The following is a 54,952-nucleotide window of genomic DNA, read 5'->3' on the forward strand; positions in this document are numbered from 1 at the left end:
AACACCAGCACCGGCGGCAGCAGCACGGTGATCATCGCGGCGTAGGGCTCCGGGGAGCTGTAGGCCAGCGTCACCGCCGCGGCGGCGGTGGTGACCAGCAGCGCGTACTCGAAGCGGATCATCCGCCACCACAACACCAGCGCGACAGCAACCGCGACAGTGATCGAGGTGATCGCCCACGGCTTGAACGCTTCCCAGCCCGGCGTCCCGGTGAGTGCCGCCGCCCGTCCGCCGATCCAGAACCAGCCCGGCGGGTAGAACGGCGGCAACCCGAGGTAGGTCATGTCGCGCAGCTGCGGACTGTCCGTCAGCCGGGTCAGGTATTCGGTGCGGAACTGCTGGTCGACGGAGATCCCGAACAGGTACAGCTTGGTGGCTCCCAACGGCATGCCGAGCGTGACAACGGTGAACGCCGAGACGAACACCAATCCGCCCAACCGGGCCAGCCGGCGGAACCGGCCGTGCCGCCACACCAGCCCGACGGCAAGCAGCCCGGCCAGGCAGCCGACCTGGCCGACGGTGGTCAACGCGTGCAGCTGGTTGGACGACGGGAACGCCGGCCACTGCACCCGCGAAATGGCCGACAGCGCTACGACCGCTATCACAATCGCCACGAAGGCCGCAGCGGCCATCTGGCCCACGGTGGCCAGCGCATTGCGCATAGTCAGATGGGCAGCTTGCGGAAGATGCTCCGCGGGACGTGCCGCAACACCATCATCACGTAGCGGAATGTTGCCGGCGCCCAAACCAATTCCTTACCTTTAGCGGCAGCGGTGACCGCGAGGTCGGCGACGTACTCCTTGTCGACGGTCAGCGGCGCTTCTTTGGCGCCGGTCGCCTGCCAGTATGCGATCGTCGTGGTGGTGCGAACCTGGCCGGGACGGATCACCAGCACCCGAACGCCGAACTCGCGCAGTGCTTCTCCGAGCCCGAGATAGAAACCGTCCAGGCCGGCCTTGGTGGAGCCGTAGACGAAGTTCGACCGCCGCACCCGCTCCCCGGCGGCGCTGCTCATCGCGATGATCTGGCCGAAGCCCTGGGCCTTCATCTTCTCGCCCAGCAGTACACCCACCGAAACCGCTGCGGTGTAGTTGACTTCGGCGATCTGAACCGCCTTGCGCTGGTTCTGCCACAGCTCCTCCGCGTCGCCGAGCAGGCCGAACGCCACGATGGCGACGTCGACGTCGCCGCCGGCGAAGGCTCGGTCGATGACTCCGGGATGGCTGTCGGTGCTGGTGGCGTCGAAGTCGATCCATTCGACGGATTTGGCGCCGGCCGCCGTCATCGCGGCAGTGGCTTCCGCCTTGCGGGGATGGTCGGGCAAGTCCGCCAATATGATTCGCGCGGCAGCGTTGCGCAGATAGCGTTCGCAGATGGCCAACCCGATCTCGGAGGTGCCTCCGAGCAGCAGGATGGTCTGCGGATTACCGACAGCGTCCAGCACCATCTAGAGCAGCTCCAAACGTCGGGCCATGTCAGAGGCGAACACCCCTGACGGGTCAACCTTGCGGCGCACCGCAATCCATTCGTCGATGCGCGGATACATGGCGTGGAACGTCTCGGCGCTCACGCGGGAATCCTTGGCGGTGTAGACGCGGCCACCGAATTGCAGTACCCGGCGGTCGAGTTCGTTGAGGAACTCATTGATGCCGGGCTTGTTGGGGAAGTCCATCGCGACGTTCCAGCCGGCCATCGGGAAGCTCAGCGGTGCGCGATTGCCGGGGCCGAACAGCTTGAACACGTTGAGCGCCGAGTAGTGGCCCTGGGTCTGGATCCAGCGGATGATCGCTTTGAACTCGTCCATCGCATCAGGTGGGACCAGAAACTGATGCTGCGCGAAACCCATTGGCCCGTAAGCATTGTTCCAGCCACTGACCAGGTCCAGCATGTGGTAGAACTGCGACAGGTTCATGATCTTGCCGCTGTAGGTGCCACCCAGCCGGTAATACACCTCGCCGATCGCCATGAAGGACAGCTTGTTCATCGCACTGACCGGAAACACGTTCGGCACCGTAAGCAGTTGCGGTGCATCGAATTTCAGCGGATTCTTGGCCAGCTTCGGGGGCAGTTGATCCAGCGTCGCCAGACTGCCGCGGCTGACCGCAGCCCGGCCGAGCTTCGGCGGCGGACTGATCAGGTCGAACCAGGCGCTGGAATAGGTGTACTTGTTCTCGCTGCCGTCGAGGTGCACGGCGACGGTCTCGTCGAGGTCCTTGGTCGCCACGCCGTCGGCGATGAAGTACGCCGTCTCGGTCGGTGTCATCTCGATGGTGGCCCGCAGGATGATGCCGGTCAGGCCGTTGCCGCCGACGGTCGCCCAGAACAGCTCGGCCTGCTCGCCGTCGGGAGTGAGGTGGCGGATCTGCCCGTCGGCGGTGAGCAGGTCCATCGACCGCACATGGTCGCCGAAGCTGCCCGCGCTGTGGTGGTTCTTGCCGTGGATGTCGCAACCGATCGCCCCGCCGACGGTGACCTGTCGGGTTCCGGGCAGTACCGGGACCCAGAGCCCGAACGGCAGCGCCGCCTTCATCAGCTGATCGAGGCTTACGCCGGCCTCCACGTCGACGATCCGAGTGTCGGCGCTGATCGAGTGGATGCGGTTGAGCCCCGTCATGTCGATCACCAGGCCGCCGCCGTTTTGTGCGTTGTCGCCGTAGGACCGACCCAGGCCGCGGGCGATCACGCCGCGGCCGCCGGCTTCGGCGACGCGGGCGACTGCCTTGGCTACCACTTCGGGATCACGGGTCGAGAGCACATCGGCCACCGATGGCGCGGTGCGGCCGAACCCGGTCAGCCGGGTCGGGGTGGTCGGTATATCAGCGCTGAACATCGTCCAAGAGGGTACCGCGAGCCCGGGTGACGACGATGCGGGACGCGAGCGTCCGGGTGCGGCGGCGAATCGAACGCTGAAGCCGGCTCAGCGAACGCGGAAGATCACGGTGCGCTGCACCACGAAGTTGATGACCGTCGCGACACCCTGGGCGATCACGAACGCGACCGGGATCGCCCAGCTGCGGTAGTGCAGCAGCGCCAGGCACAGGTGGTTCAGACCGACCTGCACGGCGAAGGTGACTCCGTACAAGGCCATGACGGCGGCGAACCGGGAACGGCTCGGCGCGGCCTGGAACGTCCACCGCCGGTTGATCAGATAGGCGGTGATGGTGCCGATCACCACGCTGATGAACTTGGACAGGTCAACTTGCAGACCCACACCCTTGTAGAGCGCCACGTAGACGCTGAAGTCGACGATGGCCGCGAACACGCCGGTGATGACGAAGCGCAGCGCCTGGGTGGTCAGGTGCAGATATTTGTGCTGGTCCTCACCGGCCGGCACGGCGTCAGGTTCGGGCGGGAGCGTCGTCAACTGGGCAACTTCACCGAGATGAGCTCCACCTGGGTGGGGCCCTGCGGGGTGGAATAAGTCACCGTGTCGCCGGCTTGGTGGCCGGCCAGTGCCTGGCCCAGCGGGCTGCGGGCGGTCAACGTCTCGGCTTCGTGACCCACCGGCGTCTCCTCGACGATCGAGATGACGTGCATCGTCACCACCTCACCGTCGGCGAACCGCAGGGTCACCTCGGTTCCGGCCGGCAACGCATCCGACGGATCGGTGTCGGCCGGCCCGGCCTTCAACCGTCGGTCCAGTTCGTTGATCCGATCCGCGAGCACGGCCAGTTCGTCGGCACGCTGGATGGCCTCGGCGGCGTCGCCGTGGTCACCGACCATGCCGCGGTCATTCTTGACCTCGACCTCCAGCCGGTCGCGCCGCTGCCTGAGCCGGTCCAGTTCGGCAGCGAGGTTGTCGCGCGCCGCTGCTGCCAGGTCAGTTGACTGGGCTTCCTCGCTCACCTGCGCCGCCTTTTCGCCCTGTGAAGTGCCGTCGGAGATTTGTGGCTTTCAGTGATACACCACAACTATCCCGGCCGTCACTGGTATTCCGCGCGGCAGGGACCCCGTTGGCTAGCGCTGAGCGTTCTGAGCAGGCAGCGCCGTCAGCGTGATCACCTCGTTGCCGCTCTCCTGGGCGGCGATGCGCGACACCCAGGTCCGGCCGCCGGTGGCGTGCGCGAGGGTCCGCTCCACCGTGTCGAACGTCCAGGCTGCCGAGGCTTCGGTGGCGGTGCTTTCCACGATCCGGATGTCGACCACACCGCGGTCGGCCAGCAATTCGAACAAGTCGCGTTGCGGGTCGTTGGCGGCGATCAGGGTGGTGTGGCCGAACTGCCGTCGCAGCGCGGCGCCTGCCAGTCAAGTGCCGGTTCGGTTCCAGCGCAAGCGAATTCGATGTCGAACGCGAGCTCGAAACCGTGCAGGAACAGGTGCTTGCCGTCGTCGGACCAGGAACGACGGCAGCACGACAAGGCACCGAACCGCTTCCGCAGATGAGACCGCGCCACCCGGCCGATCGGGGCGTCGTCACGATGCATCGTGGCGGTATGGACGGTTTCAGCAACAGCTAGATCGGTCATGGTCATTCGGCCGCTAATTTGACGAGCTCTTGTCTGGTGCGGGTGAGGAAGTCGCGCTGGCGCTCGGCGCTGTGCCGCAATGCGCCGTAAAACGCCAGGGTGGTGGTGTCGGCGTGCGGCGCGGCGCACGCGTAGGCGCCCTCGACCAACACGCCCACCCCGTACGGGGCGAGTTCGTGGTGCACCCACAGGCCGATCCGCGTCGCCATGCGCTGCTGGACCTGGATCCCACTCGAGCACGCATCGACGATCCGGGTGAATTCCGGATGCTTCAACGGCTTTCCGCTGCGCAGGTAGCCGATGTGCACGGCACCGTGGAACGGCAGCAGGTGCTCTTCGCACAGGGAATGAAACGGGATCGGGCGCACCAGTTCGAGATCGACTTCGGCGGGTGGTGCGACGTCACCACCGATCGGATAGTGCAACAAGGTGTCGACGGCGAGCGAGGTGCCGTGGTCATGACGCAGCATGCGGCATAGCCTCGGACCGCATCCTTGGCGGATCCTCAAAGGATTCTTGGCGACGGCGGCCCTTGGCTAGCCGTTGTTGCCAGGCGAGCCATTCTGTCCGTCGCCGCCGACCTGACCCGGCCCACCCGTGCCGCCCGTCGCGCCGGTGCTGCCGCTCAAGGCGCTACCGGCTCCGCCGCTGCCGCCGCTGCCGGCCGCACCCGCCGCGCCACCGCGACCGCCCGCGCCGAAATCGCCGCCACTTCCGGCGGTTGCGCCGGTGCCGTTGCTGCCGATGGCACCACCGTTGCCGCCGTCGCCACCCACCCCGCCGGTTCCTCCATTACCGCCAACGCCCCCGATTCCGCCCGCGCCGCCGCTGCCGGCGAGCAGTCCGGCGCCGCCGCCCTGACCTCCCGCTCCGCCGGCACCGCCGTCGCCGCCCGCTCCACCGGCGCCGCCGTCACCACCATCGCCGCCGTCACCTGCCACCGGGTTGCCGGTGGTGCTGATTTGGGCGGCACCGCCGTTGCCACCGTTGCCGCCGTTGCCGCCGAAGTCGCCACCACCTCCGCTACCGCCGAGGCCGCCCGCACCCCCGTTGCCGCCGTTGCCGATCAACAGTCCGCCGCGACCGCCACTGCCTCCGGTGCCGCCGACGCCGCCGGCGCTGCCGGACATGCCCGTCCCGCCGAAACCGCCGTCACCGCCGTCGCCGCCGGTCGGCCGCGTGAAGTAATTCGCCGTAGCCGTCGCGTCGCCGCCGGCCCCGCCGTCACCACCTTGGCCGCCGTATACCCCGCCCGGTGCGCCGAATCCGCCCCGACCGCCGGTCGCCAAGGCGAGACCCGACGTGCCGGCGTTGTCATTCATGAAGCCAAGGCCACCGTCGCCCCCCGCACCGCCAGCTGCACCGGCGCCAGCCTCGCCACCGTTACCACCGGCGCCGCCTAGCCCGATCATGACCTTTCCACTGCCTGAACTGCTCGTGGCGATGCCTCGACCACCCTCTCCGCCGGTGCCGCCGCCGACTCCGGGGCCTCCCGCTGCGCCGGTGCCGCCGGTGCCGCCGCCGCTGATGATGGTCGTTCCGCCGTCGGTTGAATTGAAGGTGCCGAAGGCGCCGGTCGCTGCCGTCTGTCCGGTGGGCGTGGGGTTCACGCCACTGGTTCCGGCCAGTCCCTGGCCGCCCTGACCACCGTGACCCCCGCTGCCGAACACCGCGGCGTTGCCGCCGCTGCCGCCCATCCCGGCCAGACCGCCGTTGAAACCGGCAACCGCGGCCCCACCGGTGCCGCCGGCGCCACCGTTGCCGTAGAGCAAGCCGCCGGCGCCGCCGGCGCCGCCCACAGCACCCAGCCCGCCCCGGCCGCCGGCTCCGCCGTTGCCCAGCAGACCTGCGCTGCCACCCGAGCCCCCGGCCACTCCGGTGGCAGTGCTGTCTCCGCCGGCGCCGCCGTTGCCGAACAGCAAGCCACCGGCACCGCCGGCCTGCCCGACCCCGTTGACCGTTCCGCCGGCGGCGCCGTCACCGATCAGCGGACGGCCGAGCAGTAACTGGGTGGGTGCGTTGATCACCCCGAAGACCGCCTGTCCGGCGGCGTCCAGCGGCGCGGCGCTAGCGGCTTCGGCTAATGCATAAGACCCGCCGGCCGCATTGAGTGCCTGCATGAACTGGCTATGGAAAACCGCGGCCTGTTCGCTCAACGACAGGTAGCCCTGGGCGTGTGCGCCGAATAACACCGCGACCGCTTCAGACACCTCGTCGGCGGCCGCGGCCAGTACGCGGGTGGTGGGGCCGGCCGCTGCCGCGTTGGCGGACTGGAGTGCCGATCCGATGTCGGCCAGTCCGGTGACGGCCGAGGAAAACGCTTCCGGGACAGCGACCAAGTAGGACACCGCATCTCCAATCCGATGTGTTCTGCCCACCCCGCAACAACGTGGCGGATCGTAACCGGTGCAGCGACACCATGTCCGGCGTTTTGGCGAAGCCGATCTGACGCTCAGACCCAGTAGGGCACCCGGGCGCGGTACTGCCGCATCGCGATCGCCGCGAGCGCCCAGCCGACGATCGTCAGGACCACGACCACCGCCCAGTGTCGCAACTCCTGGTGTGCGCCCAGCAACGGTGCCCGCACGATGTCCAGATAGTGCAGCAGCGGATTGAGTTCGACGATCTTGGACCAGTTGCCGGCACCCTGGTGGCGCAGCGTGTCGTCGTTCCAGATGATCGGCGTCATGAAGAACAGCAACTGCACAAGCGAGTTCAGCAGCGGGCCGATATCGCGGTAGCGGGTCGCCAGAATGCCGAAGCACAGCGACACCCACACCGCGTTGAGCATGATCAACGCCAGCGCCGGAAAGACCGAGAGGTCCGCCCACGACCACGGCTTCGGAAAGATGATCGCGACCACGACATAGATCACGATGTTGTGTGCGAACAGGATCATCTGCCGCCACACCAGCCGGTACACGTGCACGCTCAGCGGCGTCGGCAACTGCTTGATCAGCCCTTCATTGGCGACGAACACGTCGGCGCCCTCCAAGATGGCGGCATTGATCAGGTTCCAGATGATCAGGCCGAGCGTGACGTACGGCAGGTGCACCGACAGGTCCAGATGGAACAGCTTGGAATACAGCCCGCCCATGGCGACTGCGGTGGTGCCGGTGGCGATGGTGATCCAGAACGGTCCCAGCACCGAGCGGCGGTAGCGCTGTTTGATGTCCTGCCAGCCCAGGTGCAACCAGAGTTCGCGGCGGTGGAAGCCGGCGGCCAGATCGCCGCGGGCCCGGGCGAACGTCTTGGACTGCGCCGCCGCGTCGATGAACGTCATGCCGAACCTCCGGGCCGTCCGAACTGTTCGCGCCGCCCCAGGCGGCGCAGCCGACACCATTCCAGCAAACCCTCAGGGTCGCGTCGGGTCACCAGGAAGAACCAAGCGAACCGCACCCATTCCTGGGGCAGCAACTTGCGCAGACCCGGCTGGGACAACACATAGCCGCGGTTGCGGTAGGTGAAGTACCGCTTGCTCGGGTTGTCCGGGTACTGGGTGTGCATGCGCCCGCCCAGGATCGGTTTGAACTCGTCGGATCCACACGGGTGCAGATAGGTCGCATCCAGACAGGTGCCGAACGGCAGGCCGGAGCGGACCAGCCGACGGTGCATCTCCACCTCGTCGCCGCGGATGAACAACCGCAGGTCCGGCACCCCGACCGCTTCCAACGTCGAGGCCCGGAACAGGGCGCCGTTGAACAGCGACGCGATACCGGGCAGCAGGTCCTGACCCGGCGCGGTGCGCAATTCGCTTGTCCGCCTGCGCCATACCAGACCGCGGCGCAGCGGAAAGGCCAGCTGGTCGGGGTCGTCGATATTGCATACCATCGGTGACACTTCGGCCAGCCGGTACTTTTCCGCGCAGGCCAACAGGGTCTGCAGCACGTCGGGTCCGTGCGGGTACCCATCGTCGTCGGCCAACCACACCCAGTCCGCGCCGTGCGCCAACGCAAGGAGCATGCCGAGTGCGAAACCGCCTGCGCCACCGAGGTTTCGGGCAGAGTTGAGGTAAAGCTGCGGAATCCGCTGACTGTCCACCAGGCGGCGCACCCGGCTGTCTGCGGAGTCGTCGTTGTCGATGACGATCAGCTTGTCGGGTTGCCGGGTCTGACCGCTCAGGGCGTTCAGCGAGCGAGCGAGTTCCTCAGGGCGCCGATGGGTGACGACCACGGCGAAGACGGAATCACTCACCGCCAGAGGCTCTTTGGGTCAGGTCATCGCGGCGGGTCTCGGCCAGGACCTCGCGCACGTGCCGCGCCGCGTCCTCGCCTTCGTAGGCGCGCACCACATCTTCGATTTCACCCTGCTGCTTGATGACGCCGTGGTCTATCCACATCGCGGTCTTGCACAACCGAGCCAGGAACTCGTTGGAATGGCTTGCGAATACCAGGATTCCGGAGCGTTCCACCAGGCTCTGCAGCCGTGACTGCGCTTTCTTGAGGAACTCGGCGTCCACCGCGCCGATGCCTTCGTCGAGCAGCAGGATCTCCGGGTCGATGCTGGTGACCACGCCCATCGCCAGCCGGACCCGCATCCCGGTGGAATAGGTGCGCAGCGGCATCGACAGGTAATCGCCCAATTCGGTGAATTCGGCGATCTCGTTCACCTTGGCCAGCATCTGCCTGCGGGTCTGCCCGAGGAACAGGCCGCGGATGATGATGTTCTCGTAGCCGGAGATCTCCGGGTCCATCCCGATGCCCAGGTCGAACACCGGCGCCACCCGACCGGTCACCTTCGCCCAGCCACGGGTCGGTTCGTAGATGCCCGAAAGTAGGCGCAGCAGAGTCGATTTCCCGGCACCGTTGTGGCCGACCAGGCCGACGCGGTCGCCGAGTTCCAGCGACATGGTGATATCCCGCAACGCCTCGATGACCACCACGTTGGAGCTGTTGCGGCCGATCGTGCCGCCCGCCTTACCCAGGAAGGCCTTCTTCAACGATCGCGACTTCGCGTCGAAGATGGGAAATTCGACCCACGCGTCGCGTGTCTCGATGTGCGGCCCGCTCGACACGGCTTACAGATACTGTCCGGTGCCGTGCGCCCCGCCGGGGTGGCCCTGTTTGCCCATCCCGGGCGGCAGCGCACCCTGGCGCATCTGCTCCAGTTGTGCGCGCGCTGCCATCTGTTGGGCGAACAGCGCGGTCTGAATGCCGTGGAAGAGCCCTTCCAGCCAACCGACCAACTGCGCCTGGGCGATCCGCAACTCGGCGTCGGACGGGGGCGTGTCCTCGTTGAACGGCAGCGTCAGCCGTTCCAGCTCTTCGCGCAGTTCCGGGGCCAGACCCTCCTCGAGTTCACGGATGCTGGTGGCGTGGATGTCGCGCAACCGGGTGCGGCTGGCGTCGTCGAGCGGTGCGGCCCGCACCTCTTCGAGTAGCTGCTTGATCATCGTGCCGATCCGCATGACTTTCGCCGGCTGCTCGACCAGGTCGGTCAGCGAGCGTTCGTCGGAGTCGTCGGCGTCCTCAGCCTGACGCAGTGCCATCAACCGCGGATCGACACCGCCGATGACCTCGATACCGTCGTCCTCCGGGCCCGTGCTCACCCCATCACCGTCCTTCACGCGTGCTGTCAGCGGTGCGTCGCCGCGTAGTCATGCCATTCGTAGATCTGGGCGCCGCCGTTGTCGTAGATCAGTGTCCAGTACGGCGACTTGTCCAGTGAGATTAGCCCTTCGGGAATCTTGAACCCGCGCACCGTGGGGCCGCTGGCCAGCACATAACGGATGTTGAGGGCTTTGATGGCTTTGGGGACCCGCTCGTCGCTGTCGCCTTTTCGGGCGTAGGCCCAGATGATGTAGCGGTTGGGCCCCGGGCCCATCTGCACCGGGTAGTCGTAGTGGGTCCACAGCGGATGCAATCCGGCCACCGCGTACATCCAGGCGGTGCCGTCGACGTTGGAATCGGCGATCAGGGTGTCCCGCGCGCCCGGCAGCGTCGCCAGGTACGCCATGGCGTCGAGGTCCTGTTGATTGACCATGATCTGGTCGTACTTGTCGCCGAACAGGAACCGGTGCCGTGGGAAGTAGTGCCAGGCACCGGCCACGCAGATGCCCACGATCACCACCGCGGCGGCCGCCCGCCACAGTTCCGGCGGCATGGCTTGGGGAACGCGACGCCGGACCAGCGTGACGACTCCGCCGACGATCGCGACCAGCGCGACGGCCGCCATCAGGGTGAACAGCGGGGTCGTCGCGGCCGCTATCCGGCGCGGGTCTTTGTAGAAGAACTCACCGAACGCGCCGGCGACCCGGCCGAATGGGCCCCAGAGCGGGGTGCCCGCGTCGACGTTGATCACGATCAGCAGCAGCCAGACCGCCAGCGGCCACGGCACCTTCAGCAGTGCCAGCCGCCAGGGGAGTTTGAGGACCCGGCGGTTCCGCCTGATCCCGTCGACCAGGATGATCAGCCCGCCCACAGCGCACAGGAAGCTCAGCGCCCACTGGTAGGGGAAGTCGTTGAGGTGCCGGGAATGCATGAACACCGCGTCGAACAGACCGTGCCGCATGCTCAGGTAGGTGAGGAACGAGTGCCCGGCGATGATGTCTTCCTGCTGCGACACGCTCAGGAACTGCGGCAACAGGATCAGCCCGGCCAGCACGCCGACGCCCAGCAGCGTCAGTAGGTCGGCGAGCCGGCCCCGAACCGGACGCCAGAGCAGCTCGAACAGATACCAGCCACCCAGCAGCAACAGCACGATGATGCCGCCGGTGATGTGCACCGAGAAGACGCCGACCAGGGCCAGCACCGCCACCGGGATGCGGTCCCGGTGGCCGGGGGTCGAGGTGATCAGCGCCATGACCGGGATGGCGACGCCGTAGGCCGCCAGGTTCGGCATCGCCGCGGTGTCGAACTCCACGTAGGGCACCGCGGTGAAGGACGCCGACAGCGCGGCGGCCGTCGCGGAGATCGCCGCGGTGCGCCACTCGGTGGTGTGGCTGCGCAACACTTTCCAGGCGAGCACCGCGGCGCTGACCGGGAACAGCCAGATGGCCGCGGCCAATGAGCTCAACGTGTAGCCGGTGGTGGCGGCCGCTCCGGTCAGCTGGCAGAACACCGCGGCCAGCGCGTGGAACACCGACGGGTAGTACAGCAGCGCGTGTGTTTCGACGTTGCGCAGTTCGCCCATGTGGGTGGACGACGCCTGGCCGGTGTCCAGGATCCAGCGGACTTCGTTGGCGTGCCAGACCGCGTCCCAGGTGCTGGGGATCGTCTGCCAGTGCGGAATGCCGCTGAACGCCGCCCAGCCGATCAACACGACCCCCAGCAGCACTCCGGCCGCGACCAGCAGGCCGGGGCCGGGTTGGACCGCGCACGCCTCGGCCGGTTTGTCCCGGAAACGGGCCAGCAGCAGCGTCAGAATCGTCGCCGCTACGCAGACGACCGCTAGCGCCGCCAGGCCCGTCCAACCGTTCCAGGGGATGCCGAGGGCGCCGTAGGGGATGATCGCCAGCGCCACCACGCCGTACGTCAGCGCCGGTCCGACCGCGATCGCGATCGGCCAGTTCAACTGCGCGATACGTGCGACGATGGCACCCGGCGCGATCAGCAGGATCAATGCGATCAGCGTTCCGAACCACAAGCTCACTCGACTAGTATGGCTGGCCGGGTGTCCTCACTCGGGAAGCCGTAACGGCTGGAACGTCAATGGCGCACCCGCTACCGACAATCCGTTCGCAAAACGGCGAATGTTCTTGAGGACTTTAAGGTGGCTGGCATGGCCTACGACGTCGCCCGGGTGCGTGGGTTGCACCCGTCGCTCGGTGACGGGTGGGTGCACTTCGACGCGCCGGGCGGCATGCTGATCCCTGATTCCGTCGCGACCACCGTGTCGACAGCCTTCCGCCGGTCCGGTGCGACTGCGGTCGGGGCGCACCCGTCGGCCCGGCGCAGCGCCGCGGTGCTGGAGGCGGCCCGCGAGGCGGTCGCCGACCTGGTCAACGCCGATCCGAGCGGAGTGGTGCTGGGCGCCGACCGCGCGGTGCTGTTGTCGTCTCTGGCGGAAGCGTCGTCGGCGCGGTCCGGCCTGGGTTACGAGGTGATCGTCAGCCGCCTGGACGACGAGGCCAACATCGCGCCGTGGTTGCGTGCGGCGCACCGGTACGGCGCCAAGGTCAAATGGGCCGAGGTCGACATCGAGACCGGTGAGCTGCCGACGTGGCAGTGGGAGAGCCTGATCGGCAAATCGACCCGGCTGGTCGCTGTGACGTCGGCGTCCGGCACGTTGGGCACGGCCACCGACCTGCGCGCGATGACCAAGTTGGCGCACGATGTGGGTGCCCTGGTGGTGGTCGATCACTCGGCGGCCGCGCCGTACCGGCTGTTCGACATCAAGGAAACCGACGCCGATGTGGTGACGGTGAACGCGGTGGGCTGGGGTGGGCCGCCGATCGGTGCCATGGTTTTCCGCGACGCGTCGCTGATGAACACCTTCGGTTCGGTCTCAACCAATCCGCACGCCACCGGCCCGGCGCGCCTGGAGGTGGGTGCCCACCAGTTCGGTTTGCTGGCCGGCGTCGTCGCCAGCATCGAATATCTGGCGTCACTGGACGAGGCGGCCCGGGGCAGCCGACGCGAGCGGCTCTCGGTGTCGATGCACTCCGCGGCCGCCTACCTGAACCGGGTCTACGACTATCTGATGGCTTCGCTGCGGTCGCTGCCGCTGGTGATCCTGCTCGGTGTTCCCGAGGCGCGGATCCCGGTGGTGAGCTTCGCCGTCAACGAGGTGCCCGCAGACCGGGTGGTTCAGCGGTTGGCGGACAACGGCATCCTGGCGATGGCCAACGCCAACTCGCGGGTGCTCGATGCGCTCGGCGTCAACGACATCGGCGGCGCGGTCACCGTGGGACTGGCGCATTACTCCACGATGGCTGAAGTCGATCAGCTGGTGCGGGCTCTGGCGTCGCTGGGCTGATTCCGAACGTGTTGTCTGACAATAGGTTCGGTGCGCCGACGGGGCCGGGGTCCGATGAACCGTTGGGGCACTTGACCGTTATCGATGCAACCGGCGCCGAGCGTCGCGTGCCCATCTTCGATCAGCTGTTCGTCGGGCGGGAATGCGCCGGGATCAGGGCTTCCCGCCGGCTGGTCATACCCGACCCGGAGATCTCCCGCACCCATCTCGAGATCCGCCTCGACCCCGAGTCCGACCAGGCGTTCCTGATCGACACCAGCAGCAACGGCACGTCGCTCAACGGTGTCCGGGTGGAACGAGCGGTGGCGCTGCTGATCAGGCCGGCCGATGAGATCCAGATCGGCGATGTGCTGCTGACATTTCACGCTGAGCGGTTCAACGGGGTGCCCCAGCGGGTGGTGAAGAGCACGCTGGCGCGGATCGGCAAGTCCGCCATGGTGATGGTGGTCGGTGACATCGTCAACTATTCGACGATCTCGCAGGTCACCGACGAGGAATTGATGGCGCGCAGCCTGTACACACTGTGGCGCCAGGTGGGCGGTGTGCTGCGCGCGCACAAGGGCACGCTGAGCCATTACGCCGGTGACGCCCTGTTCGCGGTCTGGGAGGTGCGCCGATTTCCCGACGCCGCCGAGTTGGCCATCGATTTCGCGCTCGCCGCGAACCGGCTCGTCGACGATCTCGCGCCCGAGTGGCCGTTACGCACGCCGGATGGATCTCCGATTCGCATGGGCTGGGGTGTGGTGCAGGGGGTGGCCGCCACGGCCGCGATGACCAGGTCGACCGACGCGGTCATCGGCGATGCGACCAACGTCGCCTTCCGGTTGGCCTCGATGGCGGGGCGCGAGGGTCGGGCACCGGTGTTGGCGGCCAGCGGTGTGCAAGCTGCTGTCGTAGACCAGTTCAGTTGGGGCCCAAGTGAAATCGTGCAGATCAAGGGGCGGCACGGGACGGCGACGGTGTACCCGGTGACCGCGCGCAAGGAGCCGGCGGGCTCGTAGTGTCAGACGGTCAGGACGATCTTCCCGGTCACCTTGCCCGACACCATCAGCTGATGGGCCTCGCCGGCCTGCTGGACGGGCAACCGGGCGCCGATGATCGGGCGGACCGCGCCGTTGGCGAACATCGGCCAGACCGATTCGGTGACCGCGTCGACGACCGCGCTCTTGCTGTTCGGGCCGGTCACCGGACGGGCGCGCAGCGTGGTGCCGACGACGCGGGCGCGCTTGGCCAGGAGTTTGCCGATGTTGAGTTCGGCCTTCACCCCGCCCTGCATGCCGATCACGATCAACCATCCGTCGGTGGCCAGCGCGTCGATGTTGCGGTCCAGGTAGGCCGCACCCATGATGTCCAGGATCACGTTGACCCCGGCACCCTCGGTCTCTTGGGCCAGACGCGCGACGAAGTCCTCGTCCTGGTAATTGATCATGATCTGGGCACCCAGTTCCCGGCAGAAGTCCAGCTTCTCGGTTGAGCCGGCGGTGACCGCCACCCGGGCGCCCAGGGCGCGTGCCACCTGGATGCCGTGGGTGCCGATGCCGCTGCCGCCGCCGTGCAGCAGCGCGAGCTGACCGGGACCCAGCCGGGCGGTCATCACCAGGTTCGACCACACCGTGCAGGCGACCTCCGGTATCCCGGCGGCGTCGATGAGGTCAACGCGCGCTGGAATCGGCAGCACCTGCCCGGCCGGTACGGCGACGTACTCGGCGTAACCGCCGCCGGCGAGCAACGCGCAAACCTCTTGCCCGACAGACCACTTGGAGACACCCGCACCGACATCGGCGATGGTGCCGCTGACCTCCATCCCGATGGTCTCGCTGGCGCCCGGTGGGGGCGGGTACTTGCCGGCGGCCTGCAGCACGTCGGCGCGGTTGACGCCGGCCGCGGCGACCTTGATCAGCACTTCACCCGGTCCGGCGGTGACGTCGGGGACGTCCCGCCAGGTCAGTTGTTCGGCGGATTCGGCGACGATGGCACGCATGTGGCCACGCTACCGCCCGCTACCCTTATCGACGGTGGCGTGGCAGAGCGGCCTAATGCACTCGCCTTGAAAGCGAGAGACGGCTAACACCGTCCGGGGGTTCAAATCCCTCCGCCACCGCTCGTCCGCCGGCACCGGTGGAACCTTGCGCGGCTACCGGACCGGCTAAAAAATTCTGGCTCCATCACTTGCCAGACACTCCATCCCGAGTTATATAAAAAGTGTGTCTACGGACACAGATTTCCTGTCCACAACAATGATGATTGGAGTGTTGGAGGTGGCGACCATGTTGGTACGTAGCGATCCGTTCCGCGATCTCGATCGCTTCACTCAGCAGGCGCTGGGCACCGCAGCGCGTCCGACGGTGATGCCGATGGACGCTTGGCGCGCGGGCGAAAAGTTCATCGTCGAACTCGACCTGCCAGGCATCGACGCCGACTCGTTGGACCTGGACATCGAGCGCAACGTGGTGACCGTCCGCGCCGAACGCCCGGATGTGGAGTCGAGCAAGGAGATGCTGGCTGCCGAACGGCCCCGCGGGGTGTTCTCCCGGCAGCTGGTGCTCGGCGACAATCTCGACACCGACCGCATCGAGGCCTCCTACGACGCCGGCGTGCTGCGTCTGCAGATCCCGGTGGCGGAGAAGGCCAAGCCGCGCAAGATCACGGTCAACCGGACAAACGGTCAGCACGCTCTCAGCGCCTGAGTGGCCGGTCGTATTGCTGACGGAAAGTGGGTCAGTGATGTCGCAGTGCAGCACATGGGCCGCGCGGGAGACACCGCGCGCAACCGCGCCGGCGCCACCGACCGTGGCGCCGGTCCCGGACGACTCGTCGCTGATCGCGCTGATCGCCGAGGTCGACGCCATTCTGTGCGCAGCCGAGCGACGCCTGCTCTGTCAGCCACCGGCACCACCAGCCGTCGGATGCGCCATCGACGAGCCCCGACGTGCTGGTCGGTCTTGGCCGCTGACGGCCTCCGCGCGGCGCGGGGCCGAGCGTCGAATCGATGCCGTGCAGCGCAGTCCTCCGGGCGCCGAATCAGGCATTACCCGGTGAACCGCATCCACAGGGAAGGGAGGTGATGCCATCACCGCGCATACCAGCGGGCCTGCCCGCGACCCGGGCCACATCATGGGCGTAGCCGGCACCCACCGGTAACCAGCACGCCGATGCCCAGGTCGGGCGACGCATACCGGGGCGGGCGGCCCGTCCACCACAACTGTCACACCCGCGACGTTCGAGGAGTTCGAGGAGGAGGCCAGAACATGATCGATGTGATGACGCTGGAAGCCGACCCGGTCGACTGGGCGGAACAACATGACCTGGTGACGCTGCCCGATGACGACTACCCGCGCGTCGGCGACCACAGTCCCATGACGAGCTGGTACGCCAATCCTCAGCTACTCGGAGCGTGACTCAGCGCAGCTCCGCGGCGATGGTGTCCATCAGCGCGGTGTAGCGCTTGAGTTCGGGGTCGCGGCCGGGCTTGCCGCTGCTGATCAGGCCGGCAGCAAGTCCGCGCTGCGGGTCCGCCCAGATCGCGATGTTGGCCAGGCCCAGATTGCCGAACGCCGCCGGCGCGTGGCGCCCGAACGGTCCGAACCGGTCGGTGCCCAACATGTAGCCGGTGCCCCAGCGGGCTGGCATCAACCCGACGGCGAAGTCCGGCCGCAGCCGCCGGGATTGCTGCACCGCGCCGTACATCCGTTCCGGACTCATGATCCGCACGCCGTCGAGTTCGCCACCGCGCCGCCAGATCTCAGCGAAGCGTGACAGTTCGTCGGCAGTGGAGATGGTGTTGGACGACGGCACCACAGTGGTCAGGAACGCCGGGGTGTTGGTGTACGGGATGATCTCGTGCACGGTGCCGCCGATCGCCTTGCGGAAGATCGCCGCGATCAGCGGCGGCAGCGGCCGGCCGGTCGGGTGACTGGGCGCGACCAGCGGGACGTCCTGCGCGGCGACGCCGAAGTTGGTCCACCGGAAGCCCAGCGGGTCGAGGATCTCGGCGGCCAGGATGTCGCGGATGTCCTTGCCGGTGGCTGCGTAGACGATTTCGCGCATCAGCGGACCCCAGGTCAGCGCGTGATAGATGTGCACCAGTCCCGGTCGGTACAGCGGGCGCAGTTTGCCCAACTGTTCCTGTGCGTACTCGTGGTCGTCGGCGCGTTTGAGGTCCGGTCGCGGGCCGGTGGGGAACGGGACGCCCGCACTGTGGGTCAGTACGTGCCGGATCGTGGTGCGGTCCTTGCCGTGGCTGGTGTAGCTGGGGATGTACTTGCAGACGCGATCGTCGAGGGCGAAGACCCCCTGCTCGACCAGCATGTGGATCACGGTCGCGGTGATGCCCTTGGCCGCCGAGTACACGCAATACGGTGTCGTGGTGGTGACCGGGATCTTCTCCGCGTCCGGGTCGTCCGTCGGCGCGTTGCCCCAGCCGTGACCGATTGCGCGGTTGAGCACCACCTGCCCGTTGCGCCGGATGCACAACTGGATGGCCGGGTGCATGCCGCCCTGATACCAGTGCCGTGCGGCCCGCCAGATCCGTTCCACGGCGGCCCTGTCGACGCCGGAGTGGTCTTCGTCGCCGACGGCGGTCACTGCGTCCAAATCGGCGGGGACACGGATCTTGCCGTCGGGGGTCTCGGTGGTCGCCACCTTCGTGAGGGTACGTGAAGCGCGCCTAGCCTCAGGGTCATGCGCACACGCTATGTCGAGGTGATTCTGCTCGTTTTCGGCTTCTATTCGGTGGCTCTGGGGTTGTTCATGGCGTTGGCGCCCGGCATCTTCTTCGACACCCTGGGCGCCTTCGGCATCCGCAACACGCACTACATCCTCGACAACGCGTCGTTCGAGTTCCCGCTGGGACTACTGCTGCTGGGCGCGTTGCGGTGGACGTCCTGGCGGGTGCCGGCGCTGGCCTTCGCCACCACGCACTGGGTGCTGCATGCCGTCAGCCACCTCGTCGACACCAGGCACCGCGCCGGCGACATGATCGGCTGGCTGGAGTTCGCCGGGCTGGCGGTGTCGAGCGCATGGCTGGCTGCGGCCCTATGGCTGTGTGTTACTCGCCGGTGAACTGCGGGGGCCGCTTGGCGAACGTCGCGGAAATGCCCTCGGTCAGGTCCTTCGACGGCAGGAACGCCGCGTTCCAAGCGGCGACGTACCGCAGGCTCTCCGAGACCGCCGACGTGCGCTGCTGGTCCAGCACATCCTTGATTCCGTGCACGGTCAGCGGCGGGTTGGCCGCGATCTCGGCGGCGGTGGCATGTGCTGCGGCCAGCGTCGCGTCGGCGTCGGCATACACGTCGTTGACCAGGCCGATCTTCTCGGCGCGGGCAGCGTCGATGTCCTTGCCGGTCAGCGCGAGTTCGCGCAGGTGCCCGTCGTTGAGGATGAGCGGCAGCCGCGCCAGGCTGCCGACGTCGGCCACGATCGCCAGCTTGACCTCGCGCACCGAGAACTTGGCGTCGGCGCTGGCGTAGCGGATATCCACGGCCGAGATGAGGTCGACGCCGCCGCCGATGCACCAGCCGTGCACCGCCGCGATGGTGGGGGTGCGGCAGTCGGCGACAGCCGTGATCGCGTTCTGCATCCGCTTCACTTCACGGTGGAACACCGCGCGCGGCCCGGCCAGCGCATCACCGGACAGCAGTGGGGTGAACGAGCCGCCCATCGCCGGCACGTCCAGGCCGTAGCTGAAGTTTCGGCCCGACCCGGTCAGGACGATTGCCCGCACGTCGGGGTCGTCGTCCAGCGCCGGAAACAGTTCGGGCAGCTCAGCCCAGAATGCCGGTCCCATGGCGTTGCCCTTGCCGGGACCGATCAGCGTCACCCGCGCGACGTGGTCCTTGATCTCGACGGACACGGATTCGTATGTTTCGGCCATAGCGAGACCGTAGCGTGGCGCTCATGCCCTCAGATTTGCGACCCGGACCGGATTCGCCGCCCACCGACGAACTGGACAGCGCCGAAGCCACCCTCGCGGTGCTGCTACAGGTGCTGCACACCATCAGCCGCGACGACAGCACCAAGCAGACCCCGTGCGGGGAGTACGACGTCAAAGCGCTGACCAAGCATCTACTGAACTCGATCACCACGCTCGGCGGCATGGCCGGCGCTCAGATCAACGTGCCCGCCGACACCGATTCGGTGGAGAGTCTGGTCGTCGCCGCCGCCCGGCCGGCCCTGGACGCGTGGCACACACGCGGGATGGCCGGCGATGTCGCGCTCGGTGAGAACGCGATGCCCGCCCAGGTCGCGGTCGCGGTGTTCTCGATCGAATTCCTGGTGCACGGCTGGGATTACGCGATCGCGGTGGGGCACGACGTGCATGCGCCGGACTCGCTGTCCGAGTATGTGCTGGGGTTGGCGCAGCGGATCATCCGCCCCGAACAGCGCCGCCAGGCCGGTTTCGCCGACCCGGTACAGGTGCCCGACGACGCGCCCGCGCTGGACCGGCTGGTCGCCTTCACGGGGCGTGATCCCATCCGGGATCAGTCGCGCTCGAGGTAGAAGTAGTAGTAGCGGCCGTCGTCCACGACGCCTTTGCCGTTCATGATGCCCATCACCGCGTCGTCGTCGATCTTCTTGAAATGGTCGTGCACGGGCGCCCCGTCGTAGACCATCGTGGCCGTCACTTCGCCGCGGAACTCCTCCAGCCACAGGCTGGCTTCGCCCTTCATCCGCTCGGTGTTGGAGTATTTGTTGCCGTCGGCGTCCAGGCAGACGAGCGGCTGCACGTCCTGCACCGATTTGAACGTCTTGCCGTACCAGTTGATCTTGGCCAGCGTGCCGACGGCGCGGTGGGCGGTGACGAACTCGCCTCCCTTCCACTCGCCGAGCATGCCGTCCAGCGTGGCGGGCTCCAGTGTTGCCCAGAAGTCGTCGAGTTCGGCGTCGGGGATCGGATCGGTACGTTCCTTGAACTCGGTGAACTGCTTGCGCGCCTGACTCATGGGTGTCCTCCTCTGATCCAGCTGCGGGCGAACCGCAGCATCGCGTCGTTCTCCTCGGGGTCGGCGGTCACCGTGACCCGGACACCGTCGCTGCCGTACGGACGGACCACGAGCAGCGCATTGGCGGCCTGCTGCACGAAGTCCCCGGTGCGGGAGCCCAGCGGCAACCAGACGAAGTTGGCCTGCGACGGCGGCAACGTGAACCCGGCGGCGCGGAGTTCGGCGCTGACCCGCACCCGTTCGGCGACGACGGCGTCGGTGCGCGCCAGCAGTTCGTCGGCGGCTTCCAGCGAGGCGATCGCCGCGGCCTGCGAGACGCTGGTGGCGGTGAACGGCACGTAGACCTGGTCCAGCGCGGTGATCACGTCGGGATGGCCGATCGCGTAACCCACCCGCAGGCCCGCCAACCCGTAGGCCTTGGAGAACGTGCGCAACACCACGACGTTCTCGTGCGCGCGGACCAGGCCCAGGCTGTCCGGGGCCATGCCGTCGCGGATGTACTCCACGTAGGCCTCGTCGATGACGATCAGGATGTCCGGCGGCACGGCCTTCACGAAGCGGGACAGCGCGTCGGGGTCGACGACGGTCGACGTCGGGTTGTTCGGGTTGCACACGAAGATCAGCCGGGTGCGATCGGTGATGGCAGCCAGCATGGCGTCCAGGTCGAAGGTGTGGTCGGTCAGCGGGATCTGGATCGGCGTGGCGCCGGCGATCTGCACTTGAGGTGGGTACAGCTCGAAGCTGCGCCAGCCGAAGACCACCTCGTCGCCCACCGAGGAGGTGATCTGCACCAACTGCTGGCACAGGCTGACCGAACCGCAGCCGACAGCCACGTGTTCGGGGGCGAAGTCGGGGCCCAGATGACGCGCCAGCGCGGCTTTGAGCTGCACGCAGCCGTTGTCGGGATAGCGGTTGATGTGCGCGGTCGCGTGCTCGATGGCGGCCCGGACGCTGGGCAGCGGGCCGAACACCGTTTCGTTGCTGGCCAGCTTGATCGCCCCGGGCACGGTCTTGCCGGGAACGTAAACGGGCAGCCCGGCCAGCGCGGGCCGCAGGCGGGCGGTCATTTCGACAGCATATGACGCGGCTGTGTACGCTATGCCTCCGGCGGCTCCGGGTTTCCGGGGTCGGGTACCCTTTGGAAGGCCATGGAGGCGTGCCAGAGCGGCCGAATGGGGCTCACTGCTAATGAGTTGTTCCCCTCAAAGGGAACCGGAGGTTCAAATCCTCTCGCCTCCGCCACGCAGGACCAGCTGGACAACTGAATAACGCAGGCGCCCGTAGCTCAACGGATAGAGCATCTGACTACGGATCAGAAGGTTAGGGGTTCGAATCCCTTCGGGCGCGCTCTCTTTGGCTGATTCATCCGTCACCGTCCATGTAGCACCATCGCCCCGCCCGCCGCTGGAAGCGGCTGCGTTCGCGCATTTCCTCGACCCGTCCCGCGGATTCGAAACGGGCGGTGAACGCCACCACCGCGTGCTCGTCGTCTTCGTGGAGGCTTTCGGTCACCTGCAGGCCGATCCAGGTGACCCCGGGATCGAGGACGAGATCGGGCGGCCGGGTCCGCGGGTGCCAGGTCCGGAACAGGTAATCGGCGTCGCCGTGGGCGTAGGCCGAGTACCTGGACCGCATCAATTCCTCGGCCGACCGGGCCTGCCGCTCACCGTGGTGTAGCGGCCCGCAGCACACCAGATAACCCTCGCCGCCGCCGCATGGACACGGCGGACCGAGCAGTTCGCTCACCCGTCCAAAGTAGTCAGCGCTGCCGGCCGCCGATATCTGATACCGGAATTACCTGTTCTGATGCCTGACGGACACCTAATATCCGACGAGTGTTCACTGACGACGCGCGCCGGGTGCCACTGTGGGCCCGGTGGACCCACAGTTGGGTCCCGGCCGTCGTCGCGGTGGGGGTATCGCTGCTGGTAGTCCTGCAGATCGTGGCCGGCACGGCTGGGTTCCAAGGGCCGTTGCACAGCTTGATCAGCGACTATGTCGCCACCCCGAAGTCGACGACGGTGTCGTGGGTCGGCCTGTGCATCGGCGTCGTCGGGGTGTCGATGCGCTGCCGGATCTGGGCGCTATCGCTGGCCGCGGGGCTCGACGTGGTGTTCGCCGCCGAACGTGCGGTGCGCGGCGCCGCGGTGACGTTCGGCAACGGACCGATGATCGTGCTCACCGGGCTGGTCCTGGTGGCTTGGCAGCGCTGGACCGGCGCCCAGCGGGCGACCGCGCTGCGTGGGATCGCGCTGGGATTCCTGGTCATCATCGCGACCAAAGTGGGCGACACCTGGCTGCGCATCACGGCGATGGTCCGGCCGACCGTCCTCGACGAGTACGCCTACCTGGCCGATCACGCGCTCGGGCAACCGTCGTGGGTGATGGGCTGGCTGTTCGAGGCGGGCGGGCCGATCCTCACCGCCGTGCTGCACTGGGTCTACATCGAGTTGCCGCTGGCCGCGATGGTGGTCGTGGTCTACCAACTACGCCACGTGAACTCCGCGGGCTGGCCGCGGCACTTCCTGGTGCGAACGTTCCTGGTGCTCGGCCTGGTCGGACCGTTGATCTACGTGTTGTTCCCGGTGGTCGGCCCGGAATTCGCGTTCAGCCCGGCCGGCCAGGGCTTTCAAGTGGGCGACTACTGGCCGCATGCACTGCCGCAGATCCGCACGCCGCGGGCGATCGCGTTCGACGACCTGACCGCACGCAACTGCATGCCGTCGATGCACACCAGTTGGGCGCTGGCGACCTTCATCCACTCCCGCCGCGGGCCGCGCTGGCTACGGTGGGGCGGCACCACCTGGCTGTTGGGGACCATCGCGGCCACGCTGGGCTTCGGCTATCACTACGGCGTGGACCTGGTGGCCGGTGCCCTGCTGTGCCTGACGGTGGAGTCGGCGATGCGTGCGCAGGGCAACCGTTGGTCCCGCACCGGGCTGGTGGCGTCCGGGTCGGCGCTGCTGGCGGCGCTGCTGTTGTGTTGCCGGTTCCTGGCGCCGGTGATGGCGCAGTATCCACTGGTGTTCGGCTCGCTGATCGGCGGGGCGACGGTGGCTTTCAGTGTCGGGTTCTACGCCGCTTTCTTTGCCGCCGGCGACGCAACCCGGTCAGGGCCGGGTTGCGATCATCCCCAGCGCACGTTCGAACAGGTGCACCGTCCCGGCATGCAGCTGGTCGCCCACCGCCTTCTCGGCTTTGCCGGCACAGGCCCGCGCCAGCGTGCCCTCGATCACGATGCCGAGCTTGAAACACGCGAGCACCGTGTACCAGGTGAGGTGCGACAGGTCGCGGGTGGTGTTGGCGGCATAGCGCCGCACCAGGTCGTCGGTGCTGGCCAAGCCGTCACTCTGGCCGAGGGCATGACCGAAAACCGATGAGCCGTCGTCCTGCTGCCAGGTGGCCAGCAGCCAGCCGAGGTCCAGCAGCGGGTCGCCGATCGTGGACATCTCCCAGTCGCAGATGGCCACCACGTCGGGGCCGGTGAGGGAGAACATCACGTTGGCGGCGTGATAGTCACCGTGCATGATGCCGGGCTGCCAGGTGGTCGGGCGGTTGGCTTCCAGCCAGCGGGCGACGTCGTCGATGCCTGGGATGTCCGGTCCCGGGTAGCCGTCGTATTCCTGGTAGGACGCCAATTCCGAAAGCCAGCGTGGCACTTGCCGTTCCAGAAAACCGTCCGGCTTGCCGAAATCCGCCAGCCCGGCGGCGACGTGGTCGACCGCGCCGAGCTTGGCCAGGGCATCCGCCATCGACAGGCCCATCCCGTAGCGCACCGCGGGATCCCCGGCGTGCAACGGCGGCAAACCCTCACCGGCGTTGAAGCCCTCGATCGGTTCCATCAGGTAGAACACCGCGTCCCCCAGCACGCTGGTGTCCGCGCACGTCGCGATCAGGTGCGGATGGGGCACGTCCGAGCCGGCCAGCGCGGCAAGCACCCGGGTTTCGCGCAGAATCACGCTGTTGCTGCGGGTGCGCAGGTGCCTTGGGCCGCGGCGCAACACGTAGGTCCGGCCTGACCTGGTGAAGCGCAGCATCACATTCTGGGTGCCGCCGGTGATCGGAACGACGTCGTGCAGCGGACCTTCACCCAACCCCTGATCTGTCATCCAGCGGCCGACGGCGGCCAAGTCGACGCCGCTCATGCGCCGGCCTGCGCAGTGCACCGGTTTGACACGTCCCGCTCCCTCTGCAGCCTGTCGATCGTCTGGCAAAAAGCGTAGGGGATGCTCGGCCCGCCGCCCGAGGCGCAACCGGCTGGAACAATCGTCCTCGTGCCGCGCACCGACAATGACTCCTGGGATATCACCGAAAGTGTGGGCGCCACCGCCCTGGGCGTGGCTGCGGCGCGCGCCGCGGAAACCGAGAGCGCCGACCCGCTGATCCAGGACCCGTTCGCGCGGGTGTTCCTCGACGCGGCCGGCTCCGGAATGTGGAACGTCTATGCCGACCCGGCGGTGCTTTCCGGCGCGGTCGAGGTGGAACCCGAGGTGCTCGCCCGGGTGCGGCTGATGGTCGACTTCATGGCAACGCGCACCGCATTCTTCGACGAGTTCTTCCTGGGCGCGGCTGACGCCGGTGTTCGGCAGGTGGTGATTCTGGCGTCCGGCCTGGACTCCCGAGCGTGGCGGCTGGACTGGCCCGACGGCACCGTCGTGTACGAACTCGACTTGCCGCGGGTGCTCGACTTCAAGTCTGCCGCGCTGCGCGAGCACGGTGCGCAGCCCACGGCGCAACTGGTGAGCATTGCCGTCGACCTGCGACAGGACTGGCCAAAAGCGTTGCGGGACGCCGGTTTCGACCCACAGCTGGCCACCGCGTGGTCGGCCGAGGGCCTGGTGCGTTACCTGCCCGCGCGGGCGCAGGATCTGTTGTTCGAACGCATCGATGTGCTGAGTCCGGCCGGCAGTCAGCTGGCGACGAACGTGCCCGGGCCGGGCTTCCTGGATCCGGACCTGGTACGACGCCAGCGCGCGGACATGGCGCAGATGCGCACCACCGCGGCGCGGCTGGCCAACGTTGAAGTCAACGACAACGACGACCTGTGGTACGCCGAAGAGAGAACCGCCGTCGCCGACTGGCTGCGTGAGCGCGGCTGGGACGCGTCGGCGACCACCTTCGCCGAGCTGCTGGCCCGCTACGGTCGCAGCGTTCCGGACGATCTCGATCACTCGATTCCGCCGACGCTGTTCGTTGCAGCGTTGCGGCGGTGATGAATTCGCTACGTCGACGGCTCGGCCTGTTCCAGATCTTTCTTGATCGCTGCGATCGCATCGACCGGGGTGAGGTTCTGGCCCTGGCTGTCCTGCCCCAGCTGCGGCCAGCCGGCGCCCTGCGGTCCGCGCAGCTGATCCCAGATCTCGCGCACCTTGGTCAGCAGTTCGGTCTGCTCCTCATCGCTGAGCGCCATCAGCGGTCCTCCGTTCGTCACGATGCCGCACGCGGCGGCAAATTGTTGCGGTGTCAGTCCATTCGCGGAATTCATGTCACACCGACCGAACGGCGGTGCGCCTTGCGGCAGGTTGGGGCTGTACCCCTGCCCGTCGGTGTATTGGTGTGCGACCTGCCCGGGAAGGTTGGGGTTGGATCCGTAGCCGGCAGCCACCACCCGTAGTCCGGCCGGTCGCACCTGCCACATGTTGTAGAAGTCGTAGGCGTTGGCATAGCCGATGATGCGGGCCGGCGAACCCGCGTAATCGGCCAGGTTCCAATACAACTGGTTGATCCAGCTCGAGCCGTCACCTGGCGGATTACCGCCCGATTCGACGTCCAGCATCAACGCGACCCGCGGGTGCAACCCGCCCTCAGCTTCGATCATCGAGCGCACCGTGTCGGCGTTGGCCGACCAGTTCGGGCGTACATAGGTGTAGATGATCGCGAATGTCATTCGCCCACTGTCCAATGCCGCACGCACCCAGGCGTAATTGCGCGCGAAGTTGTGGTCCCGATAGGTGCCGTCGCAGACCCGGAACGACAACACCTGGTAGGGGTACGAGTCGTCCACCGGCACTTGATATTCCGAGACATCCGCGAACAACGTGTCGGGCACGGTGCCGTTAACCTCCTTGGCCGCAATGGTTGTCGGGACATGTTACCGAGGAGTTCCTCCGCACCCCGCAGCCGGATTGTGCCTATCCGCAGACCAGTGCGCGCTATGCGGACGTGATCATGAGCTGGCTGGAATCTGGGAGCGATCCGTCGGTGCGTGTCCGAGCCAATTGGCTGCCTGAAATCGGCGTCACCGAATTACCTGGGCTGGCCGCGGACACGTGCTGTCTCGCCCGTCGAAAGGCGGGCTGCCAGGTGGCTTGCCGAGCAGTCCGGATAGTACTCCGCCACGCCGCCTTTCATGTTTAGACACAGGTCCAACGGGTAACGCTCATCACACAGAAATTGGTTTCGGGATCAATGGAGGAAATTATGGTGCGCGGTCGCGGAATTCTCGGTGCAATTGTGCTGGTGTGGCTGCTCATCGGAGTCCTCGCGGCCTGGCAGCGCGACTACTTCAAAGGCGAGGCCACCAGCTGTGCGTCAGCGGGAACCGTTGCGGTAACGGTGATTGCGGGTCCGCTGAATTACATGGGAGTAAATCCGAAAGTAACTGACTGCCGCACCCCGCGTTTACCGCAGCCGAGTGCGATGCAAGCAATTGACCACATCCCCTCTATGTAAAGGAATCATCATGATTGTCGTGGGCGCTATCTTGCTCATTCTGGGATTTGTCTTCAACGTGCATTTATTGGCGATGCTGGGCGTGGTGCTGTTGGTCATCGGTGCGGTGATGTGGGCCATGGGTTCGGTGGGCCGGCCGGTAGCCGGACGGCGCAACTGGTACTAATCAGTCATTTCCCGAAGGTCGCGTGATCGCTGGTGCGGTCACGCGACCGTCTTGTTTCACAGCCGACACACAGTGCGGCCATAGCGCCGCCCTAGTGGGTTGTGCGGATACTGGAAGCCGTGGCCTCCCCCCGAACTTCCACCGAGCGCGTTGTCATGTGCCGCGCCGACGGCCAACCGGTCAACGTGCTGGTGGTTGACGACGAACCTGTTCTCGCGGAGATGGTGTCGATGGCCCTGCGCTACGAGGGCTGGAATATCGCCACCGCAGGGGACGGCACGACCGCCCTCGCTACCGCTCGCACCGAACGTCCCGACGTCGTGGTCCTCGACGTGATGCTGCCCGACATGAGTGGCCTGGAAGTGCTGCGCAAGTTGCGCGAAGAGAATCCGCGCCTGCCGGTGCTGCTGCTGACGGCCAAGGACGCGGTGGAGGACAGAATCGCCGGATTGACCGCTGGCGGAGACGATTACGTCACCAAACCGTTCAGCATCGAGGAGGTGGTGCTGCGGCTGCGTGCGCTGCTGCGGCGCACCGGCGTCACCACGGTCGACAGCGGTGCCCAGCTGGTGGTGGGCGATCTCGTCCTCGACGAGGACAGCCACGAAGTGTCCCGCGCCGGCGAGCCGATCTCGTTGACATCCACCGAATTCGAGCTGCTGCGCTTCATGATGCGCAACGCCAAGCGGGTGTTGAGTAAGGCGCAGATCCTGGACCGCGTGTGGAGCTACGACTTCGGCGGTCGGTCCAACATCGTCGAGCTCTATATCTCCTATCTGCGCAAGAAAATCGACAATGGTCGCGAACCCATGATCCACACATTGCGCGGCGCGGGGTATGTCCTCAAGCCGGCGCGCTAGACGGCCCCGGGTCTGGTCGCTGCGGCTGCGGCTGCTGGTCGGACAGGTGGCCGTGTTGGCCATGGTGTGCGTCGGCATCACCGCGGCAACCGAACTCGCGTTACGGCACCACCTGCTGGCCCAACTCGACAGTCAGCTCAGCGGCACCTCCTACCGCTCCTCGCTGCTCTACCCCGAGCCGCCGCGCCGTCACGAACCCCGCTACGTCAAAACCGGGCCCGGACCCAGATTTCTCGACGCGCCGGGCCAGCCGGCCGGCATGGTCGCCGCCGTGGTCAGCGACGGCACCACGGTGGACGCCGGATACCTGACCAGCAGCGGTGCGCGGGCCGCGCTGTCCGCGACCGCGAAACACCAACTGGAACAGATTGCCGGTAGCCGCTCGCCGGTGACGCTGGACCTCGACGGACTGGGCCGCTACCGGGTGGTGGCGGCTCCGAGCCGAAACCGGGCCGACGTGATCGTCACCGGCCTGTCGATGGCCAACATCGATGCCACCGAACTACGGATGCTGGTCATCTTCGGCGTGCTCACCTTCGTTGCGCTGGTCGCCGCGACCACCGCCGGGGTGATGATCATCCGGCGGGCGCTGGCGCCGCTGCGACGGGTCGCGCAGACCGCGACCGAGGTCGTCGACCTGCCGCTGGACCGGGGCGAAGTCGAATTGCCGGTGCGGGTGCCCGAGCCCGACGCCAACCCGGACACCGAAGTCGGCCAGCTCGGGTCGGCGGTCAACCGCATGCTCGACCACATCTCCGCTGCACTGTCGACGCGGCAGGCCAGCGAGACCCGGGTGCGCCAGTTCGTTGCCGACGCCAGTCACGAACTGCGTACCCCGCTGGCCGCGATCCGTGGTTACACCGAGCTGGCGCAGCGGATGGGGGACGACCGCGAAGCGGTGGCACACGCCATGAGCCGAGTCGCATCGGAGACCGAACGGATCACCCGCCTGGTGGAGGATCTGTTGCTGCTGGCGCGGCTGGACTCCGGCCGACCCCTGGAACGCGAACCGGTGGATCTGTCCCGGCTGGCCGTCGACGCGGTCAGCGACGCCCACATCGCTGGCCCGGATCACCAATGGGAACTGGATCTGCCGCCCGAACCGGTGGTGGTCATCGGCGACGAGGCGCGGTTGCACCAGGTACTGGCGAATTTGCTGGCCAACGCCCGCGTGCACACCGGCGCCGGCTCCGTCGTCACCACCCGGTTGAGCACTGAGCCGACGCACACGCTGCTGCAGGTGATCGACAACGGGCCCGGCATTCCGGCGGCGCAGCAGACCGAGGTGTTCGAGCGGTTCGTGCGCGGCGATACCTCGCGTTCCCGGAAGGGCGGCAGCACCGGGCTGGGCCTGGCGATCGTCTCCGCCGTCGTCAAAGCGCACAACGGGATGATCACCGTGCACAGCTCGCCCGGTCGTACCGAGTTCGCGGTGCGGTTGCCGGTTAATGGTCGGCAACCGCCCGCGTCCTCAGCTCAGCCCGTCAGCCCGAGCAGGTGACGTCGATTTCGAAGGACTTCTTGACCGGTGCCATGGGGTTGGCCATGTCCACTCCGGTGGCGGTGCCGCTGATCTTGTAGGCGTTGCCGTTCTTGGTGGCTTCGGCTTTGGCGTCCGGGGTGCCGGGGGCGTACCCGAGCGACACGCCGTTGACATTGCCGAGCGCAACCGACTTCACCTCAGGGGGATTGGCGTCGGAGAGGACCGCGCCGATGCCGGTCGCCGATCCGCCGATCGCGATGTTGACGGTGCCACCCGCCGTGGTGCACAGAGTTGTGCCGGTGACGTGCTGGTCCTGCCCGTCGATCAGCACCTTGGTCCCGGAGGCGCTGGCGCCTCCGCTGGCTGCAGCCGAACTGGAGGATCCACCACTCGATTTCGGCTTGTCATCCGAACACCCCGAAAGACCCGCGACCAGAATGGCCGCCCCCGCCACCGCGACCGTCAGTCCACGCTTCACCTGAGCTCCTTTGCTCGTCGTAGCGACCCTCGTGGTTGAAGACCGCTTCGGCAGTATGCGGCTTAACCGGAGCTGAGGTCTAGCAACTCAGGAAAATCGGCACTGCATGCGGGCACTTCCGGTGGAATCGCACTAGTGGCAAGGTGGAGACGGTGGACCACAAACCCCCGACCGCAACCATTGAAGCGGCGCATGGCAAACATTCCCTACCATGGCACGACTCAAGGGATTTCGACGACGCCGACCGCGGATTCCTTGCCGCACTATCACCGTGCGTGGTCAAAGCCGCCGACGGCCGGGTGGTGTGGGACAACGACGCCTATTCATTCCTGACCGACTCGGCACCGGTGTCGGTGCACCCCAGCCTGTGGCGCCAATCGACACTGGCCGCCAAACAGGGCCTCTACGAAGTGGTGCCGGGCATCTATCAGGTCCGCGGACTGGACATCTCCAACATCAGCTTCATCGAGGGCGACACCGGTGTCATCGTCATCGATCCGTTGATTTCTACCGAGACCGCCGCTGCGGCGCTGCAGCTGTACCGCACGCACCGTGGTGGGGACCGGCCCGTCGTCGCCGTGATCTACACCCACAGCCACGCCGACCACTTCGGCGGTGTACTCGGTGTCACCTCGCAGGCCGACGTGGACGCCGGCAAGGTGGCCATCCTGGCGCCCGAAGGCTTCACCGAACATGCCGTGCAGGAGAACGTGTACGCCGGTCCGGCGATGCTGCGTCGGGCGACGTATATGTACGGCGCGTTGTTGGACCGGGGTCCGCTGGGGCAGGTGGGGTGTGGTCTCGGACAGGTTGCCTCGACCGGCGAGGTGGCCCTGATCGTCCCGACGATCGATATCCGGACCACGGGGGAGACGCACACCATCGACGGGGTGCAGATCGAGTTCCAGATGGCGCCCGGCACCGAGGCGCCGGCCGAAATGCACTTCTATTTCCCGCAATTCCGTGCGCTGTGCATGGCCGAGAACGCCACCCACAACCTGCACAACCTGCTGACGCTGCGCGGGGCACTGGTCCGCGATCCACGCGCCTGGTCGGGGTATCTCACCGAAGCGATCGACACCTTCGCCGATCGCGCCGAGGTGGTGTTCGCCTCCCACCATTGGCCGACGTGGGGGCGGGAGCACATCATCGAGTTCCTGTCGCTGCAACGCGATCTGTACGCCTACCTGCACGACCAGACATTGCGGTTGCTCAATCAGGGTTATACGGGCGTCGAGATCGCCGAAATATTCCAGCTGCCGCCGGCTTTGGAGCACGCTTGGCATGCGCGGGGCTACTACGGCTCGGTCAGCCACAACGTGAAAGCCGTCTACCAGCGCTACATGGGCTGGTTCGACGGCAACCCCGGCCGGCTGTGGCCACATCCGCCCGAGGCGCTGGGACCCCGCTACGTCGAGGCGCTCGGTGGCATCGACCGGGTGGTGGAACTGGCAAGGTCCGCCTTCGATTCCGGTGATTTTCGCTGGGCGGCAACGCTACTCGACCACGCGATGTTCACCGACGAGCAGCACGGGCCCGCGCGGGAGCTGTATGCGGACACGTTGGAACAGTTGGGCTACGGCGCGGAGAATGCGACATGGCGCAATTTCTTCCTCAGTGGCGCCACCGAATTGCGGGTCGGCAAATTCGGCACCGCCGGCCAGGTCACCTCGCCGACCCTGTTGTCTCAGTTGACGCCCGAGCAGGTCTTCGACGGCCTGGCCATCCGGGTGAACGGTCCGCGCAGCTGGGACCTCGATCTGTCCATCGACGTCACGTTCGCCGATTCGAACACGAATTATCGGCTGGCCCTGCGCAACGGGGTGCTGGTACATCGCCAGGTGTCCGCCGATCCCGCCTCTGCGAACGTTACGGTCAAGCTGGCCAACAAGATTCGACTGCTGCTGGTCGCGACCGGTGACTTCACGTCGCCGGGCTTGGAACTGTCCGGTGACCAGACGGCGCTGCAGTCGCTGATCGAGGTCCTCGATGCGCCCGACCCGAATTTCAACATCGTCACGCCGTAACAACGCTTGTCATCCTGCGCTGGTGGCGTGGGCTGCTCGAACCTCACCGCCATAGCCGCAGGGTCAACGCCTAGTCGGCGACGTCGATGATCACCTTGCCCAGCACCTTGCGGTCGGCGACGTAGCGCAAGGCGGCCGCGGTATCGGCCAACGGGAACCGCGCGCCGATGTACGGACGAATCTTGCCGTCGGCGAACAACTTTGACAGCTCAGCGATGTCGCGCGCGCACTGCTGTGGGTAATCGTCGGCGAACGTGCGGATTTCCATGCCGCGGACCGTCACGTTTTTGAGCATCACCAGGTTGAGCGGAATGGCCGGGATGGAGCCTGCCGCGTAGCCGAGCGTGACGAACATGCCACCCCGGGCGAGACCGCGCAGGGCCGGCTCGGCATACGATCCCCCGACGGGATCGAGGACGACGCGCGCGTTGTCCCCGGTGAGTTCGCGGATACGCAGCTTGAGGTCCTCGTTGTCGTAGTCGACGGTGGCTTCGGCGCCGCGCTCCCGGCACAACGCCAGCTTCGCCGGACTCGACGCCGCCGCCAGCACGCGTGCCCCCATCGCCACCGCCAGATCGACAGCAGCCAGGCCCACCCCACCGGCCGCGCCGAGCACCACCACCCAATCACCTGTCGTCACCTCGGCCACCGAACGCAGTGCGTGATAGGCGGTGCGGTATGTCACGCCGAACGCCGCTGCGGAATCGAAGTCGACGCCATCGGGAATCGGTTCCGCAATAGCTTCTTCCAGCAACGCCAGTTCGGCGAACGCTCCGAACGTGGTGCCGAACACCCGTTGTCCCGGACGCGATGCTGCACCGGGGCCGGCCGCTACCACTTCGCCGGCAATCTCGTTGCCCGGTATGAACGGTGGCGGGATTTTGATCTGGTATTTGCCGGCGACGAACAGCACGTCCGGAAAGTTCACCGCCGCCGAGTGCACCCGCACCAACAGCTGACCAGGCGCCGGAACCGGGTCCGGCATGTCGGACAGCACCAGGTCTTCGGGCGGGCCGTACGCGCGGCAGACGATCGCGCGCATCAACCGACCCCGAGCCCGCGCAGGCAGAACCGCGAAAGGTGCTGTATGTCCGCATGGCCCGGCCGGTCGCAGGATCCCACATACCGCCGCATCATCGCCACCGTGCAACCGTAGACGGCCTCGACGTCGCGATCGACGTCGGCGCTGCCCAGAGCGGTGACCGGTTCGACGAGCAGGTCGCGCAGTGGCCGCATCAGCTCCTGGTCGGCGACGTGCCAGCTGGACAGCTGCCCGGTGACCGCGCGACTCATGCTGATCAGGTGCGGATCGGCGACCTGGGCCAGGGTCCCCTCGATCCAACGGGTCACTTTGTCCTGTGGGCGCAATTCCTTGGCCATCTGATGGTCGAGATAGGACACCACCAGCCCCACCCCACGCTCCATCACGGCCAGGATCAGATCGTCCTTCCCGGCGAAGTAGCGGTAGAACGCCTTATTCGACGAGCCCGCTTCGGCCACGATGTCGCTGACGCGGGGCGGATCCGGTGCGACGCGTTCCATCACCCGCACGGCGGCGGCCAGGATGCGCTCCACTTCCTCGGTGGCGCCGCGTTGCCGGTCGTCGAGAGCGCGTTCGACGGCCGCCACGGCTCTGGTGTTCACGGCGAATCGGGCAGCGCGGGAACGCGATCGATCAGGTCGGCGTACTTCTTCAGCGCGGCCTCGCGGCGCACGTGCAGCATCTCGCTGGGCCACTCACCGTCTTCGGCGTCGTAGCCTTTGAGCAGCATCCGCGCCAGGTTCACCTTGTGCGCCTCGGTGGGTCCGTCGGCCAGGCCGAGTGCGATCCCACCGAGCAACGCGTTCACCAGCGGCAGCTGGTCACTGAGTCCCAGTGCGCCGTGTACCTGAATGGCGCGCAGCGCAATGGACTTCAGTACCTGGGAGGCCAGGATCTTGCAGGCCGCGATCTCGGCGCGGGCGGCCCGCTCGTCCCCGGTGTCGATCAGCCACGCCGCGTGCAGGACGGTCAGTCGGAACGGGATCAACTCGGTGTAGGAGTCGGCGACGAACTCCTGCACCAGTTGTTTGTCGGCGAGCAGACTGCCTTGGGTGAAGCGGCTTTTCGCGCGGCGCGACATCATCTCGACCGCGCGGTGGGCAACGCCGAGCGACCGCATCGCGTGGTGCAGCCGACCACCGGCCAGCCGGGTTTGCAGGATCAGGAAGCCTTGTCCGGCCTCGCCCAGCAGCGCCTCCGGCCCGACCCGCACGTCGTCGTAACGGACCAGGGAATGCCCCGGCTCGTGCGGGTCCGATCCGACCAGGTGGTGGTTGGCCTCGATGGTCAGTCCCGGGGTGCCGGCCGGGATCAAGAAGGTCGACGCGCCGTGGTGGACCGGTACATCGGGGTCGGTGACGGCGACGACGATGAAGAACGATGCCACCGATGCGTTGGAGGAGAAGAACTTTCGTCCGGTGATCACCCAGTCTTCGCCGTCACGCACCGCCCGTGTGGTGAACACCCGCGGATCGGCGCCGCCTTGCGGCTCGGTCATGGAGAAACAGGAGAAGATCTCCCCGGACAGCAGACCCTGCAGGTAGCGGTCCTTCTGTTCGGGGGTGCCGAAGCGCGCGATGATTTCGGCGTTGCCGGTGTCGGGCGCCTGGGTGCCGAAAATGATCGGCGCCCAGGGGCTGCGTCCGAGGATCTCGTTGATCAACGTCAGCTTGACGGCGCCAAAGCCCTGCCCGCCCAGCTCCGGCCCCAGATGCGGGGCCCACAACCCCTGGTCGCGAACCTGCTGCTTGAGCGGATCGACGATCCGGCGCCGCTCCTCGTTGAGTGGCAGGAATTCGCAGCCCGGGAACAACACTTCCAGGGGTTCGACTTCGTCGCGGACGAAGTCGCGCACCCAGTGCAGCTTCTGCTCGAATTCCGGTTCGGTGGAAAAGTCCCACGACATACGAATCTTCCTCTCGTTAGGGGATGCCGCCGTCGGCCCGCACGATCGAGCCGGTGGTGAAACTCGACGCGTCGGAGGCCAGAAACAGTGCGGCACCGACGATTTCAGTCGGATCGCCGGCACGTTTGAGGGAAAGGTGCTCGAACGGGTTGCGCGTCGCCTGATCCAGATTCCACGCCTTGCTGACGTCGGTCAGGAACGGCCCGGCCATCAGTGTGTTGACCCGCACCGACGGGCCGAACGCCTTCGCCAGCGCCTCGGTCATCGCGTTGAGCCCGGCTTTGGCGCAGGCGTACGGAACGATGTCGGGTGTCGGACGCAACGACCCGGCGGTGCTCACATTGATGATCGAACCACTGCCCGCAGCCACCATCCGTTCCCCTACCAGTGTTGAAAGGCGAAACGGCCCTTTGAGATTGAGGTTGATCACCGAGTCGAACAGTTTCTCGGTGACATCGGTGAGCTTGTCGTACAGGGGCGACATGCCGGCGTTGTTGATCAGCGTGTCGACCTTGCCGAAAGCGTCGTACGTCGCCTCGACGAGCCCGTCGAGTTGGTCCCAGCGGCCCACGTGCACCTGGTACGGCAGGGCGGTGCGACCGGTCTGGGACTCGATATCTTTGGCGACGGCCACACAGTTGTCCATGTTGCGACTGGCGATCACCACTTCGGCGCCGCATCGCGCCGCGCCGAAGGCCATCTCGCGGCCCAGGCCACGGCTGCCGCCGGTGATCAGCACTACCCGATCGGTCAAGTCGAAAAGCTGTTCGGCGTAACTCATTTCACCTCCCGCTCGACCGCGCCAGCTCTGCCGCGGTGGCGATCAGCTGGGGGATCATCGCCCCGAACGCGTCTTTGATCTTCGGATCGACTTTTCCGGTCCGCACCCCGGCCGCATATGTCTTTTCCAGCACGATGCCCAGCTTCCAGTTCGCCAGTACCAGGTAGTAGTCGATGTTCTCGGTGGACAATCCGCTGATCGACTCGTAGTGCTGCAAGAGCTCACTGCGGGTCGGCATGCCCCGCATATCCAGATAGAAGCCGTCCGAACGGGGTTGCTCACCGTCGTAGCCGAGCAATGCCCAGGCCAGGTCCAGCAACGGGTCACCGACCGTGGTCATCTCCCAGTCCACGATCGCGGCCAGCCGGGCCGGCTCTCCGTGCGCGAACATCACGTTGGCGAATTGATAGTCACCGTGCATGATGCCGGCCGGGTAATGCGCGGGTCGATTGCGGCGCAACCACTCCGACGCTTCGTCCAGGCCCGGCAAGTCGCGCACCTTGTAGGCGTCGAGAAAGCTCAGCCACCGGTCGACCTGCCGCTCGTGGAAACCGTCCGGGCGGCCGAAACCGTCCAGACCCTGCGCGCGCCAGTCCACCCGTCCGAGCCGTGCGGCGCCCTCGACCAGTTGGAACGCCAGTTCACGCCGGGCAGTCAGGTCGTGGTCGAACGGCGCCTGCCAGCCGCCGTCCATCGGGCTCCACCCGTCGATCGCGCGCATCAGGTAGAACGGCATGCCGAGCACCGATCCGGTCTCGTCGGCGGCGATCAGTTCCGCGTGCGGCACGTCGGTGCCGTTCAGCGCCCGCACCAACCGGATCTCGCGCACCAGTCCGTCGATACGCGCGGCGTCGGCGCGCGGGCCGGGCATGCGCAGCACCATGCGCTCGGGACCGCGCTGCACCAGGTACAGGGTGTTCTGCGAGCCACCGCCCAGCTGCTCCAGCACTGGTTCCACCCCATGGCCGGGCGCCTGATTCGTATCGAGCCAACGACCCAGCACGCCGGTGTCCAATTCAGTTCTGCTCGCCGTCATCGCACACCCCAATCTCCGTAGGGAGAATAGCATTCTCCGCGCTGCACCGAAGCGGCCAGTGCCATCGTGTAAGGGTTGAGCCATGCAACTGCTCCTGGTCCGGCACGCGTTGCCGCTGCGTAGCGATCATGGCGAAGGTTCTGATCCGGAGTTGTCCGAGACCGGATTTCAGCAGGTGGCACGGCTGCCGGAGGCGCTGGCCCGATTTCCGATCGCCAGGGTGGTGAGCAGTCCGCAGCGCCGCGCGATCCAGACCGCCGATCCCGTCGCGCAGGCCCGCGAGCTGAAGGTCGATATCGACGACCGGTTGGCTGAGTACGACCGCGACCTGCAGTCCTACATTCCGGTCGAGCAGATTCGTACCGAGTTCCCCGACGAGTGGGCGCGCATGTCCCGGGGCCACCTGCCCAGTGGCGTCGACGAGGACGCGTTTCGCGCCCGGGTCCGGTCGGCAATCGACGATCTGGTCGCTACGGCCGACCCGGAGGAGACCGTCGCGGCGTTCAGCCACGGTGGGGTGATCAACGTGGTGCTGCACGAGGTGCTGGGCACGGCTCGGTTGTTGTCGTTCCCGATCGATTACGCCTCGGTGAGCCGGCTGTTGTTCTCCCGGACCGGCCAGGCGACCGTCGCGGCGGTCAACGGCACCGAGCACGTGTGGGATTTGCTGCCGCGGAATCAGCGGTGGTGATACGACGATGCAGGCTGGGTGCGGCCTGCGGAGGAGTGAACCAATAGGCAATGGTGAGGCGTGGTAAACAAGTTCGGTGACTTCGGTGGACCGCCTCGACGGCTTGGACCTGGCCGCGCTGGACGGGTATCTGTGTTCGCTCGGCATCGCACGCGACGGTGAGCTGCGTGGCGAGTTCATCTCCGGTGGACGTTCCAATCTGACCTTCCGCGTCTACGACGACGCGACGAGCTGGCTGGTGCGGCGCCCGCCGCTGCACGGGCTGACCCCCTCCGCGCACGACATGAACCGCGAGTTCAAGGTGGTGGCCGCGCTGCAGGACACTCCGGTGCCGGTGGCGCGCACGATCGGGCTGTGTCAGGACGAGTCGGTGCTGGGCGCACCCTTTCAGGTCGTGGAATTCGTTGCCGGGCAGGTGGTGCGGCGGCGCACCCAACTCGAGTCGCTCGGCCGCCGCGCCATCGACGGTTGCGTCGACGCGCTGATCCGGGTCCTGGTCGACCTGCACAACGTCGACCCGGCCTCAGTCGGGTTGGGCGACTTCGGAAAACCGAACGGTTACCTGGAACGCCAAGTGCGACGGTGGGGTTCGCAGTGGGAGTTGGTCCGGCTGCCCGACGACCGCCGCGACGGCGACGTCTCGCGGCTGCATTCGGCTCTGCAGCAAGCTATCCCGCAGCAGAGTCGGACCTCGATCGTGCACGGCGACTACCGGATCGACAACACCATCCTGGACGCCGACGATCCCACCATCGTTCGGGCGGTGGTGGACTGGGAGCTGTCGACGCTGGGCGATCCGATCAGCGACGCCGCCCTGATGTGCGTCTACCGCGACCCCGCGCTGGACCTGATCATCGACACGCAGGCGGCGTGGACGTCGCCATTGTTGCCCACCGCCGACGAGCTGGCCGACCGGTATTCACTGGTCTCCGGGCGTTCGCTGGGACCGTGGGAGTTCTACATGGCGTTGGCCTACTTCAAGCTGGCAATCATCGCCGCCGGTATCGATTTCCGGCGGCGGATGTCTGAGCAGGCCGACGGCCGGGACAGTGTCGACGACGCACCCGAAGTGGTGGCGCCGCTGATCTCTCGCGGACTGGCGGAGATCGCCCGGCTGAGTTAGCGGATGCCGGCGGTCAGGTTTTTCTTGGCCGCGCGGCGCAACTGCAAGATGCGCGCGGTGCCGACGGCCACCGTGAGCAGTCCGCCGGCGACAGCCGCCAGCAGCAGGGCCACCCCCTTGGGCAGGCTCCAATGCCAGCCAAGGAAGGTGAACGACGCGGGCTCGATGTTCTGGGTGACGAAGATCAGCAACAGGATCAGGACCAGGAAGCCCATGAATAGCGACGTCCACAGAGCGCCGGCGCGGGTGAACCGGGAGGCACTGTCCTTGGGTAGCGGACGGGATCGCTCTTCCGGGGTTAGCGCCGGCGGCTCACCGGACGCCTTCTTGTCGAAGGGCGCCGAGCCGGGAGGGTTGCTGCTCATGTCTACATCTTTCTCCCCTTCCACGCGGATTGAAACCAAACCACGCGGGAAAACTTGGATAGTGTCGGCACGGTGAGACTGCTGCGCCGCGTAGCACTTGTCGCGGCAGTGCTGTGCCTGGTCGCTGCCTGCAGCAATCCGGACCCGTTCGGGTCGGGTGCGGGCGGCCCGACGTCTATCGTAGTGGGGTCCGGCGATTTCCCCGAGTCCGAGATCGTTGCTGAGATCTATGCGCAAGCGTTGCAGGCCAATGGTTTTCAGGTCGGACGGCGGATGGGTATCGGCAGTCGCGAGACATACATCCCGGCCCTGAAGGACCATTCCGTGGACCTGGTGCCGGAGTACGTCGGCAATCTGCTGCTCTATTTCGAGCCGAACTCCAAGGCGACGGTCCTGGACGCCGTCGAATTAGAGCTGTACCGACGCCTGCCCGGGGACCTGTCGATCCTCGCCCCGGCGCCGGCCTCCGACACCGACTCTGTCACCGTCACCGCTGCGACCGCGGCGAAGTGGCACCTCAAAACCATCGCAGATCTGGCCGCGCATTCCGCCGAGGTGCGGTTCGCGGCGCCGTCGGCATTCGCCACCCGCCCGGCCGGACTGCCGGGACTGAAGCAGAAATACGGACTCGACATCAGCGCAGGCAATTTCGTGACCATCAACGACGGTGGCGGTCCGGTGACGGTGCGTGCCCTGGTCGAGGGCACCGTGACGGCCGCCAACATCTTCAGCACCTCCCCGGCCGTGCTGCAGGATCATCTGGTGGTGCTCGAGGATCCCGAGCACAACTTTCTGGCCGGCAACATTGTGCCGCTGATGAATTCGCGGCAGAAGTCCGACCGGCTCAAGAACATCCTGGATGCGGTGTCGGCCAAGCTCACCACCCAGGGCATCGCCGAACTCAACGCAGCCGTATCCGGCAACGGCGGCGTCGACCCGGATCAAGCAGCACGAAATTGGCTGAAGGACAACGGCTTCGATCACCCCATCGGCAGCCGATGATCAGATTCGACGATGTCAGCAAGCAATTCGCCGGTGGCACCATTGCCGTCGACCGGTTGACCCTGGACGCGCCTGTCGGCAAGCTCACCGTCTTCGTCGGTTCGTCGGGCTGCGGCAAGACCACGGCGCTGCGCATGATCAACCGGATGATCGAGCCCACTTCGGGCACCATCACCGTGGACGGTGCCGACGTGTCGGCGGTCAACCCGGTGCAGTTGCGCCGCGGGATCGGCTATGTCATCCAGAACGCGGGTTTGTTGCCCCATCAGCGGGTGATCGACAACGTCGCGACGGTGCCGGTGCTCAACGGGCAGTCGCGCAAGGCCGCCCGCGCCGCCGCCTACGAGGTGCTCGAACGCGTCGGTCTGAATCCCCAACTCGCGAACCGGTATCCGGCCCAGCTCTCCGGCGGGGAACAGCAGCGCGTCGGGGTGGCGCGCGCCCTGGCCGCCGACCCGCCGATCCTGTTGATGGACGAGCCGTTTTCTGCCGTCGACCCGGTGGTGCGGCACACCCTGCAGGACGAAATACTGCGGCTGCAAGGCGAATTGCGCAAGACCATCGTCTTCGTCACACACGACATCGATGAGGCGCTGCGGCTGGCCGACCGGGTCGCGGTGTTCGGCTCCGGTGGCGTGCTGCAGCAGTATGCCGAGCCGGCGCAGTTGCTCGCACGCCCGGCCAACGAGTTCGTCTCGAAATTCCTCGGCACCGGCCGGGGGTACCGCTGGCTGCAACTCCTGGACGCGACCGGGCTGCCCGTGCATGACATCGCACTGATCACCACCGGCGAGCTCGCCCGTGCCGAACCGCCGGACGGCTGGGTCCTGGTCGTCGACGACGGGACACCGAAGGGTTGGCTCGACGCCGACGGATTGCGCCGGCACCGCGACGGGCTACCGCTGGCCCACGCCATGACGTCGGTCGGGTCGGTGTTTCACCGCGGCGGCGATCTCAGCCAGGCGCTGGATGCGGCGCTGTCCTCGCCGGCGTCGGTAGGTGTCACCGTCGATGAGGCACGCCGGGTGATCGGCGGCGTCCTGGCCACCGATGTGCTGGCCGCGGCCGAAGCGCTCCGGCGGGCCTGATGCATTACCTGCTGACGCACTTGGACTCCGCGTGGGCGCTCACCGTGATCCACTTGCGACTGTCGCTGGTCCCGGTGCTGATCGGGCTGGCGATCGCGGTGCCGCTGGGGTTGGCGGTGCAGCGCGCCCCGATTCCGCGGCGGTTGACCACCGCGGCGGCCAGCGTGATTTTCACCGTCCCGTCCCTGGCGCTGTTCGTGGTGTTGCCGTTGATCATCGGCACCCGAATTCTCGACGAGGCCAACGTGATGGTCGCGCTGAGTGCGTACACCACCGCGCTGATGGTGCGCGCCGTGCTCGAGGCGCTCGACGCGGTGCCGGGCCCGGTGCGCGACGCGGCGATCGCAGTCGGCTATGCGCCGATCGCCCGGTTGGTGAAAGTTGAACTGCCGCTGTCCATCCCGGTCCTGGTGGCCGGTTTGCGGGTGGTGGTGGCGACCAATATCGCGATGGTGTCGGTGGGTTCGGTGATCGGCATCGGCGGTCTGGGCACGTGGTTCACGGCTGGATTCCAGACCAACAAGAGCGATCAGATCGTGGCCGGCATCATCGCAATGTTCGTGCTGGCGGTGGTCGTCGACGCGCTGATCGCCGTGAGCGGCCGGTTGCTCACCCCGTGGGAGCGGGATCGTGGCATCACCGGGCCGATCGTGGGAGGTGCCCGGTGAACTTCATCGGACAGGCCTGGTCGTTCCTGACGACGGCCGGCAACTGGGCCGGCCCCACCGGGGTGGCCGCCCGCATCGGTGAGCACCTCGAGTACACCGCCCTGGCGGTGGCGGCATCAGCGGTCCTCGCCATCCCGGTCGGGCTGATCATCGGGCATACCGGCCGCGGGCAGGTGCTGATCGTGGGTGCGGTCAACGGGTTACGGGCGCTGCCGACGCTGGGCGTACTGCTGCTGGGTGTACTGATGTTCGGTCTGGGGCTGGGGCCACCGATCGTCGCGCTGATGCTGCTGGGCATCCCGTCGCTGCTGGCCGGCACCTATGCCGGCATCGCCAGCGTCGACCCGCTGGTGGTCGATGCCGCTCGCGCGATGGGCATGACCGAATCGCAGGTGCTGCTGCGCGTCGAGGTACCCAATGCCCTGCCGCTGATCCTGGGCGGACTGCGCAACGCCACCCTGCAGGTGGTGGCGACCGCGACGGTCGCGGCGTACGCGAGCCTGGGGGGACTGGGCCGTTATCTGATCCACGGCATCCAGGAGCGGCAATTTCACACGGCGTTGGTCGGTGCGGTGCTGGTGGCTGCGCTGGCGTTGTTCCTGGACGGCCTGCTGGCGGTCGCGGCATGGGCCTCCGCCCCGGGCAGCGGGCGGCTGAGCAGGCCCACCGACCGAATTGACACCGCAGTTGGTGACAAACGTGTCGCGGCTCCCCCGGAGGTCCTACGGTAGAAGGGTGAACGCAGCCCCTTCGGAACCTTCGCGCGCTTTGACGGCGATGTTGACCTGGCGTGCCCAGGATTGTTCGCGCATGGAATCAGTACGAATTCAGTTGTCCGGCAAGCGAATCAAAGCCAATGGCCGCATTGTGGCCGCGGCTACCGAAACCAGTCCGGCGTTCGGTGCGTACTACGAATTGCAGACCGACGAGTCGGGGGCCACCAAACGGCTCGGGCTCACCGTCACGCTGGCCGAGCGGGAGCGCCAGCTCGCCATCGCACGTGACGAAGAGAACATGTGGTTGGTGACCGACCATCAGGGCGAGAAGCGGGCCGGTTACAACGGCGCCCTCGACGTCGACCTGGTGTTCAGTCCGTTCTTCAACGCGCTGCCGATCCGCCGTCTCGGCATCCACCAGAACGCGGAAGTGATCGCGTTGCCGATGGTCTATGTCAACGTGCCGGACATGTCGGTTGACGCGGCGACCGTGAGCTACGCCAGCGAGGGCCGACTGGACGGCATCAAACTTCGGTCGCCGGTGGCCAACACCACAGTGACCGTCGACGCCGACGGGTTCATTGTGGACTATCCAGGGTTGGCAGAGCGGATCTGATCACGCCACCGGCTCGGCCGGCCGCGGCCAGCTGCTGACGCCAGTTCTCTTCGCCGACGACGACGGCGACGATGTCGGAGCGCGGGAAGCTCTCGTAGCGGGTGCGCGCGGCGTGACCCTGGTTGACCAGGTCGGCGACCGAGCCGTTGACTGCCAGCGAGTCGCGGGCGCGGCCGAGCAACTCGATGATCCGGCTCGTCGCCGGCACCAATTGGCTGGTGTTGGCCTCGCACATGGCGCGCACCAGGTCCGGGGCGGTGCCCGCGACCCGGGTCGCATCCCGGAACGAGCCCGCTGCCAGCGCGAAAGCCAACGGCACTTCGGCCGCGGTGACGGCCAGCGCCTCGGCAAGTAGGTGCGGCAGATGCGAGATGGCGGCGGCGGCGGCGTCGTGCTCGTCGGACTTGGCGGGCACCACTACCGCGCCGCAGTCCAGGGCGAGGGTCAGCACCGTCGACCAGATCGCGGGGTCGACGTGGTCGTCCACACTGATCACCCACGGCGCCCGGTTGAACAGCCCGCCGTGTCCGGCGGCCCATCCCGAGTGCGCGGTACCGGTCATCGGGTGCCCGCCGACGAACCGGTCCGACAGGCCGGCTTTGGCTACTTCGTCGAGCACCGCGGTCTTGACGCTGGTGACGTCGGTCAACGGGCAGTCGGGGGCCAGCGCCTTGATATGGGCGAGCATGCTCGGCAGCGCGGGCATCGGGACGGCCAGCACGATCAGCGCATTGCTGTCCGCTGCGCGCCTCAACACGTCGCCGAGGTCGGTGCTGGCATCGAATCCGTCGGCGCGAGCGCCGGCGGCGCTCGCCACGGACCTGTTGTAACCGAAGACCTCGCGGCCCGCGCCCGCGGCGGCCCGCACAATCGACCCTCCGATCAGACCCAGGCCGAGTACACAAACCGGTGTCCCACTCACAGTCCAAGGTTGGCACAACCGCCCGACCGGGCTTCGTCTGGCCAGGGAGACAGGTCGGGGACTAGCGTAAGCGCCCATGGGAGCACAACGGGCTTCAGCAGCAGGCCCGTCCTCGGACGTTCCGGACGGCTTCGGCGTTGCGGTCGTGCGTGAAGAAGGACGGTGGCATTGTTCGGCGATGGGTGCCAAATCGCTGACCAGTCTGTCGGCGGCCGAGACCGAGTTGCGTGAACTGCGCAGCTCCGGCGCCGTGTTCGGGCTGCTCGACGTCGACGACGAGTTCTTCGTCATCGTGCGCCCGGCCCCCTCGGGGACCCGGTTGTTGCTGTCGGACGCCACCGCGGCCCTGGATTACGACATCGCCGACGAGGTGCTCGACAGCCTGGACGCCGATATCGATCCGGATGACCTCGAGGATGCCGACCCGTTCGCCGAGGGTGACCTGGGCTTGCTGTCCGACGTCGGACTGCCCGAGGCGGTGCTCGGCGTGATCCTCGACGAGACCGATCTCTACGCCGACGAGCAGTTGGGGCGGATTGCCCGGGAGATGGGGTTCGCGGAGCAGCTGTCTGCGGTGATCGACCGTCTCGGTCGGTGAAAGTTCCCGTTTCCGACGAGTCGTTGATCCGGGCCGCGTTGGCGGTGGCTGCGACGGCCGGGCCTCGCGATGTCCCGATCGGCGCCGTGGTAGTCGGTGCTGACGGCACGTTGTTAGGGCAGGCCGTCAATGCGCGCGAGGCACTAGGTGATCCCACCGCGCACGCCGAAGTGCTGGCGTTGCGGGCGTCCGCTGCGGTTCTGGGCGACGGCTGGCGGTTGGCGGGCGCGACCCTTGCGGTGACGGTCGAACCGTGCACCATGTGCGCCGGTGCGTTGGTGCTGGCCCGGGTGGGCCGGCTGGTGTTCGGCGCCTGGGAGCCCAAGACCGGCGCAGTCGGCTCGCTGTGGGACGTAGTCCGTGATCGCCGACTCAATCACCGCCCAGAGGTCCGCGGGGGAGTGCTTGCCGACGAGTGCGCCGCGCCGCTCGAGGAATTCTTCGCTCGCCAGCGATTGGGGTGAGACGCGGATAGTTCGGTAAGCTGCTCGGCGGTGGCGTGTCCGAGCGGCCTAAGGAGCACGCCTCGAAAGCGTGTGACGGCTAAAACCGTCCGAGGGTTCAAATCCCTCCGCCACCGCCAACAGCTGTGCGCTGTATGTCCAGCTAGATTTTGTTGGGTTTGCTGATGGTCCACGCGACGCTGGTGCGGCCACACTTTGGCGTGAATAGAGACGATCTAACTTGTGCCACCCGCGTCGAGGCCTGTCGAAATGAGCCTTCTCCGCCGAATCGATGTCGCGCTGTGGATGCATGCCACACGACATTGATCTTGCCTTCAACGAGATGCGACGCGCGAAGAGTTGTGGTCAGAGCCGGCTGCGCCAGAAGGCTCGATAGTGCAGAGCGCTACCCCCATCAAATATTCGCTGAGGCACCTGATGGAAGTCGAGTAGGAACTCAGTAACCGTCCCGCATGGTCCTGTAAGACCGTTGTCCCGCCGATCTATTCGCGATCCTGCTAGCCTCACACTTGTCGCGCAGTGGTCAGTATTCAGTTGCCGCCGACAGAACGTGACCTTTGTGGACTGTGCCCGAACATCCATCGCAGGGCCAGGACGTCACGTCGGCCGACATTGCGGCGCGGATACATTTCTGTTGTACGCCAACGCTTTTCGCCAACAAGCTCAACAGCCGCTGTCGCAGATTTGCCTGACCGTGTCAGTGGTCGACGCTACGCTGACCGCCATGGCTACCGAAATTATGGTTCGCGGGTACTTCGCGGCGTCCCGGCCACCGGAGCGAGGCACTGTTCACGCCTCGATCAGCTACGAGGGTCCGTCGATGGAACCGGTGTACAGGCGGGTGGTACGTGACCTGGACGTCGTGCAGAAGTCAGTGGCATCTCTTAAGGACGGCGATAGCCCTACGGTCACCTGGTGGTCCGCCGAGCGTTTGCGCACCTGGTCTACCCAGCCGTGGAATCAGGACGGTGAACAGTTGCCGCTCGTGCATCACGCCAGTGTCGCCATCGAGGTCAAGTTCTGCGACTTCGCCGCGCTGTCGAGTTGGGTCGGTGAGCACGCCACTAACACCGAAGGATTTCGTGTCACTCACATCGAGTGGGCTTTGACGGCGAAACGACGCGATGAGCTGACCCGTCAGGTCCGCGAGCAGGCCGTCCATGACGCCGTTGCGCGCGCCCAGTTATATGCGGATGTTCTCGGACTCGGCACGATCGCCCCCGTTGCGATCGCTGACGCCGGAATGTTGGGTGCGAACCTGTATCCCGACTCAAGCAATGGGCAGCTTTACACCGTGGCGAGGGCCGGACGGGGACAGGCCGTTCAGGAACCCGGATTCGAACTGGTGCCACAAGACATCGAGGTCGCGGCCTCAGTCGATGCGCGATTCGTCGTCGAGGGATTGCCATCAACCATGTTGAGCTCGCACGCTGACGCCACGGAGTCGACGGAACTGGCGTGCGAAGCCAGCGCTGAGGCCTACGTGTGTGAGTTTCGGGACGACGACTCCGGCTATTTGGGCTGGCTCGCCGCCAACCCCAATGGCTACGTGATCAACATCGCGCGCAGCCACAGCGCGACCCAAGCGAGGTTGCACAAGGCCGTTTGCCGGACCATTAGCGTTGAGAACCCACATGGTGGCGCGTGGACCGGGGCATTTGTCAAGGTTTGCGCGGAGCGTCTGGCCGAGCTGGACCGGTGGGCGATCAGCCAGGTGGGGCAACCGATTGGGCGGTGCGGTACCTGCCTTCCTGCGGGCCAGCCTCTCTCACCTAGTCCGATCAAGCCGTCTGAGCAAATGCTAGGCGCCGCGGTGCCCGACGGTCGCTGCGAGGTTGTTGGACCTACGACCGACGGGGCCGTCGTCCAAGCTTGGGCCGATGACTACATCCGTTTCGAACACCTGCCAATCTGGCAAAAGGATCTGCGGGATGAGATTCGAAGTCGCTGCCGACAGCTCGAGCCGTCGACCGAACAGTTGCTGCACGCCACGTTCTTCGGTCCCAAGCTCCCCAACGCCGACATCGAGAACGTGTTGCTCTACTACATTGATTCGTTCAAAGTCGCTGGTAGAAATGGGATTCGCTTCGAGCACGGCGCCGGGGTGCCGGCGGCGCCAAATAGTGCCCCTTACCGGTTTTGTTACCGCTATGCGCTCGCGCCTCGGTCGGGCGCCTTCGACACCTGGCAGCAGGGTCGAACGGTGGCCTCGTTCGACTGGACTGACCTAGGCGCGTTCGCTGGCGAGAAGCAGCTGGCTCAAGTATGGCTGGCGCTGGCCCGCGGCGAGGTCAGAGTGTTTGCGCCAACTGCGCCGGAGACGCCCTTCGCTGTCAGAGTAAAGCTTCGGCCGCCGGTCAATCGCCAGCCGGTTTGGGGTGGGCTGGTGAAGGGAGTCTTCGATGGGGTGATTTGCGCCTTACAGGCTCACATCGATACCGCAGTCCTGCCCGATGTCACGGCGCGGCTCGCGACGCAACTTCCGGCAGATCCCGCTGAGATTGAGTACCGCCTCCTCGATCAACGTCGAGCGGTATTGGGCGCAGTACACAGGCTCGTCTCTCCGTATCGGGCAGGCGTCAAATGGGACCCCTGCGATCATCTCTGCGTGGCCGGGGACTTACTGGCCGCTGAACCGGTCGATGACCGTTGGGCAATTAAGGCTGAGGTATTCGAACTTTCCCGCGAAAGCTAACGACTATTGACAAGGGTTGCGATCCATGTGAATGCGCCAGCTCACGTGTTCCAACAGGACTGCGACGTCCCCAATCCAGCACCTCAACAAGAACGCCGAGAACGCGCTGATGACAGCAACGGAATGCGGCCCCAAGATCGCTGCCTCGATCCTCACGAATGCTTCTCGATGTACTCGTCCGCGTCTTTCTCCCGGTTGCCGACGCCCGAGGTCCCCATGTGCTCGTCGATGAACTGCGCCCACTTCATGGCCAGCTCGTGCCGCAACTCGAGCGAAGCGCTCTTGATGAAGTCCGGCATCGCCTCGCGCTCTTCTTCTTCGAGGTGTTTGCCGTTCTGTTCGCGGGCTTCGTGGACGGCGGCGAACCATTCGTCACTGCCCGGCTCGTGCTGGCGCGACTGCCGGATCGCATCGCGGATCGCATTGTGGTCGGTGATGGCGTCTTCGGTCTCGTCCTCGGGGTCCCCGGACGGATTGCTGGGATGGTCGTGCCCGCCGTGCTTGAGCAGCGCCGGATAGAACACCACCTCCTCGGCTTCGGCATGAACGTCGAGGCGGGCGCTGAGAATATTCCAGATCGCGGCGAGATCCTCGTGGGACTTCGCGTCGTCGAGCCGGAAGAACTGCCGACGAAACCAGTCGTGGTCGGCGTAAACGAGGTCGATGATGTCCGCCATGGCGCCAGCCTAATCCGCCTGCACCGACACCAGGACGAATGTGCGCACCGCGCCGGGAACCGAGGCGCTGCACATCGACAGCAGCGGCTCGGACATCTGTTCTGCGAGAACAACTTTCACGGGCCCGGACGCACCTGCGAGCTCGACATGAATTCCGTCCTCTTTGTGTTCGATCCCCAGTGGCGACAACGCCTTGATCCGGTCCTCGCCGATCGCTTCCCGGGCGAAGTACTGCGCGGCTTGCACGGCATGCGGCAGACAGGTGCGGCCGCGCAGGTACCTGTGGTCCAACCGGCCGTCGAGATACAACGCCACCAAGCCGGCGGAGTCGGTCGAATCCACCCGTCCGTAACAGAGCCCCTCAGGCAACACCAGCATCGTTGCCGCAAACCGGTCGCCACCCAAATGCGAGCATTCCCAGGTGAATTCGGGATACTGTGACGCAATGGTAGCCGCCGCGGCGCGGCCTCGCACGGCGCAGCACTGATCGTGCTTGCCATGTGCACACACCGCGACGAGTGGTCCGGTGGTCAACGAGCCGTCGGAACCGTCCAGCGCGATGTCGAGGTATTCGGCGGGTTCGTTCACCTCCCCGTGGTACAGGGCCTCGCTGCCTTCGTCGCACTGTGCAATGAACCAACGCCAGCGCGGCTTCTCGGGACGGCGTCCCGGCCGACGAATCGCGGTGACCCGCATGCCTGCTGTCTCGAAGCGGCGGCAGATCTGGCGGCCGAGTCCACGATCGATGATTGCCGGCGAGTCGAGGAATGCCGATTTACCCCAGCCGCCGCACAATTCGAGCATCGCCCACGAAGGTCCGGCGCCCGCAGTGCCGTAGATGGGGTCGTTGCGTAGCAGCGACTGGTCGCTGCACGGTGTCCGCTTCGGGGTGCTCATCAAATCTGTTGTGGTGCTGTCGAACTGCCTTCGACTGGGACCAATACCGCCTCGCGCAGCAGACGGCGGATCAATACGATCGAGTCCGCACGGTCGAGGCCGGGTAGCGAATCGGTGGCGACCAGCCCACGATGGAGCGCTTCGATTGCCGGGGCGCACGACTCGGGAAAGGTCATGGTCCGATCCGGTAACCGCAATACAACACGGCCGTCGGATAGTCGCGGCGTGCCGACGAGTCCGCGGCGCCAGCGAACCGGTACCGCGCCGGCCGATTCCGCGGCCTCCATGTTGGCAAGCACCCGGACCGCGGCAGGCCGGGTCCGTTCGGCGTGCCGGTCGGACAGTCGGACAGCTGCACCGTCGCTCAGATCGCCAGCTCGATCCCGCATGACGTCGATCAAGTCAGCCATGACTTTGCTTGTCGTCGCCGCCATTTCATCGCGGTTGGTGGCGTCGATACCCAGCGGCAGCGACCTTCGAAATTCGCTGTCCCCGGCCAGGGTGTCGACGACCGCGCGGACGACGTCGAGATGTGTCAGCGCGGACACCCCGATGGTCATGTGAATCGATGTGGCGTCCTCGGATTGTGCGGAGTGCACCCAACCTCGAGGTAGGTAAAGCGCATCGCCGGCTTCCAGGACGGTGTCGATGACCGGGTCGTCGTCCACTCGGGCGGTGATCTCGTCGCGGTAATCGGTCCACGGTTGGGAGGGCAGCGGGTGCAGGTGGACGGGCTCGTGCACCGTCCAGTGCTTTCGGCCCGACGTCTGCAGGACAAACACGTCGTGGACGTCGTAGTGCGGATCGAATCCGCGGTTGCCCGGCGGGGTCACGTAGGCGTTGGCTTGCACGGGGTGACCCAGATCGTCGACCATGGATCGCACGAAGTCGATCAGCGGCGGCCACAGCCGGTGCAACCCCTGTAGCACGATGGTTGCACCAGATAAGAACTCCGCCAGTACCTTTGCCGAATCCACCTGGTCCGGCATCTCGGCGCCGAAACCGGCCGGTCCGGTATAACAGCCACGGGCGAGCAGGTCACCAGCCCTGGCCATGCGGATGAACGGCGTCCGCACCCCGCGCTCGCTGATCAGCTCGTCGACTGCCGACGGCGACAGCAAATCGCTGAAGTCACGCGGCAACGCATCAGCTCGGCTGAGCAACGGTCTGCGCCCCCAATACTGGGTTGCGAACAACCCAGCATCGGTGGCTATGCAGCGACTGAGCATCGACTAACGGTTAGGCGGTTCCGTCGGCTCCGCCGTCGTGGCCTTCGGGGTTGGAGCCGCCGTCGGCTGGGCCTTCGCCCGCGGATTCGCCCTTGGAGTCGTCGGCAGTCCCGTCGGCGCCGCCGTCGTGACCCTCGGGGTTGGAGCCGCCGTCGGCCGTACCTTCGCCACCGCCGCCTGATGTCGTGATGTCGTCATCGTCGAGTGCCATGATGATCCCTTCTCCTTGATTCCGGAATGCCGGACTGTTGCTGGCTTGCGCCGGTCGCAACCTATCAGCGGCCACGCATCAGGGGGTGTTCACGCGCGCGGCGCCGGTCAAACCCATGATCGGCCAGAAGGTCATTCTTGATTCTGCCCACTGGCCAGCTTCTTGATCAGCTGCATCTCGCCATCGGCAAACGGCCGACCGTTGGGCTGCAATAGGTCGGCGAACCATTGCTTCGGCGGTGTGGTGACCGGTCGATCCCAGGAACTCCACGGCAGATACGTCTGCGTCTTGCCGGCCACCAGACCCCAGTTGAGCGCACCCACATTGTGCCGCTTGGCAATGGGCAGCACACCTTCCACGGTGCTGCCCAGCGATCGCGCCAGATATTCGGTGCAGAGGATCGGGCGCCCCAAGGGAGCGAGTTCGGTGATGCGGCCTTCGAACTGGGACGGCGACCCGTAGTTGTGGAAGGTGATCACGTCGGCATTGTCCAGCTGGATGCCGGCGATCGCGCTGCGGCTGCCGGGGTCTCCCCAATTGCCCTGCCACACCCCACTTGTCAGCGGTTGAGCCGGGTCGACGGCACGTGCCCAGCGGAATACCTGTGGCAGCAGCGCGGCAACCTTGTCCAGTTTGTCCTTGCGTTCCACTTTGCGGTATTCACGGGCGGGATTGTCCGGTTCGTTCCACAGGTCCCAGCCCAGGATGCGGTCGTCGTTGCGGAACTGGCTCAACACCCCGGTGACGTAGTCCTGCAGCACGGGGAAGTAGCGGGGGTCGTCGAGGCGTTCGGCGCCCGGGCTCTGCACCCAGCCGGAATTGTGCACGCCAGGGGTGGGCGCCCGCTGGCGACCGAGTCGGGGGAACGGGTCCCAGCAGGAGTCGAACAACACGAAGAGTGGCTTGATGCCGCGGCGCGCCGCGATGCCGACGAACTGTGCCAACCGGGTCTGGAAGCCCTGTCGATCCTGCGCCCACAGCTGGTCGTGCAGGAAAACCCGCACCGAGTTGATCCCATAGAAACGAGCCGCAGCCAGCTCGTTGTCGATGCGCCGTGCGTCGAAGGTCTGCGCCTGGAACATCTCCAGCTGGTTGATGGCGGTGGAGGTGGTGTAGTTGACGCCGACGAGCCAGCCCTGTGCCTGATACCAGTTGTGGGCACGGTCGGCCGGCCAGCGGCCAGCCTCGGCGGAGGCACGCGGTACCCGAGCCAGAGCCGTGCCCACGGCCAGCGCAAGCGGCAGCTTGAGGGCGGTTCGACGGTCCACGACGCGACGGTAGTTTTCCGCGACGGTGTGTCGGGTGCGGCCCACCGGGGTGCGACACTTTGCGGTTGGTAATTGTTATCGCGCTGTCATCTTGAGCGCGGATACCGTGGCGGGGCCCGGGCCGCACGAGCCCCACCCGTCACCGCTCGGGCGGGCCTGCCGGGGCTGCCCAACTCCGAGCGATATTTCCACCAGAGCGCGACAATCCGCCGTCGCACGTGATGTGGCGGAATATGGAGCCGTGGCCGGACCTGCTGGCGCAATATCGCGGGTAGGTGGAAAAGTCGCGCAGAGTCGGGCAATGGTGGTGGTCGGTCCACCCGGCCCTACGCCGGCGAAAGCTCCCCGCTCACGATCAGCGGAAGCGAGATCATCCCGGCGCCGCCGGTAACCATCAGTACCCAGCGACCGTTCACCGGCAGGGTCACCTCGACGGGGAAGATGGCGAATCCGAGCTCGGCAGCGGTGGCGGCCTCGGGCAATGCGAATTCGATGTTCAACGGAACGTCCTCGGCAGGTGGCCTGATCTCGACCTCGATCCGCCGATCCGGACTGCCGGTCTCCGACTGCGTGAGCACCACCAGCAGGAACTGGGCCAGCCGATCTCGTTCCACCGCGAACCGCAGCAACACCCCGCCCGAGACGCTCAGCTTGTTGTCCACCGCCGAAGCTGCTTCGGCCAGGAACGCCCCCACTATCACCTGGCTGAACCTACGCCGCGACCTGCGGTAAGCCCATACCTCGATATATTCGACTGACCACCGGCCGAGGAGGGTGAGCGTGGATGATGCGGGCCCGGCCGTCGACTTTGACGATCTGACGTCGCCGCAGCTCACCGATGTGCAACGCCAGATCCTGGAGTTCACCGAGGCCAAGCCGGTCGCATTCGACATCGGGAAGATGCGCGCTGAGGCCGGCGAACAAGCCGGCGTGACCGACCTCGACGACACCGACGGCTTCACCGATCGGCTCACCGCGCACGTGGCCGCGATCGAAGCGGACGACGGACTGCGCCAGCTCACCCGGTCGAGTCTGCGGCAGCGGGTCGTGCGGCTGCTGCGTAACCGGATGTCGCTGACCGAACTGCTCAAGCGATATCCGGAGATCGAATCGATTCCTATTGAGAAGCCCTTCATCGTGGTCGGCATGCCGCGCTCGGGCACCACGCATCTGGTCAACCTGATTGCGGCCGACCCGCGTCGGCGTGCTCTGCCGTATTGGGAGAGCCAGGATCCGATGCCGCTGCCGGGCCAAGGTCCCGACGCGTACGGCGTCGACCCGCGCTACACGCGCACCAAGGCCGAACACGACGCATTGATGGCCAGCGCGCCGTTGGTGGCCGCCATGCACGACCGCTATCCCGAAGCCATCGAGGAGGAGGTAGAACTGCTGGATCTGGACCTGGCCTCCTACGTACTGGAATGGCATGCCCGCGTTCCGGATTGGCGCGACTATTACCTGTCGCTGGATCAGCATCACCACTATGCGTATTTGAAGAAGGTGTTGCAGGCATTGACCTTCCTGCGCGGACCGCGAACCTGGATTCTGAAGAGCCCGCAGCACTGTGAGCAACTCGGACCGCTGGTGGCCACCTTCCCCGATGCGACGGTGGCGTTCACCCACCGCGATCCCGCCGCGGTGATCCAATCCGCGATCACCATGATGGCGTATTCGGATCGGTTGCGCCGCAACAGCATCGACCCGGAATGGCTACTGGAGTATTGGAGTGACCGGGTGCACCGGCTGCTCAGCACCTGCGTACGCGACCGCGGTCTCGTCCCGGCCGAGCGCAGCATCGACATCAGCTTCCACCACCTCAACGGCAACGAAATGCCGCTGTTGGAAGAGCTTTACCGCTGCGGCGGCGTCGAACTGACCGCCAAGGTCCGTGACCGTTTCCAGAAGTACCTCGAGGGCAACCCCCGCGGTAAGCACGGCCGCATCCGCTATGACCTACGCCGGCATTTCGGAGTCTCGGCCGACGAACTGCGTGCCCGATTCGCCTTCTATTTCGACAGATTCGAAGTCCGCGCCGAATGAAGGAGGGTCAGTGAGTTTTGAACCGGTGTACCGCACCCGGCCCGGCGCCGACGCGATGCGCCCCGCCTGCGCCGAACACGCCGAGCCGATCGCCCCCGGACTCTGGTGCTCGCCCGGACTGTCGAATACCTACCTGCTGACCACCGACGAGGGACGGGTGATCGTCAACACCGGCATGGGATTCGAAGGCCCAGTGCACCGCGCCAACTTCGATGCGGTCGACTCCGGCCCGGTGCGTTACATCATCTTCACCCAGGGGCACGTCGACCATGTCGGGGGACTGGACAGCGTCCGTGACCCCGAAACCACCGTTGTCGCGCAAGCGAATTGGAAATTGTGGCGGGACGACAACGAACGCCTGATCCCGTACCGGGCCAGCCGCAGCGCGTTCGCCTTCAAAGACACCCTGGCCGACGGTATTCAGGCCATCCAACACCGCCTCGGCACCAAACGACTGCCCGGGCAGAGTGTGCCGGTGGTCGACCTCGACTTCGACGAGACCCTCACGCTACAGATCGGCGAGCGACGGCTGGAGCTGATCTCGGTGCCCGGCGGCGAGACCACCGACTCACTGGTGGTGTGGCTACCCGACGAGCGGATATGCCTGTGCGGCAACACCTTCGGCCCGATTTTCGGCCACATTCCCAATCTCGTCACCATGCGTGGCGACCGGTACCGCGACGCCTTGTCGGCGATCGCCTCCGTCGACCGGGTGCGTGACCTGCGGCCCGAGCTGTTGGTTACCGGCCACTTCGAACCGATCGCCGGAGCAGAACGCATCCACGCCGAACTGACGCGGCTGCGCGATGCGATCGCCCACATTCACGACCAGACCGTGGCCGGGATGAACGCCGGCAAGGATGTGCAGACGCTGATGCAAGAGATCAGGCTGCCCGCGGAATGTGAAG

General features: G+C 66.5%; 61 protein-coding genes, 4 tRNA genes and 1 pseudogene (1 of these 66 cut by a window edge). 30 read left to right on the forward strand and 36 right to left on the reverse strand.

The window, feature by feature from the left end; all coding sequences use genetic code 11:
• From AC5Y6Y_RS16270 to AC5Y6Y_RS16335, 14 genes are all read right to left on the reverse strand, one after another.
• Positions 1–662 (reverse strand): arabinofuranosyltransferase (locus tag AC5Y6Y_RS16270; protein ID WP_499930122.1); only part of this gene is annotated, 662 nt, incomplete at its 3' end.
• A 2-nt stretch (positions 663–664) separates the two neighbouring features.
• Positions 665–1,447, reverse strand: coding sequence for a decaprenylphospho-beta-D-erythro-pentofuranosid-2-ulose 2-reductase (dprE2, locus tag AC5Y6Y_RS16275; protein ID WP_463826166.1), 783 nt, complete (start codon positions 1,445–1,447; stop codon positions 665–667).
• Positions 1,448–2,830, reverse strand: coding sequence for a decaprenylphosphoryl-beta-D-ribose oxidase (dprE1, locus tag AC5Y6Y_RS16280; protein WP_473138632.1), 1,383 nt, complete (start codon positions 2,828–2,830; stop codon positions 1,448–1,450). It lies immediately after the preceding gene.
• Between the two features lie 87 nt (positions 2,831–2,917).
• Entirely contained in the window at positions 2,918–3,283 is a 366-nt protein-coding gene (locus tag AC5Y6Y_RS16285) for a GtrA family protein (protein ID WP_463826422.1), read from the reverse strand.
• Between the two features lie 77 nt (positions 3,284–3,360).
• Positions 3,361–3,846, reverse strand: coding sequence for a GreA/GreB family elongation factor (locus AC5Y6Y_RS16290; RefSeq protein WP_473138631.1), 486 nt, complete (start codon positions 3,844–3,846; stop codon positions 3,361–3,363).
• Between the two features lie 111 nt (positions 3,847–3,957).
• Positions 3,958–4,173 carry a hypothetical protein gene (locus tag AC5Y6Y_RS16295; protein WP_473138630.1) on the reverse strand — a complete coding sequence of 72 codons (216 nt, stop codon included), beginning with the start codon at positions 4,171–4,173 and terminating at the stop codon, positions 3,958–3,960.
• A gap of 26 nt (positions 4,174–4,199) precedes the next feature.
• Positions 4,200–4,472 carry a hypothetical protein gene (locus AC5Y6Y_RS16300; protein ID WP_473138629.1) on the reverse strand — a complete coding sequence of 91 codons (273 nt, stop codon included), beginning with the start codon at positions 4,470–4,472 and terminating at the stop codon, positions 4,200–4,202.
• Positions 4,469–4,936 (reverse strand): GTP cyclohydrolase I, encoded by a 468-nt coding sequence (locus tag AC5Y6Y_RS16305; RefSeq protein WP_473138628.1) that lies wholly within the window; start codon positions 4,934–4,936, stop codon positions 4,469–4,471. The genes AC5Y6Y_RS16300 and AC5Y6Y_RS16305 overlap by 4 nt, the downstream gene beginning before the upstream one ends.
• A gap of 66 nt (positions 4,937–5,002) precedes the next feature.
• Positions 5,003–6,814, reverse strand: coding sequence for a PE family protein (locus tag AC5Y6Y_RS16310; protein WP_473138627.1), 1,812 nt, complete (start codon positions 6,812–6,814; stop codon positions 5,003–5,005).
• A gap of 104 nt (positions 6,815–6,918) precedes the next feature.
• Positions 6,919–7,749 carry a galactan export ABC transporter permease subunit Wzm/RfbD gene (gene wzm / locus AC5Y6Y_RS16315; RefSeq protein ID WP_463826160.1) on the reverse strand — a complete coding sequence of 277 codons (831 nt, stop codon included), beginning with the start codon at positions 7,747–7,749 and terminating at the stop codon, positions 6,919–6,921.
• A complete protein-coding gene (glfT1, locus tag AC5Y6Y_RS16320) occupies positions 7,746–8,660 on the reverse strand; it encodes a galactofuranosyltransferase GlfT1 (RefSeq protein ID WP_463826159.1) in 915 nt (304 codons plus the stop codon). The genes wzm and glfT1 overlap by 4 nt, the downstream gene beginning before the upstream one ends.
• Entirely contained in the window at positions 8,653–9,480 is an 828-nt protein-coding gene (gene wzt / locus AC5Y6Y_RS16325; protein WP_473138626.1) for a galactan export ABC transporter ATP-binding subunit Wzt/RfbE, read from the reverse strand. The genes glfT1 and wzt overlap by 8 nt, the downstream gene beginning before the upstream one ends.
• Positions 9,481–9,483: 3 nt before the next feature.
• Positions 9,484–9,954: a bacterial proteasome activator family protein gene (locus AC5Y6Y_RS16330; RefSeq protein ID WP_473138925.1), complete on the reverse strand. Its 471-nt coding sequence runs from the start codon at positions 9,952–9,954 to the stop codon at positions 9,484–9,486.
• Positions 9,955–10,040: 86 nt separating this feature from the next.
• Positions 10,041–12,056, reverse strand: coding sequence for a DUF6541 family protein (locus AC5Y6Y_RS16335; RefSeq protein ID WP_463826157.1), 2,016 nt, complete (start codon positions 12,054–12,056; stop codon positions 10,041–10,043).
• A gap of 129 nt (positions 12,057–12,185) precedes the next feature.
• Between AC5Y6Y_RS16335 and AC5Y6Y_RS16340 the strand changes: the two genes are divergently transcribed.
• Together AC5Y6Y_RS16340 and AC5Y6Y_RS16345 are read left to right on the forward strand one after the other, a co-directional pair.
• Positions 12,186–13,382 carry a cysteine desulfurase-like protein gene (locus AC5Y6Y_RS16340; protein ID WP_463826156.1) on the forward strand — a complete coding sequence of 399 codons (1,197 nt, stop codon included), beginning with the start codon at positions 12,186–12,188 and terminating at the stop codon, positions 13,380–13,382.
• A 71-nt stretch (positions 13,383–13,453) separates the two neighbouring features.
• Positions 13,454–14,383, forward strand: a complete 930-nt coding sequence (locus AC5Y6Y_RS16345) for an FHA domain-containing protein (protein WP_473138625.1) — start codon at positions 13,454–13,456, stop codon at positions 14,381–14,383.
• A gap of 2 nt (positions 14,384–14,385) precedes the next feature.
• On the opposite strand, the gene AC5Y6Y_RS16350 is transcribed toward AC5Y6Y_RS16345, so the two are convergent.
• Positions 14,386–15,363 carry an NAD(P)H-quinone oxidoreductase gene (locus tag AC5Y6Y_RS16350; RefSeq protein WP_473138624.1) on the reverse strand — a complete coding sequence of 326 codons (978 nt, stop codon included), beginning with the start codon at positions 15,361–15,363 and terminating at the stop codon, positions 14,386–14,388.
• A 33-nt stretch (positions 15,364–15,396) separates the two neighbouring features.
• Here AC5Y6Y_RS16350 and AC5Y6Y_RS16355 point away from each other — a divergent pair.
• From AC5Y6Y_RS16355 to AC5Y6Y_RS16370, 4 genes are all read left to right on the forward strand, one after another.
• Positions 15,397–15,483 (forward strand) — tRNA-Ser (locus tag AC5Y6Y_RS16355).
• 166 nt (positions 15,484–15,649) lie between these two features.
• Positions 15,650–16,069, forward strand: coding sequence for an Hsp20/alpha crystallin family protein (locus tag AC5Y6Y_RS16360; protein WP_463826153.1), 420 nt, complete (start codon positions 15,650–15,652; stop codon positions 16,067–16,069).
• A gap of 37 nt (positions 16,070–16,106) precedes the next feature.
• The gene (locus AC5Y6Y_RS16365; RefSeq protein WP_499930123.1) at positions 16,107–16,421 is read left to right on the forward strand and encodes a hypothetical protein; all 315 of its coding nucleotides are present in this window, start codon (positions 16,107–16,109) and stop codon (positions 16,419–16,421) included.
• 209 nt (positions 16,422–16,630) lie between these two features.
• Positions 16,631–16,780 (forward strand): hypothetical protein, encoded by a 150-nt coding sequence (locus AC5Y6Y_RS16370; RefSeq protein ID WP_463826152.1) that lies wholly within the window; start codon positions 16,631–16,633, stop codon positions 16,778–16,780.
• Position 16,781: 1 nt separating this feature from the next.
• Here AC5Y6Y_RS16370 and lipE read toward each other — a convergent pair whose 3' ends face one another.
• Positions 16,782–18,023: a lipase LipE gene (gene lipE / locus AC5Y6Y_RS16375; protein ID WP_473138623.1), complete on the reverse strand. Its 1,242-nt coding sequence runs from the start codon at positions 18,021–18,023 to the stop codon at positions 16,782–16,784.
• Between the two features lie 39 nt (positions 18,024–18,062).
• Here lipE and AC5Y6Y_RS16380 point away from each other — a divergent pair, with 39 nt between their 5' ends.
• On the forward strand, positions 18,063–18,443 hold the full coding sequence (locus tag AC5Y6Y_RS16380; RefSeq protein WP_463826150.1) for a hypothetical protein: 381 nt from the start codon (positions 18,063–18,065) through the stop codon (positions 18,441–18,443).
• On the opposite strand, the gene AC5Y6Y_RS16385 is transcribed toward AC5Y6Y_RS16380, so the two are convergent.
• Positions 18,430–19,254: a crotonase/enoyl-CoA hydratase family protein gene (locus tag AC5Y6Y_RS16385; protein ID WP_473138622.1), complete on the reverse strand. Its 825-nt coding sequence runs from the start codon at positions 19,252–19,254 to the stop codon at positions 18,430–18,432. The genes AC5Y6Y_RS16380 and AC5Y6Y_RS16385 overlap by 14 nt on opposite strands.
• A 23-nt stretch (positions 19,255–19,277) precedes the next feature.
• Between AC5Y6Y_RS16385 and AC5Y6Y_RS16390 the strand changes: the two genes are divergently transcribed.
• Positions 19,278–19,880 (forward strand): TIGR03086 family metal-binding protein, encoded by a 603-nt coding sequence (locus AC5Y6Y_RS16390; RefSeq protein ID WP_473138621.1) that lies wholly within the window; start codon positions 19,278–19,280, stop codon positions 19,878–19,880.
• Here AC5Y6Y_RS16390 and AC5Y6Y_RS16395 read toward each other — a convergent pair.
• Positions 19,862–20,323, reverse strand: a complete 462-nt coding sequence (locus AC5Y6Y_RS16395; RefSeq protein WP_473138620.1) for a DUF4334 domain-containing protein — start codon at positions 20,321–20,323, stop codon at positions 19,862–19,864. The genes AC5Y6Y_RS16390 and AC5Y6Y_RS16395 overlap by 19 nt on opposite strands.
• A complete protein-coding gene (locus AC5Y6Y_RS16400) occupies positions 20,320–21,390 on the reverse strand; it encodes an aromatic amino acid aminotransferase (protein WP_473138619.1) in 1,071 nt (356 codons plus the stop codon). The genes AC5Y6Y_RS16395 and AC5Y6Y_RS16400 overlap by 4 nt, the downstream gene beginning before the upstream one ends.
• An 83-nt stretch (positions 21,391–21,473) precedes the next feature.
• On the opposite strand from AC5Y6Y_RS16400, the gene AC5Y6Y_RS16405 reads away from it, so the two are divergent.
• Both AC5Y6Y_RS16405 and AC5Y6Y_RS16410 read left to right on the forward strand, forming a co-directional pair.
• Positions 21,474–21,565 (forward strand) — tRNA-Ser (locus tag AC5Y6Y_RS16405).
• Positions 21,566–21,597: 32 nt separating this feature from the next.
• A tRNA-Arg gene (locus tag AC5Y6Y_RS16410) sits at positions 21,598–21,670 on the forward strand.
• 15 nt (positions 21,671–21,685) lie between these two features.
• Here the strand turns inward: AC5Y6Y_RS16410 and AC5Y6Y_RS16415 are convergent.
• Entirely contained in the window at positions 21,686–22,069 is a 384-nt protein-coding gene (locus tag AC5Y6Y_RS16415; RefSeq protein WP_473138618.1) for a YchJ family protein, read from the reverse strand.
• Between the two features lie 113 nt (positions 22,070–22,182).
• On the opposite strand from AC5Y6Y_RS16415, the pseudogene AC5Y6Y_RS16420 reads away from it, so the two are divergent.
• Positions 22,183–23,199, forward strand: a pseudogene (locus AC5Y6Y_RS16420) (phosphatase PAP2 family protein); the annotation flags it as partial.
• 234 nt (positions 23,200–23,433) lie between these two features.
• Here AC5Y6Y_RS16420 and AC5Y6Y_RS16425 read toward each other — a convergent pair.
• Positions 23,434–24,468 (reverse strand): phosphotransferase family protein, encoded by a 1,035-nt coding sequence (locus AC5Y6Y_RS16425; protein ID WP_473138617.1) that lies wholly within the window; start codon positions 24,466–24,468, stop codon positions 23,434–23,436.
• Between the two features lie 129 nt (positions 24,469–24,597).
• Between AC5Y6Y_RS16425 and AC5Y6Y_RS16430 the strand changes: the two genes are divergently transcribed.
• Complete coding sequence (locus AC5Y6Y_RS16430; RefSeq protein ID WP_473138616.1) at positions 24,598–25,536, forward strand: class I SAM-dependent methyltransferase; 939 nt, start codon at positions 24,598–24,600, stop codon at positions 25,534–25,536.
• A gap of 8 nt (positions 25,537–25,544) precedes the next feature.
• Here AC5Y6Y_RS16430 and AC5Y6Y_RS16435 read toward each other — a convergent pair whose 3' ends face one another.
• Positions 25,545–26,372, reverse strand: coding sequence for a hypothetical protein (locus tag AC5Y6Y_RS16435; protein ID WP_473138615.1), 828 nt, complete (start codon positions 26,370–26,372; stop codon positions 25,545–25,547).
• Positions 26,373–26,731: 359 nt separating this feature from the next.
• On the opposite strand from AC5Y6Y_RS16435, the gene AC5Y6Y_RS16440 reads away from it, so the two are divergent.
• From AC5Y6Y_RS16440 to AC5Y6Y_RS16455, 4 genes are all read left to right on the forward strand, one after another.
• Entirely contained in the window at positions 26,732–26,995 is a 264-nt protein-coding gene (locus AC5Y6Y_RS16440; RefSeq protein WP_463826141.1) for a hypothetical protein, read from the forward strand.
• A gap of 10 nt (positions 26,996–27,005) precedes the next feature.
• On the forward strand, positions 27,006–27,161 hold the full coding sequence (locus tag AC5Y6Y_RS16445) for a DUF6131 family protein (protein WP_463826140.1): 156 nt from the start codon (positions 27,006–27,008) through the stop codon (positions 27,159–27,161).
• 155 nt (positions 27,162–27,316) lie between these two features.
• The gene (locus AC5Y6Y_RS16450; protein WP_463826420.1) at positions 27,317–28,021 is read left to right on the forward strand and encodes a response regulator transcription factor; all 705 of its coding nucleotides are present in this window, start codon (positions 27,317–27,319) and stop codon (positions 28,019–28,021) included.
• The gene (locus AC5Y6Y_RS16455) at positions 27,999–29,522 is read left to right on the forward strand and encodes a sensor histidine kinase (RefSeq protein WP_473138614.1); all 1,524 of its coding nucleotides are present in this window, start codon (positions 27,999–28,001) and stop codon (positions 29,520–29,522) included. The genes AC5Y6Y_RS16450 and AC5Y6Y_RS16455 overlap by 23 nt, the downstream gene beginning before the upstream one ends.
• On the opposite strand, the gene AC5Y6Y_RS16460 is transcribed toward AC5Y6Y_RS16455, so the two are convergent.
• Positions 29,506–29,982: a lipoprotein LpqH gene (locus tag AC5Y6Y_RS16460; RefSeq protein WP_463826138.1), complete on the reverse strand. Its 477-nt coding sequence runs from the start codon at positions 29,980–29,982 to the stop codon at positions 29,506–29,508. The genes AC5Y6Y_RS16455 and AC5Y6Y_RS16460 overlap by 17 nt on opposite strands.
• A gap of 152 nt (positions 29,983–30,134) precedes the next feature.
• On the opposite strand from AC5Y6Y_RS16460, the gene AC5Y6Y_RS16465 reads away from it, so the two are divergent.
• A complete protein-coding gene (locus tag AC5Y6Y_RS16465) occupies positions 30,135–32,009 on the forward strand; it encodes an alkyl/aryl-sulfatase (protein WP_473138613.1) in 1,875 nt (624 codons plus the stop codon).
• A gap of 70 nt (positions 32,010–32,079) precedes the next feature.
• Here the strand turns inward: AC5Y6Y_RS16465 and AC5Y6Y_RS16470 are convergent, their stop codons facing one another.
• From AC5Y6Y_RS16470 to AC5Y6Y_RS16490, 5 genes are read right to left on the reverse strand one after another with little or no spacing between them, the layout of a single operon-like run.
• Positions 32,080–33,051, reverse strand: coding sequence for an NADPH:quinone oxidoreductase family protein (locus AC5Y6Y_RS16470; RefSeq protein WP_463826136.1), 972 nt, complete (start codon positions 33,049–33,051; stop codon positions 32,080–32,082).
• The gene (locus tag AC5Y6Y_RS16475) at positions 33,051–33,653 is read right to left on the reverse strand and encodes a TetR/AcrR family transcriptional regulator (RefSeq protein WP_463826135.1); all 603 of its coding nucleotides are present in this window, start codon (positions 33,651–33,653) and stop codon (positions 33,051–33,053) included. Before AC5Y6Y_RS16475 ends, AC5Y6Y_RS16470 begins: the two co-directional genes overlap by 1 nt.
• Entirely contained in the window at positions 33,650–34,957 is a 1,308-nt protein-coding gene (locus AC5Y6Y_RS16480) for an acyl-CoA dehydrogenase family protein (protein WP_463826134.1), read from the reverse strand. The genes AC5Y6Y_RS16475 and AC5Y6Y_RS16480 overlap by 4 nt, the downstream gene beginning before the upstream one ends.
• Before the next feature lie 16 nt (positions 34,958–34,973).
• Positions 34,974–35,738 carry an SDR family NAD(P)-dependent oxidoreductase gene (locus AC5Y6Y_RS16485; protein ID WP_473138612.1) on the reverse strand — a complete coding sequence of 255 codons (765 nt, stop codon included), beginning with the start codon at positions 35,736–35,738 and terminating at the stop codon, positions 34,974–34,976.
• A gap of 1 nt (position 35,739) precedes the next feature.
• On the reverse strand, positions 35,740–36,774 hold the full coding sequence (locus tag AC5Y6Y_RS16490) for a phosphotransferase family protein (RefSeq protein ID WP_473138611.1): 1,035 nt from the start codon (positions 36,772–36,774) through the stop codon (positions 35,740–35,742).
• A gap of 82 nt (positions 36,775–36,856) precedes the next feature.
• Here AC5Y6Y_RS16490 and AC5Y6Y_RS16495 point away from each other — a divergent pair, with 82 nt between their 5' ends.
• Both AC5Y6Y_RS16495 and AC5Y6Y_RS16500 read left to right on the forward strand, forming a co-directional pair.
• Positions 36,857–37,465, forward strand: coding sequence for a histidine phosphatase family protein (locus AC5Y6Y_RS16495; protein WP_473138610.1), 609 nt, complete (start codon positions 36,857–36,859; stop codon positions 37,463–37,465).
• A gap of 76 nt (positions 37,466–37,541) precedes the next feature.
• Positions 37,542–38,588 carry a phosphotransferase family protein gene (locus AC5Y6Y_RS16500; protein WP_473138609.1) on the forward strand — a complete coding sequence of 349 codons (1,047 nt, stop codon included), beginning with the start codon at positions 37,542–37,544 and terminating at the stop codon, positions 38,586–38,588.
• On the opposite strand, the gene AC5Y6Y_RS16505 is transcribed toward AC5Y6Y_RS16500, so the two are convergent.
• A complete protein-coding gene (locus AC5Y6Y_RS16505; protein WP_473138608.1) occupies positions 38,585–38,953 on the reverse strand; it encodes a LapA family protein in 369 nt (122 codons plus the stop codon). The genes AC5Y6Y_RS16500 and AC5Y6Y_RS16505 overlap by 4 nt on opposite strands.
• A 72-nt stretch (positions 38,954–39,025) precedes the next feature.
• On the opposite strand from AC5Y6Y_RS16505, the gene AC5Y6Y_RS16510 reads away from it, so the two are divergent.
• Genes AC5Y6Y_RS16510 through AC5Y6Y_RS16530 form a run of 5 tightly spaced genes read left to right on the forward strand, consistent with a single transcriptional unit; the run spans position 39,026 to position 43,043 of the window.
• On the forward strand, positions 39,026–39,955 hold the full coding sequence (locus tag AC5Y6Y_RS16510) for an ABC transporter substrate-binding protein (protein ID WP_473138607.1): 930 nt from the start codon (positions 39,026–39,028) through the stop codon (positions 39,953–39,955).
• Entirely contained in the window at positions 39,952–41,043 is a 1,092-nt protein-coding gene (locus AC5Y6Y_RS16515; protein ID WP_473138606.1) for an ABC transporter ATP-binding protein, read from the forward strand. The genes AC5Y6Y_RS16510 and AC5Y6Y_RS16515 overlap by 4 nt, the downstream gene beginning before the upstream one ends.
• Positions 41,043–41,711, forward strand: a complete 669-nt coding sequence (locus AC5Y6Y_RS16520) for an ABC transporter permease (protein WP_473138605.1) — start codon at positions 41,043–41,045, stop codon at positions 41,709–41,711. Before AC5Y6Y_RS16515 ends, AC5Y6Y_RS16520 begins: the two co-directional genes overlap by 1 nt.
• Positions 41,708–42,442: an ABC transporter permease gene (locus AC5Y6Y_RS16525; protein ID WP_473138604.1), complete on the forward strand. Its 735-nt coding sequence runs from the start codon at positions 41,708–41,710 to the stop codon at positions 42,440–42,442. The genes AC5Y6Y_RS16520 and AC5Y6Y_RS16525 overlap by 4 nt, the downstream gene beginning before the upstream one ends.
• Positions 42,443–42,488: 46 nt before the next feature.
• On the forward strand, positions 42,489–43,043 hold the full coding sequence (locus tag AC5Y6Y_RS16530; RefSeq protein ID WP_463826419.1) for a putative glycolipid-binding domain-containing protein: 555 nt from the start codon (positions 42,489–42,491) through the stop codon (positions 43,041–43,043).
• Here the strand turns inward: AC5Y6Y_RS16530 and AC5Y6Y_RS16535 are convergent.
• Complete coding sequence (locus AC5Y6Y_RS16535) at positions 43,006–43,965, reverse strand: prephenate dehydrogenase (protein WP_463826124.1); 960 nt, start codon at positions 43,963–43,965, stop codon at positions 43,006–43,008. The two genes, AC5Y6Y_RS16530 and AC5Y6Y_RS16535, sit on opposite strands and share 38 nt — an antisense overlap.
• 76 nt (positions 43,966–44,041) lie before the next feature.
• Here AC5Y6Y_RS16535 and AC5Y6Y_RS16540 point away from each other — a divergent pair, with 76 nt between their 5' ends.
• The 4 genes from AC5Y6Y_RS16540 (at position 44,042) to AC5Y6Y_RS16555 (ending at position 47,722) form a co-directional block, all read left to right on the forward strand.
• Entirely contained in the window at positions 44,042–44,563 is a 522-nt protein-coding gene (locus AC5Y6Y_RS16540) for a tRNA adenosine deaminase-associated protein (protein ID WP_463826123.1), read from the forward strand.
• Positions 44,560–45,027 carry a nucleoside deaminase gene (locus AC5Y6Y_RS16545; protein ID WP_473138603.1) on the forward strand — a complete coding sequence of 156 codons (468 nt, stop codon included), beginning with the start codon at positions 44,560–44,562 and terminating at the stop codon, positions 45,025–45,027. Before AC5Y6Y_RS16540 ends, AC5Y6Y_RS16545 begins: the two co-directional genes overlap by 4 nt.
• A gap of 29 nt (positions 45,028–45,056) precedes the next feature.
• Positions 45,057–45,146: transfer RNA gene (locus tag AC5Y6Y_RS16550), tRNA-Ser, on the forward strand.
• A gap of 605 nt (positions 45,147–45,751) precedes the next feature.
• The gene (locus tag AC5Y6Y_RS16555) at positions 45,752–47,722 is read left to right on the forward strand and encodes an SIMPL domain-containing protein (RefSeq protein WP_473138602.1); all 1,971 of its coding nucleotides are present in this window, start codon (positions 45,752–45,754) and stop codon (positions 47,720–47,722) included.
• A gap of 152 nt (positions 47,723–47,874) precedes the next feature.
• Here the strand turns inward: AC5Y6Y_RS16555 and AC5Y6Y_RS16560 are convergent, their stop codons facing one another.
• From AC5Y6Y_RS16560 to AC5Y6Y_RS16585, 6 genes are all read right to left on the reverse strand, one after another.
• Complete coding sequence (locus AC5Y6Y_RS16560) at positions 47,875–48,399, reverse strand: hemerythrin domain-containing protein (protein WP_473138601.1); 525 nt, start codon at positions 48,397–48,399, stop codon at positions 47,875–47,877.
• 9 nt (positions 48,400–48,408) lie between these two features.
• On the reverse strand, positions 48,409–49,296 hold the full coding sequence (locus AC5Y6Y_RS16565; RefSeq protein ID WP_473138600.1) for a ferredoxin family protein: 888 nt from the start codon (positions 49,294–49,296) through the stop codon (positions 48,409–48,411).
• Entirely contained in the window at positions 49,296–50,525 is a 1,230-nt protein-coding gene (locus AC5Y6Y_RS16570) for a cupin domain-containing protein (protein WP_473138599.1), read from the reverse strand. The genes AC5Y6Y_RS16565 and AC5Y6Y_RS16570 overlap by 1 nt, the downstream gene beginning before the upstream one ends.
• Positions 50,526–50,535: 10 nt before the next feature.
• Entirely contained in the window at positions 50,536–50,736 is a 201-nt protein-coding gene (locus AC5Y6Y_RS16575) for a hypothetical protein (protein ID WP_463826081.1), read from the reverse strand.
• A 131-nt stretch (positions 50,737–50,867) separates the two neighbouring features.
• Positions 50,868–52,004 (reverse strand): glycoside hydrolase 5 family protein, encoded by a 1,137-nt coding sequence (locus AC5Y6Y_RS16580; RefSeq protein ID WP_473138598.1) that lies wholly within the window; start codon positions 52,002–52,004, stop codon positions 50,868–50,870.
• 326 nt (positions 52,005–52,330) lie between these two features.
• A complete protein-coding gene (locus AC5Y6Y_RS16585) occupies positions 52,331–52,705 on the reverse strand; it encodes a hypothetical protein (RefSeq protein WP_463826079.1) in 375 nt (124 codons plus the stop codon).
• A 79-nt stretch (positions 52,706–52,784) separates the two neighbouring features.
• Between AC5Y6Y_RS16585 and AC5Y6Y_RS16590 the strand changes: the two genes are divergently transcribed.
• Together AC5Y6Y_RS16590 and AC5Y6Y_RS16595 are read left to right on the forward strand one after the other, a co-directional pair.
• Positions 52,785–54,044 carry a sulfotransferase family protein gene (locus AC5Y6Y_RS16590; protein ID WP_473138597.1) on the forward strand — a complete coding sequence of 420 codons (1,260 nt, stop codon included), beginning with the start codon at positions 52,785–52,787 and terminating at the stop codon, positions 54,042–54,044.
• 55 nt (positions 54,045–54,099) lie between these two features.
• Positions 54,100–54,952 carry the 5' portion of an MBL fold metallo-hydrolase gene (locus AC5Y6Y_RS16595; protein WP_473138924.1) on the forward strand. The gene runs 344 nt beyond the window's last position, so the window shows 853 of its 1,197 coding nt (coding positions 1–853); the start codon lies at positions 54,100–54,102; its stop codon lies off the right edge, out of view.

It is taken from the genome of Mycobacterium sp. NGS24, from assembly GCF_059813065.1.

Bases quoted from the DNA above. Each gene is read 5' to 3' on its own strand.
- AC5Y6Y_RS16390 (WP_473138621.1), top strand. From the start codon at position 19,278: ATGCCCTCAGATTTGCGACCCGGACCGGATTCGCCGCCCACCGACGAA.
- AC5Y6Y_RS16450 (WP_463826420.1), top strand. From the start codon at position 27,317: ATGTGCCGCGCCGACGGCCAACCGGTCAACGTGCTGGTGGTTGACGAC.
- AC5Y6Y_RS16540 (WP_463826123.1), top strand. From the start codon at position 44,042: ATGGGAGCACAACGGGCTTCAGCAGCAGGCCCGTCCTCGGACGTTCCG.
- AC5Y6Y_RS16490 (WP_473138611.1), bottom strand. From the start codon at position 36,774: ATGACGGCGAGCAGAACTGAATTGGACACCGGCGTGCTGGGTCGTTGG.
- AC5Y6Y_RS16485 (WP_473138612.1), bottom strand. From the start codon at position 35,738: ATGAGTTACGCCGAACAGCTTTTCGACTTGACCGATCGGGTAGTGCTG.
- AC5Y6Y_RS16515 (WP_473138606.1), top strand. From the start codon at position 39,952: ATGATCAGATTCGACGATGTCAGCAAGCAATTCGCCGGTGGCACCATT.
- AC5Y6Y_RS16560 (WP_473138601.1), bottom strand. From the start codon at position 48,399: ATGGCGGACATCATCGACCTCGTTTACGCCGACCACGACTGGTTTCGT.
- AC5Y6Y_RS16440 (WP_463826141.1), top strand. From the start codon at position 26,732: ATGGAGGAAATTATGGTGCGCGGTCGCGGAATTCTCGGTGCAATTGTG.
- AC5Y6Y_RS16480 (WP_463826134.1), bottom strand. From the start codon at position 34,957: ATGTCGTGGGACTTTTCCACCGAACCGGAATTCGAGCAGAAGCTGCAC.
- AC5Y6Y_RS16505 (WP_473138608.1), bottom strand. From the start codon at position 38,953: ATGAGCAGCAACCCTCCCGGCTCGGCGCCCTTCGACAAGAAGGCGTCC.
- AC5Y6Y_RS16575 (WP_463826081.1), bottom strand. From the start codon at position 50,736: ATGGCACTCGACGATGACGACATCACGACATCAGGCGGCGGTGGCGAA.
- AC5Y6Y_RS16365 (WP_499930123.1), top strand. From the start codon at position 16,107: ATGTCGCAGTGCAGCACATGGGCCGCGCGGGAGACACCGCGCGCAACC.
- dprE2 (WP_463826166.1), bottom strand. From the start codon at position 1,447: ATGGTGCTGGACGCTGTCGGTAATCCGCAGACCATCCTGCTGCTCGGA.
- AC5Y6Y_RS16300 (WP_473138629.1), bottom strand. From the start codon at position 4,472: ATGACCATGACCGATCTAGCTGTTGCTGAAACCGTCCATACCGCCACG.
- AC5Y6Y_RS16330 (WP_473138925.1), bottom strand. From the start codon at position 9,954: ATGGCACTGCGTCAGGCTGAGGACGCCGACGACTCCGACGAACGCTCG.
- AC5Y6Y_RS16395 (WP_473138620.1), bottom strand. From the start codon at position 20,323: ATGAGTCAGGCGCGCAAGCAGTTCACCGAGTTCAAGGAACGTACCGAT.
- wzm (WP_463826160.1), bottom strand. From the start codon at position 7,749: ATGACGTTCATCGACGCGGCGGCGCAGTCCAAGACGTTCGCCCGGGCC.
- dprE1 (WP_473138632.1), bottom strand. From the start codon at position 2,830: ATGTTCAGCGCTGATATACCGACCACCCCGACCCGGCTGACCGGGTTC.
- AC5Y6Y_RS16570 (WP_473138599.1), bottom strand. From the start codon at position 50,525: ATGCTCAGTCGCTGCATAGCCACCGATGCTGGGTTGTTCGCAACCCAG.
- AC5Y6Y_RS16350 (WP_473138624.1), bottom strand. From the start codon at position 15,363: ATGCGTGCCATCGTCGCCGAATCCGCCGAACAACTGACCTGGCGGGAC.
- AC5Y6Y_RS16495 (WP_473138610.1), top strand. From the start codon at position 36,857: ATGCAACTGCTCCTGGTCCGGCACGCGTTGCCGCTGCGTAGCGATCAT.
- AC5Y6Y_RS16370 (WP_463826152.1), top strand. From the start codon at position 16,631: ATGATCGATGTGATGACGCTGGAAGCCGACCCGGTCGACTGGGCGGAA.
- AC5Y6Y_RS16520 (WP_473138605.1), top strand. From the start codon at position 41,043: ATGCATTACCTGCTGACGCACTTGGACTCCGCGTGGGCGCTCACCGTG.
- AC5Y6Y_RS16565 (WP_473138600.1), bottom strand. From the start codon at position 49,296: ATGAGCACCCCGAAGCGGACACCGTGCAGCGACCAGTCGCTGCTACGC.
- AC5Y6Y_RS16530 (WP_463826419.1), top strand. From the start codon at position 42,489: ATGTTGACCTGGCGTGCCCAGGATTGTTCGCGCATGGAATCAGTACGA.
- AC5Y6Y_RS16470 (WP_463826136.1), bottom strand. From the start codon at position 33,051: ATGCGCGCGATCGTCTGCCGCGCGTACGGCCCGCCCGAAGACCTGGTG.
- AC5Y6Y_RS16385 (WP_473138622.1), bottom strand. From the start codon at position 19,254: ATGGCCGAAACATACGAATCCGTGTCCGTCGAGATCAAGGACCACGTC.
- AC5Y6Y_RS16455 (WP_473138614.1), top strand. From the start codon at position 27,999: ATGTCCTCAAGCCGGCGCGCTAGACGGCCCCGGGTCTGGTCGCTGCGG.
- AC5Y6Y_RS16425 (WP_473138617.1), bottom strand. From the start codon at position 24,468: ATGAGCGGCGTCGACTTGGCCGCCGTCGGCCGCTGGATGACAGATCAG.
- AC5Y6Y_RS16305 (WP_473138628.1), bottom strand. From the start codon at position 4,936: ATGCTGCGTCATGACCACGGCACCTCGCTCGCCGTCGACACCTTGTTG.
- AC5Y6Y_RS16360 (WP_463826153.1), top strand. From the start codon at position 15,650: ATGTTGGTACGTAGCGATCCGTTCCGCGATCTCGATCGCTTCACTCAG.
- AC5Y6Y_RS16400 (WP_473138619.1), bottom strand. From the start codon at position 21,390: ATGACCGCCCGCCTGCGGCCCGCGCTGGCCGGGCTGCCCGTTTACGTT.
- AC5Y6Y_RS16340 (WP_463826156.1), top strand. From the start codon at position 12,186: ATGGCCTACGACGTCGCCCGGGTGCGTGGGTTGCACCCGTCGCTCGGT.
- AC5Y6Y_RS16555 (WP_473138602.1), top strand. From the start codon at position 45,752: ATGGCTACCGAAATTATGGTTCGCGGGTACTTCGCGGCGTCCCGGCCA.
- AC5Y6Y_RS16445 (WP_463826140.1), top strand. From the start codon at position 27,006: ATGATTGTCGTGGGCGCTATCTTGCTCATTCTGGGATTTGTCTTCAAC.
- AC5Y6Y_RS16380 (WP_463826150.1), top strand. From the start codon at position 18,063: ATGCGCACACGCTATGTCGAGGTGATTCTGCTCGTTTTCGGCTTCTAT.